Consider the following 57,671-nt stretch of genomic DNA (forward strand, 5'->3'; position numbering starts at 1 on the left):
CTCAATGTCCAATGCCGCACCGGAGGCCCAGCCATAGCCGAAGAACTCCGCCACGTCCTCGTCCGTGGAACCGGCACGCAGCGCCCACTGCGCCGCCACCCGGACCTGCTCACCCGGATCACCCATCGCGATCCCCCGGACGAAGGCACGGTGCCGGTCGGCGATCAGGAGCCGGTGCTCCGTCTCGGCCGATCGCCCGGTGCGGTCCCGCTGCTGGGCTGCTGCGTAGCCGGTCTTCACGAATGCGGCACGGTCGGCATCCGATCCCCTCAGCGCCCGCTCCGCGGCCGACCGCACCTCCGGGGAGAACCCCACGGGGTGCGTACCTACGACCCGCTCGCAGAATTCGCGGTTGCGCGACCGTGTATCGCTCAGGCGCTTCCTCGCGACATCATGGCCACCTCCAGGTGCCAGCCAATCCGCGATCGCCGCATCGCCACGCGTACTGCGCAAGGCGTTCCACGCCGAAGTACGCATCTCCGCGGGCAACCCGGACTTCGCGATCTTCAGCACATGCTTCCGCGCTGCATCGGCCGCGGTGGCCGCTGTCAGCGCCGCCGGATCGTCAACCGCCACGGTGCTCGCCCGGACCGGAGCCGCGTCGACGAGGACCCCGCCGACAGCCAGTACACCGATGGCCACCGCGGATGCGACCCACCGCTGATGCCTCATGCCGCGGTCGGCCGACGTGCTTCCCTTGCCTGTCTTCCCCATTGATCAGGGAGCCAGCGGTGCGGAGATCCGCCAGGCTGCCCGGCGGCCGAATTCGGGCGTGCCCCCGGTGCCGATGGGCCCGGTGACCGCGAAGTTGGGGCGGGCGAAAACGTACCCCCATCCAGGCGCGAGCCACATCGGCCCCATCTCGCTCTGCTGTGTGAAGGACACGCCCCCTCCCTCAAGAGGCTTGCGCAGGCACCAGGAGGCACTGTTCCGAAACGCGGCACTCCGATCGTCGGCGGCCGTCTCCACCCGAAGTGCGCTGCCCTCCTCGGCCTTGCCGCTCCTGAGGTAGTAGCCGGGGTTGCGCACCGACTCGAAGGAGTAGCAACCAGGCTCACCCGCAAGTGACGGCACGATGACCCAGGTGGCGTTCTGGCGGTCGGCCGACGCGCTGTGGTCCGCGAGGCCGCTGCTCATGAGGACCCTGCCTCGCCCCTCCCCGGACTGACGCGCGTGCTGGCTGACGTCCCCCGCCATCAAGGACTGGCGCTTGAGCCGGTACTGCGCCTCCGGCTTCAAGAACCGCGCCACATCGTCGTCGCCGGCGGCGAGGGCCTTCTTGGCCGCGGCCACCAGGTTCGGGTTGACGCCGCCGCGTTCCGCAGCGGCCTGGATCTGAACGGCCAGCCTGCGATTTCCCTCCGCGATCTTCTTGCGCCGGATCTCGTCATCGCGCTTGTAGGCCGCGTCGGCGCCGGTGTGGATGTACTCCTTCCAGTCCGCCGGATCGGTGCTGAGTGCCGCCCGCTGTCCCGCGGCGAAGAGCTCACTACCGCGCAGATCAGCGGGGGCCTGGCGCAGCAGCTCACGGATGAAGTTGTCGTCGCTCAGCGCGAGCATGGCCTTGCCGGGTTCGATGCGGAACAGGGCCGCGGCGCTCTTGCGACGCTCGATCTCCTTGCGCCGCTCTGCCTCCTTGCGGTTCTGCTCCTCGAGCTCCTTCAGCTCGTTGGCCACATCCCGCTTGTGGGCCTCCCGAGCACCGTTGACGATGAACTCCCGCCAGTCCGCCGCTTCGCCGAGCAGTGCCTTCAGCGCCGCGGCCCGCACCTCAGGGCCGGATGCCTCGTGCCTGGCGACAGCCCGGATGAAGTTGTCGTCGCTGAGGGCAAGCAGCTCCGGGGGGCTGGGGATGCCGATCGTGAGCAGGACCTGGGACTTGGCCAGCCGGGCTGCGCGCTCTGCCTCCGCCTTGCCTCGCTCGCGCTCCTGGTCGAGCTTGTACGCCTCGTGGATTCCGGTCACGATGAACCGCACATGGTCCCCGGCAGCGGTGCTGGCCAGCGCCTGCTCGGCCGCAACCCGGACCGCCTCCAGCTTCTCGCCGGAGTCATTGGCCTTCTGCCACAGCGCGTGGATGAAGTCGTGATCGCTGAGAAGGAGTACGTCGGCGGTCGGGTCGAGACGGACTACAGCCGCGGCGTCGACGCGCTGCGCGTCGGTCGTCTGGATTCCCGCCGCGCGGACGGAGGCCTCGGATGGCCCGCCCTCGGGGGCGCCGTCTGCGAGGGCGCTGGGCGCCACGCTGCGACGGTCCATGGCGTCAGTGCCGGAATCTCCCCCGTGGGGGCGACAGGAACGCGGTGACGGACCGGACGAAACACCCGCATCGACACTACCCACCAGTAATGATCTTGCTCAGTTCGTTTTCGGGCGATGCCTGGCCGAAACCCCTCGTCTCGGTTCAACGGAAGCCTGCGAATGGCCAAAAGGCTGATGAACGAAGCGAGGTTGTCCACATGAGCCACCTCCTCCACACCCTGGCGCGACCACGCGACTGTCGGTGGGACGATCGCTGGATGCCGGTATTGCGGAAGGGATGGTGAGTGCCGTGTCCGTTCTGGTGGACCTGGGTGCCCAGCTGGATTCGGAGGATGCCGCCGTCGTGCTGGCGGCGGCCTGGGAGGTGTTCCAGGTGTGCGGCGGTGTCTCCGACGCCGTCGCCTTCGAGGAGGGGAGCGACGAGCTCCAGGCGCTCGTCGCCGCCCAGAAGTGCGCGGCCGGGCGGGACCTGATGCCGCTACCCACGACCGGCGGTCCCGTGCCGGTTCCGTCGCCGGGACCCGGTGCCGGCGGGCTCGATCCGTACGTGCGGCTCCTGGCGCACGTCGAGCAGGCACTCGTACGGCTGGCAGCCACCGCGGACTCCGTGGGCGAAGGAGCCGCGCAGGTGCTCGGGGAGGCGGCATCGCTGGCGTCCGGTGCCGCGGCCGCGCTGGCGGCGGTCCGGGAGGCGTCGTGACCACGCTCGGGGAGCTGTTCGACACCGCGGTCGCGCACCTTCAGCGCGTGCCCGAGATTCCGCTCGCCTCGATGGACCCCGCGGAACGGGTGGCCTGCCTCGGCGAGGTCGACTCCTTATTGGAGCGCGTACAGAAGGGGCTGGGGCCGCGCGCGTACACGCCTGTCCCGACCTCGGAAGAGCGACCCCTGACCTGGCCGGAGCAGAGCATGGAGCACCTGCTGGGCCAGGCCCGCGCTTCGCTCGGCACCGCGCTGTCCCACCTGCGGACCCCCGCCGCGGAGGACGCCGGCCCCGCCGGGGACCTGGTACGGGACGCCGCAGTGGCCGTCGCCGCGGTACGGGACACCATCGGCAGCCACCTGGGGCCGGACCGGGCGCCGCTCACCCCGTACGCGTATCTGCTGCGGCACCAGTTCGCGTTCGACTACCTGAGCCGCCGCTACTCCGAGGTCGCGTGGAGTACGGCCCGAGTCTGCCATGCCCTGGCCGGCGGTCCAGCATCGCCCGCGGGACCCGGGATCGACCATCCGGTGGCGTACGGGGCCCCGGCACAAGCCCGGCAAGCGCTGGGGTGCCGGCCCGCCGCGCGGTGTCCAGCAGGGCGCCCGCGGCGGCCTGTTCGGCGGTCATCACCGCCGCGTACGCGTTCGTCAGGGCTTCCAGCTCCCGGTGCTGGACGGGATGGAACCGCTGGGCGGGGTCGAGGCCGGGCGGGCGGTGCTCGGGGACCTGGGACACCAGGCCCACCTGCGCCCGCCTGATCGACCAGGGTGCCGCGGCGGCCAGCTGCCACCCCGCGGCCGGCAGGCGGTACACACGCCATCGCCGAGCTCCGTAAGGCCTGGGCCGTCGCCGGCATGCCGTCCGCGGCCCGCCCGTCCGGCAGCTCGGACGCCACGTGCAGCAGTGTCCTGCCGGCCAGGATCCGGGCGATGGACGTCCAGTGCGAGAGCTGCTTGATGTACGCGCCGCTCAGCCGCTGCTCGTCCCGGTCGTGCAGGGCGCCGTACGCGGCCCGCGACAGCCGCTCGCTGTCCTCGGCCAGCCGGGCCGGGACGGCACTCGTGGCGCCCTCCGCCGTGGCCTGCACCGGGACGTGCCGCCGGAAGGCGGCAGCCCGAGGCGCTCGCGGAAGGCGCGGATCTCCGAGACCTGCTCGTCGACGTAGCCGGTGGCGTCCGGGGAGACCACCGCGTTCAGCTGCTGGCGGGCCTTCTGGTCGTCCAGCCAGGCGTACTCCTCCCACCAGTACACCGCCGCGCTGATCGCCCCCCTCGGCGTGTGCTCGAACCCCACCGCCACGCCGTCCTTGTGGTCCTTCGGCGGGTCCAGCGTGATCTTCTTGGCCCGAGCCGGCGTCATCGGCGTTTTCCCGGGCGCGGCCGTGCGCGGGGCACTCGCGGACGGTTTGGCGTCGACGGCAGGCCGGCCGCCGCCGTCCTCCTCGTCGAAGAGCGTCGCGGCCGCGTACCCGCCGCCGGCGAGGAGCGCCGCAGCCAGCAGCCCCAGTCCCGCGAGCGTCATCCGCGCCGGCCGGGCCTGCTGCGCCTGACGGCTCACGACTTGCCCGCGGTCAGGTTGTAGGCCATCAGGATCAGCGCCTACGTCGCCCCGATCCCGCCCGCCCCGATCAGCGAGAACAGCACACCGGTCTTCCCGCGCGCGGCCCACTGCGCGTTCTGCGAGTTCTGCCCGACGGCGATGGCGGCCCAGGACAGGAGCCCGCCGAGCACGGCCATGGCAAGCCCCAGCCCGGCGGCCCATCCGAGGATGCTGGTCACCGTGTTGTTCAGCTGGGACGGCACGGACGGCGTGAACTTCGGCACGGGGTCGGCCAGCACGACGTCGGAGATACGTATCGGACACCTCTCAGGCAGGGAACGGAAGGGGTACGGACGACGCCGCGAGCGGTACGGGCTGCGCCGCAGCCGGCAGTGGGTCGCCCCACGCGTCATGAGCGGTGGAGAGCACGGCGGCCGCGAGCTGCGCGGCGGCCTGTTGGGTACGGGGCTGGACGCGGCCGGCCCGCAGGCCACTGCCGCGGACCCCGCTGTCGCAGGGCAGGTGTACGACGGCGGCCGTCCGGCCGGAGAGCATCGTGGCCGCCGCCCGTACGACGGCGGGCCGCCGTCCCTCGCTCGTGGCGACGAGGACGGCGACGGCACGGTGCAGTGCCAGCCCTTCAGCGGACATCGCCATGACCGCCTGCTGCAGCGCCTGCACCCCCTCGGCCGACGCGGCCGCGCACAGCACCGGCACCGCGTACGGCACCTCGAACCAGCCACGCGCGCGGCCGGTCGTACCGGTGCAACGGGCCGTCAGAAGGTCCTGGGCCAGGGGGAAGACACTGTCCACGACGACGGCCTGCCAGCCCCCGACCGCAGCCAGCTGGTGCCAGGCGGCCGGATCCGAAGGCAGGTCGAGGGGCTGGGCCGTCCACTCCCGCAGGTCGGTGAGCGCCTGCCAGGGCACGGGTCCGCCCATGACCGCGCACGCGGCCCGGACCGCGCCCCTGGACAACGGCTGGGCCGGCGGCAGGGCACTCAGCCCCCGCCCTGCTCGCCGGCCCAACCCGGCCAGGGCGACGCGAGACGGGGCCCGGGTCGAGCACCACCGTGTCGGCCGCGTGCGCCAGTTCGGCGGCCAGCAGGTACGACACGGTGGACCCGCCCGCGCCGCCGGTCGCCGCGAGGACGGGCACCATCAGCCGCGCGTCGCGCTGCAGCGGAGCCAGTAAGCCGGACCGCTTCCCATCGAACCCCCAAGCACAGCAAAGCTTTGCTTACGTGAATCCTATGCGCAAGAATGGTGCCACATCAAACGCAGAGGCGCCTTACACGCACGACCCGGGCGCATATGAGCAGATAATCAACAGCAGCGCCGATGAGCAGTGATGGCGTAGTGTCACGGACCGCAAGCCAGAGGTGAGCACATTCACTTCTGGCCAGCGTGGCCGAACTGAGTGGTTTGGTAGAGCAAAGTCGACTGATCGCCAAGGAACTGCCCCGGATGTCCGACGGGGCACGGCGGGGGGCTGGAGTGCAGGCGAAGCGCTGGATCACGGCGGTCGCGGCGGGGGCCGTCGCCACGCCGACCGCGTTAGGGCTGGGCGTGGTGATGCTGGTGGCCACGCTCGCCCAGGACCGCGACGACGGCGGCAGCGGCTCGTGGCCGACCGGCAGCACGCTCCGGATAGGGGGACCGAACGGAGTCCCCGCCGAGTACGCACCGCTCATCCTCAAGGCCGCGGCCGCCTGCCCGGAAGGGCTGCAACCTTCGATCCTCGCCGCCCAGCTCTGGGCCGAGTCCAACTTCGACCCCGGGGCCGTTTCCCGCGACCCGGCCGGGCGTCCGATCGCCTACGGCATCGCGCAGTTCATACCGTCCACCTGGGAAGCGGCCGGCGTCGACGGTGACGGAGACGGGGTCAAGGACGTCATGAACCCGGCCGACGCCATCCCCGCCCAGGGCGGAATGATGTGCAAGCTCCTCAAGAGCGGGAAGTCGCACCCGCAGTACGACGGCTCCCCCATCGAACTGGCCCTGGCCGGCTACAACGCCGGATGGGGCAGGGCCGACCAGTTCAAGGGCGTGCCGCCGCGCTCCTTCGCGGGCGGGGAAACGTACGACTACGTACAGAAGATCCTCGAACGCTCCGTCATCTACACCGCGCCCGCCGAAGGCGGAGCCGTCGATCTCCCCGAGGGCTACACCCTCCCGGCCGGCACTCCGCCGCAGGTCCGCACAGCCGTCGCGTGGGCCCTTGCCCAGAAGGGCGGCTGGTACAGACTGGGCGGCGACTGCACCAGGGCACACGGGACCAACCCCGCCCACTGGTGCGACTGCAGCTCGCTCATGCAGAACGCCTACCGCGCCGCCGGAATCGACATCCCCCGCACCACCTTCCTGCAGATCAAGCTCCCGCACGCGGTGCCGTTCGACAAGGTCAAGCCCGGCGACCTGGTCTTCAACCCCGGCAGCGACGGCAACGAGTCAGCCCCCCGGACACGTCGGCATGTTCATCGGCGCCACGGCCGCCGAGCCGGAAGGCTGGATCATCGAAGCCCCGCGCACCGGCGTCCGCACGCGCGTGGTGAAGTACAGCAGCTGGCGGCACTCGACGAACTACCAGACCAAGGTGGTCGGCGTCCGACGGGTGGTGAACTGGTGACCGCGACGAGCACCCCGGAGGAGACCCCGGTGGACCAGGACCCTCTGTACCGCCCATGGGGCACCGTGACCCCCGAATTCTGGACTGGTGCCCCCACCCACACGCCCGAGGACACCGCACAGGTCGCGTCGCTCGACGTACCCGGACGCCTCGCCCGGATCCACGAGGCTGCCACCGCGGGCGAACCCGAAAAGGCCCTACTCCTCGCCGAGGAACTCGACACCGCCAGCACGGCGGCGCACGGCGAACTGCACCTGGACACCATCCAGGTCCGCGAGGTCCGGGGCTACCTCACCGACCTGGCTGGCCACCCGGACACAGCCCTGGCCTGGTACCTGAACACGGCCCGCCTGCGCTCCCGGCTCCACGGCCCCCACGCGGAGGACACCGACCAGGCCGTCCGCCGCGCCTACAGCCTGTGGCGCCACATGCCCGCCGCCCAGGCGCGAGCCGCCGCGGAAGCCCTGCTGGCAGCCATCACAGAGATCCAGGGCGAGAACGCCCTGGCCTCCCGCTGGACCCGCCACCGCATCACCGAGCTCTCGTTGGGGTGAGCGGAGATGTAGAGGCAGTCCTGCAGATCCGTGCCGTTGTGTACGTGAGGCCGATGCCAACCACGGCGGACGGCCCCGCTGATAGCGCCGTCAGGTTGGTCGTCCTCACTCCCAGGGGTCCTGCCCTGTGGCTCTAATGCGGCGCTGCTCTGGGCCTGTCAAGAACCTTGGACGTTCGACCGCCCACAAAGGGGTGCCGGAGAGCGGGTGCCGTGGGAGCTCAGCTCGGAAGATCCGGATGAGGAATTCCACCATGCCGCAGTGATAGAGCTGCCAAGTGTCTCGGCCCCGCTCGTAGACAAGCACGGGCCAGTCGTCCGGACTGCCGTCCGTCCTCAACCAGCAGAGCAGGTCAGCAGTTCCGTCCGTTGCCCAGGCGAGTAGCTGATCGGGATCAGCATCGACGCCCGCCAGCCCCTCCGACTCCCATTCATCGCGGGCGACCCACGATTCCTCAGCCATCTCCCCCGCTGGCCGGCCCACCTCGTCGAGGGTGGGCACGAAGACCGCGAGGAAGTTCTCGATGGCTCCTGGGCCGTAGTGCTCTATGAAGGCCTTGTAGTCCGCGGGGAACCCGGTTCCCCACGCACGCTCAAGGGTGTGCCAGTCGACACTGACGCCGGCACCAACGTGGGGAGGCATGACATTGAGCAAATCGTTGATCGACATCCCTCGAACTTCCCTATTTCATGTTCCCGAAGGGCACCGGATGGCCGTTTACCGACTGCCTGCCCAGATTATACAAGCCGCCCGGCATCAACTCATTGACAACAGTGGCATTATAAATCAGCTTGGACTGAACCCCGTTACGCCAAACGGTCGCGTCGATAGCGTACTCGTATGGGACGGTCCTAGGGCCTGAATACATCGGCGTTACCGAATACTTAACGACGTTATTCGCCTGAACTTCGCTCTTCACAAGCTTCTCATAGTGACGCATGTTCTCTTCGATCCGGTGCACGTCTCGGGTGTAGTAATTTGCCGGTCGAGCGCACGCCGAAAGGTTTTCCGGCTTCGTGCCGGAACCTCCCAATGTGTTGGCGAGCAGGTGACAGGCATTGATTGTCCTCGTCGGGTTAAACCCGAACGCTTCGACGAATCCTTGGGCCCATTGGTAGCCCTTCGTCCTGCTCGGGTCGGCTGCCGTTCCGCCTATGATCTCCCGCTTGTCAAGACACGCCGTGATACCCGTTGCACGATTTCCATTCGAGGCGTCCACATTGCCGTAGTCCTTCCATCCCTGCCCGTTGACACGGCAGTCGCCTGAATCGTCCGGCCCAGTGCCCGAACCGGGGTTGGAGCCAGGTGCGCTGTATGGGCTGGGCAACTGGTTCGGGGTGTAGCCGTTGGAGTTCCCCGTAACCATGTTCAGGATGCTCAGAGATCCGACGATCATGTCCCAGCCCTTGGTGGGATCCCAGACGCCGCGCCTCGGGTCCCAGTCGGGCTTGGGGACCGGGCGGGTCGGGGCGGGTGCCGGGTTCGGGCCGTTGTTGGGGTTCTGGTCGATGGGGGGTGCGGGCGGGGCTATGGGGCCGCCTCCGCCGCCTCCCTCGTTACCGCCGCCGCCCCCGCCATGGCCGCTCGGGCTCGGGCCAGATCCCGGACCGGCGCTAGGCCAGGGGCGGTACCCGCCGCCGCATTGTGCGGCCCAGCCGTGCGTATCGCAGAAGAGGTTGCGTGCGGAGTCGGGTCGGGTCGTATGGATGGCGTGGCAAAGCGCGTTGCCTATACGGCTGCACCACACTCCGCCAACAGGCGTGGCATTGATGACGATTCCAGCGACGGTGCCGAGGACACCGCCGAGCAGTCGACCGCCGAATCTCAGGCTGGGGCCGACCCACCCAGGGACGCGCCAGCCCGGAGCCGGCGGGGGAGTGACGGGCCGCCAGGTGATGTTCACGGGCCTGGAGGGCGCAAGGGTACGTCCGCCGTTGCCGGAGTCGAGGTAGTGGCCGGTCGGGTCGGTTCCGTTGAGGGGGGAGCCGGCGCCGTAGGCGTAGCGGTTGGCGTTGAGGGACGAGCCCGTCGGGTCGAGCTGCCAGGTGTCGCGGGAGGTGAAGCTGCCGATTCCGGGCTGGTACCAACGGGAGGCCATGTTGACCTCGCCCGTTGAGGCGTCGGTCCAGCCGGACTGGTAGCCGAGCGAGGGGTTGGTGCCGCTGGTGGCGGTCGTCTTGCCGAAGGGGTCGTAGGCCCGGGAGGCGGAGAGCGTGGTGCCGTCGGCGGTGAGGCTGGCCGTCAGGTCGGTGTGCTGGTCGGTCACCGCCAGGCGGGCCGAGCCGGGGGTGGCGGTGGTGGCGCTGGCGAGGAGGCCCCCTTCGGGGGTGCGGGTGTAGGACGTGGTCGCGTCGGTGACCAGGTTGTTGGAGCCGCCGTCGTAGGTGAAGGCGCTGCCGTTGTGGGTCATGACGCGGTCGAGCGAGTCGTAGGTGAAGGTGCTGGTGCCGTTGGTGACGGTGCGTTCGAAGGCGTCGGAGTTGATCTGGCGCTTGTCGCCGTCGGCCTCGGTGATCGTCTTCTCGGTGCCCCGGGCGCTGTAGGCGAAGGTCTCCGTGCCCCAGGTCTCCAGCCGGTTGCGGAAGTCGTAGGTGCCGGTCGTGGTGCCCTGGCGGGTCAGGTTCCCGGCCTCGTCCCACTCGTAGGGGGTGGTCGTGGAGCCGTTGGTCCAGGTCGTCATGCGGCCGGCCAGGTCGTAGCCGTAGGTGTTGACGGCCGCCCCGGCGGTGCCGGTGGTGGTCTTCTTCGTGAGCCGGTCGGCGAGGTCGTAGTCGTAGGCCATGCCCTCGACCTCGGTGCCGGTGGCGGTGCGGGTGACGGAGTCCTTGGCCAGGCGGCCGAGGCTGTCGTACGTGTAGCTGCGCTTCGCGCCGATGGTGTAGGTGCCGCCGGTGGCGGGGCGGGCGTACTGCTCCACGGTCGGGCGGCCCGCCGCGTCGTAGTCGGTCTGCAGCTGGGTGCCGGTCAGCGGGTCGGTCGTGGTGTCGAGGCGTCCCGCCGTGTCGTAGGTGAAGGCCGTGGTGCCGGCCGCGTCGGTGCGGGTGGTCATGTTGCCGTCGGCGTCGTACGCGTACTGCGAGCGGCCGCCGGGGCCGTCGCTGCCGAGTAGCTGACCGCGGTCGTTGTAGGTGTAGGTGTTGCCGGCCAGGACGCCGTCGCCGGCGACTCCGGTGAGGCGGCCGTCCAGGTCGTAGGCCAGGGTGCGGGGTCGCGTGGCGACCGCGGTGCCGGATCCGGTCTCACCGGTGAGGCGGCCCAGGCCGTCGTAGGTGCGCTGGCGCTTGACGCCACCGGGCAGGAGCTCGGTCACGGCCTGGCCTGCCGCGTCGTAGACGACGGTCCAGGTGCGGACGTCCGGGTTCCAGTGCTGCGTGGTGGCCGGCTCGATGGTCGACTCGGGAAGACCCCAGCTGTTGAACGTGTAGTAGGTGGCCTTGCCGCGGCCGTCGGTCAGGCGCGTGCGGTGTCCCGCAGCGTCGTATCCGTACGAGGCGGTGATGGAGGCCGTGTCCGAGGTCTTCTCGGTCTGCTGGGTGATCCGTCCCAGGGCGTCGTAGGTGTAGGTGGTGGGGCCGCCCGCGGGCGGGGTGACGGAGGTGGGGTTGCCTTCGACGTCGTACTGCGTCTTGGCCGAGCGCAGGACGGTCGAGCCGGTGCCGTAGTCCGCGGTCTCGATGACGTTGTCCGCGGCGTCGTAGGTGAAGACCGTCTTGCGGTTGGTGGGGTCGATGGCCTGCGTACGGCGGCCCAGGCCGTCGTAGCTCACCTGCGTGACGGAGCTGCCCGGGGCGGTGACCTTCAGGACCTGGCCGGCCTTGTTGTACGTGGCGGTCGTGGTCAGGCCGGCGGGCGTGGTGGAGCCGGTCTGGTTGCCCGCGTCGTCCCAGGCGAAGCGCGAGGTGAGGTTCTGCTGCGTGGGGTGGCGCTCGACGGTGGTCGCCGTGAGCTGGCGGCCGAGTTCGTCGTACGTCGCCTCGCTGCGGGCACCGGTCGGGGTGGTCGCGGAGAGCTGGAGTCCGGTCGGGGTCCAGGTCCAGCGGGATATTCCGCCGCCGTTGAGCGCGGTGTTGGTGTTCAGCTGGTTGCCGCCCAGCTGTGCCGCGGCCGCGTCGGCGACCGGGTCGGTCCGCTCCTTCAGCTGACCGAGCTGGTCGTAGGCGTACGAGGTGGTGCGGTTGAGGGGGTCGGTCGTGGAGGCGACGCGGCCCAGGACGTCGTACGTCGTGGTCTGGACGGCGCTGATCGGCGTCGTCGCACCCGGGGGTGTGTAGGCGGGCAGGGTGACGGTGAGGGGCCGGCCGAGCCTGTCGACCTGGGTGCGGGTGGTGTTGCCGTTCTCGTCACGGACCTCGGTCGTGGCGCCGTAGGTGTCGTAGCCGTTGGTGACGGCCGGCTTGACGGAGGCCGGTGCGGTCCCGCTGGTCTCGACCGTGACGGTCGGGGCGGTGCGGGTGACGAGGCGGCCGAGTTCGTCGTAGCGGAAGGCCGTCGTGAAGGCCGTGGCGCTCGCCCCCGTGACGTTGCCCCGCGGGGTGACGGTGGTCAGGAGCAGGCCGCGGTCGTCGTAGGTGTTCTTGGTGGTGCGCGGGGTCGTGCCGTCGACGAGCGTGGAGGTCAGGACGTTGCCGGTCTTGTCATAGGTGGCCTGCTGGGTGCGCAGGAGGGTGCCGGCGGCCTTCTGCCGCTGCTCGGTGACGCGGTTGTCGTCGTCGTACGTGTACTCCGTGGCGCGGTTGAGGCCGCTCGGATCGAAGACGGTCTGGGTGACGCGGCTGGTGGCGTCGACGGCGTAGGTCTGGGTGCGGGTGCCGTCCCCGGTGACCTGCTTGGTGAGGTTGCCGGCGCCGTCGTACGTGTTCGTCTCGAGGACGATGTCGTGGCGGGTGCCGTCGGCCTGGGTGACCTGCTTCGCCGTGGTCGTGGCCGGCAGGCCGTCGTCGAAGTAGGTGTAGCTGGTGGTGGCGCCCATGGCGTCGGTGGTGGAGGCCAGGCGGCCGGCCGGGTCGTAGGCGTTGGACTGGAGGACCAGGTCGCGGGTCTGGCCCGACGGGTCGCCGGTCCAGTCCTTCAGGACGGTTTCCGCGGCGCGGCCCGTCGGGGTGTACGACTGGGTCGTCGCGTTGCCGAGCGCGTCGGTCGTGCGCGTGACGCGTCCGGCGGCGTCGTACTGGTACGAGGTGACGTTGCCCAGGGCGTCGGTGACGGTGTCGGCCAGGCCGTGGGAGTCGTAGTGGTACGTGGTCGTCGCCTTCGGGTCCCCTCCGGTGGTGTCCTCGGTGGACTCGGTGAGGAGGTTGCCGTCGGCGTCGAAGGTCCGGGTCAGCACGGCGGTGTGGGTGACGCCGGTGATCTCGTTCTTCACGCCCGGGCCGGCCTCGGAGGTGACCCGTGACATCGCGTCGTGCGTGTAGGTGGTGGTGATGCCGTTCGGGAAGGTGTCGGAGACCTGCTTCTCGGTCGTCTTCCGGCCCAGCGCGTCGTACGTGTAGTGCGTCACGAGGCCCGAGGGCTGGGTCACGCGGGCGACGTCGCCGTTGGCGAAGTAGCTGTACGAGGTGACGGCTCCGCCCGGAGTCTTCTGGCTGGCGACGAGGCGGGCCGGCACGGTGCCCCCGTCGACCGCGGTCTCGCTGCCCGTGGTGTACGTGGTCGTGCTCTGCCGGCCGTCGGCCAGCGTGACGGCGAAGGGCAGGGCGTGGGAGGTGTAGCTCGTGGTGGTCTTGTACCGGTCGTCGTCGGGGCCTGCGGAGCGGGCGTCCCGGACGGCGGTCGGCTTGCCGTTGCGCAGGTCCAGCGGGTCGGCGGCGTTGAAGTAGTGGTCGGTGTAGGTCGTCCAGCAGGAGTCGCTGTCCCGGCAGGTCGTCCTGGAGACGGTGTTGCCCTGCGCGTCGTGGCCCGTGACGGTCGAGTGGCCGTTGGGGTCGGTGACGGTGTGGAGGAAGCCGCCGGTGTCGTACGTGTAGGTGGTGGTGTCGCCCTCGGCGTTGGTGTGGGCGACCTTGCGCTGGCCGCGCAGGGCGTCGTACGTCGTGCTGCTGATGCCGCCGGTGGGGGCGGTGACCGTGACCGTCGAGGCCAGGGAGGAGACGCTCGACGCGGTACGTGCCCGGTAGTGCTCGGAGATCTGGGCGCCGGTGAGGGCGTGCTGGTAGATGGCCACTTCGTCGATCTGGCCGGTGAAGTAGCTGACGTCGGCGGGGGCGGACGGCCAGGTGCGGGCGAAGCCGGCACCGATGTAGGTGCGGTTGTTGGACTGGTGGGTGATCGGCGCCTCGGTCTTCAGAGCGACCTGGGTGCCGTCGAGGTAGAGGGTCTGGATATCGCCCTTGGCGGAGATGACCGCGTGGTGCCACTCGTTGTCGGTCACGGTCTCGGTGGAGGCGTTGGTCCGGGTGACTCCGACCGAGGGGTACTCGCCATGGAGCTTCCCGTCGGCTCCGACGTAGAGGACGGGCGTCCAGGTACCGGACGTGGTCGTGGCGCCGGCGATGGAGGTGCTCTGGTCACCCACGATGACACCGGGCTTGGTGGTCCTGAACCAGACCTCCACGGCGACGTCGGTGGTGGCCTGCCCGATCCCGGGGAGCTGGACGTAGCCGTCGCCGTCGAACTGGACCGCGGTGCCGTCGCCGGTGCCGAAGGCTCCGGTCGTACCCAGGGTCGCCTGGGTGAAGGTGCCGTCGCTGCCGGTGGCCGCGACCTGGCTGTGGGCGGTGGTGCCGCTCGTCTCGTCCATGCGCCAGAAGCCCGCGGGGGCGTCGGCGGTGACGGTTCCCCGGTACTGGTCGCCGTTGCCGGCCACCAGCTGGGTGCGGGCACGGTAGTGGTTGCCGACGGCCGTTGCGGTCAGCGCCTTGTTGTAGAAGGCGGCCTCGTCCAGCTGGCCGGCGAAGTAGCGGGTGCCGGCGGCGGCCCCGTCCCAGCCGGAGCTGGCGTAGCCGGCGCCGAGGTAGGCGTGCAGCAGCGTTTCGGGCTTGACCACTCCGGCCTGGAAGCCGACCTTCCTGCCGTCCAGGTACATCGTCTGGCCGCTGCTGTTGCCGGTGAGGACGACGTGGTGCCACTCGTTGTCGGCGACGGACGCGCTGGAGACGATCGGGTTGGCGGAGGAGCCGTCCCAGAAGTGACCGCGCAGCTTGCCCGCCGAGTCGATCAGGAGGCTCGGGTTCCACTTCGTGGGCGTGGTGCCGATCTCGGTGTTCTGGAGACCGAGGAGGACCGAGCCGGGCGTGCCGGTGCGGAACCACATCTCCGCGGAGAGGGCCGTGGCACCGCTGAGGGAGTCGGAGGGGACCTCGATGGCGCCCTCGGCGCCGTCGAGGGTGACCGAGGCGTCGTCGCCGTCCATGAAGGCGCCGACGCTGCCCAGCGTCACGCCTTCACCGTAGGAGCCGTCGCCGCCGTTCTCGATCTCGTCGACCGCGGTCGCGCCGCTGCCTTCGCCCAGGCGCCAGTAGTTGACCGGGCCGCTGACGTGCATGGCGCGCGAGTACGCCGCCGAGCCGGAGCTGTAGGACGGCTCCGAGATCTTCCACGTGCCGCCGTTGGCGTCCGTGACGGTGGTGGCGCGCTCGGTGTCCGGGTCGTAGGTGACCTTGGCGCTGACCCGGCCGGAGGGGAGGGTCACCTGGGTCAGTACGGGCGCGCCGGCACGGGCGGTGTAGTGGTCCTTGACCGTGTCGGAGCCGAGGGCGCTGTGGTAGACGGCGACCTCGTCGATGGTGCCGGTGAAGTAGCGCACGCCTTCGGGGTTGGTGCCGTCCCAGCCCCAGCTGGAGTAGCCGGCGCCGAGGTACGTAAAGGTCTTCTCGTTGTGGTCCACCGCGCCGGTTCGGGTGCCGACGGCGTTGCCGTCGAGGTAGAGCACCTGGCTGGTTCCCGTGCTGGTCAGCACGGCGTGGTGCCAGGCACCGTCCGTGACGGTGCCGGTGGAGGACATGGGCGCCTGCCAGCCGTCGGCGGTCTCGAAGGCGCCGCGCAGCTTGCCGGCCGAGTCGACGGCGAGGACCGGGTCGTAGTGGTCGGGCCGGCCGTCGGTCAGCCGTCCGTCCTGGAAGCCGAGCAGGACACCGGGCTTGGTGGTCTTGAACCACAGCTCGGTGGAGAGCACGGTCGAGGACGAGAGGGAGGCCTCGGGCAGCTCGGCGTACGAGCCCGAGCCGTCGAAGTAGCCCGCCTTGTTGAACGTGCCGGTGAGGGCGCCGGTGCGGCCGAGATCGACGTCGCGGAAGTGTCCCTCGACCTGGCCGGTGCGGGAGATCGCGTCGCTCGCCGCGGTTTCGGTCTCGCTGTCGTTCAGGCGCCAGTAGGCGATGGGGGCGGCGTCGAGCACGGTGCTGCGGTAACGGGACGCGTCGGCGTACTGGTACACGGTGCACGCCGTGGCCGAGTTCGGCGGGCAGACCTTGACGAGCTTGTCCCCGGAGTAGGTATACGTCCAGGTGAGCGCGCCCGGGCCACTGGTGGAGACCGTGGCGACCTTGGTGCCGCTCCAGGTGAAGGTCAGCGACCGCTTGGAGGTCACGTCGGTCGCCGTCGCCAGGCGGCCCGAGATGTACGTGAGGGTCTGCTGGCGGCCGAAGCCGTCAACGATCCTGGTGAGCAGTCCTGCCGCGTCGAAGGTGTACATGGACGCGTTGGGAGCGCGCAGCGACCAGCCCCCTCCGGAGACGGCGGTGAGGGCCTCGACCGAACCCGCGGGTGCACTGAAGGTGCCGTCGGAGTTCCGTCCGAACCGGACCTGGCTGCCGTCGGACCGGGTGACGACGACGCTGCCGTCGTCCTCGGCGACGGCCCGCATGTCCCAGCGGGTGGCCCAGCCCGCGCCGAAGGCGTTGGTACGCCGCGGGTCCTGCGAGTTGTAGGTACGGGTCACCGACAGCTCGGGGCCGATGGTGGCGACGGCGGCGTCGGTCGCGGCGGAGGCGTAGTTGCCGCTGCGCGAGCCGAAGCTGCGTCCGGCGTCCGTACCCGTACCGCCGAGGTGGGCGGCGATGGCGGGCTGGGGCACCTGGGTGGTGATGAAGGACGAGCCGGGGCGGACCGACTTGTCCTTGCTGTCGCTCGCGTACGAATACCACGCGTACGTCTTGGACCACTTCAGCCAGCCCTTGGGCACGGTCCAGGTCTGGGCGGTGGACGCCGTACCGAGCTGGCAGTTCTTGCGGGTGTCCTTGCCCTCGACCTCGCAGACCTCGAACTGGTACGTCAGAGCCTTGGGGTAGCGGTCGCGGTCGTTGGCCGAGGCCCAGAGCGTCGGGGTGAGCGTGTCGACCATGCTGCCGCTGGGCGGGGCCTCGCCGGTCAGCTGCGGCGGCACGTTGACCGCGTCGACCTTGACCGCCGAACCGGGCACACCCGCGGAGGTGAACGACGCGATGTTGTAGTCGTCCATCGTCCACACGAGCGTGTAGGTCGCGGGCGTCAGGGGTGCGATCTTCGCGTCGAGCGTCACGGACGCGCCCGGGGCGATGTCACTGGGCATGGGGGTCCAGCGAATCTTGCTCGCATCGCTGATCAGCTTGCCGGCCGCGTCGTACAGCTCGTACTTCAGCTTGACGTTGCCGTTCTTGACCCAGGTCTGCTGACCCTGGTTCGTCACGGTGATCTTGAAGGAGCCCTCGGTCGTCGCCGTCATCGGCGTGGTGAACTCGACCGGCTTGTACGTCGCGCCGTACTTGGTCCACGTGACGTCGAGGGAAGGCTTGCCGTTGGGGTAGTCGTCCGAGCCGAAGTGCTTCCACGCGTTCGAATCGGTCGTGGACGCCTTCACCGCCAGGCCGTAGTTCGGCTTGCGGCCGTGCGTCCAGTCGTTCACCAGCTGACGGCCGGACGGGCCCAGCGGGATCGACTCCCAGTTCGCGCCGCCGCAGGGGTAGGCCTCCTGGCCCGCGGGGCGCCAGCCGTGGGTGAAGGACTTCGATCCCAGCGCCGAGCCGGTGGCGGGGCCCGGGTAGGTCGACGTCGTGGACTCCGACCAGTTCGAGGTGATGGCGTGGACGGTCACCGGGCGCGCGGTGCACGAGTAGGACCAGGTGTTGTACAGCGCGAGGCTGGCGTTGACGACCCAGGCGTTCTTGAGGGAGCTCTCGACTCCCGCGAAGCGCAGGAAGCCCGCCGTCTTGTGGCCTCCCCCGTCGTAGGTGCCGACCTTGATGTTCGTGTCGCTCGCGAAGTTCTGGTTGTACGGGTACTCCACGAAGGTGCCCGAGGAGGCGGCCGTGGGCGTGACGGACGTGACGGTCGGATCGACCTTTACGGGAAAGACGCGCTCGGGGTCCTGCAGCCACGTGGTGTCGAGGGACACCTTCAGCGCCGGCGAGCCGCCGACCTCGACGAGCTCGTAGGAGACGCCGCTGGATATCTCGCCCTGGTTCGAGTTGGGCGCGAGGTTGGAGTCCTCCATCCAGCCGGCCGGGATGCGCGCCCGGGTGGCGCCGGAGGCGTCTTCGAGGAGCACCGCGCCGGTGGTGTCGATCCGCGGGGTCAGCCCCTGCAGGTGGAGGGGGAACAGCCACTCGGTCGGCGCGTCCGGGGTGTTGAGGACCAGGAGTTCCTTCACCGACGTGCCGCCCGCGATGAACTTCATGTCGGCGGACGGACGCACGGCCCGGTAGGTGACCGTGCTCTCGTCGGCCTCGCCGGGCGCGTGCGCGGCGTCGTGCACGGCGAAGCCGACCGACAGGCCCTGGCCGACCTTCATCGAGACCAGCGGCGCCCCGTCCGCGTGGCCGGCGAACGAGGTCTGAGCGTCACCGGAGGTGATCGTCCAGCCTTCGTCGGCCGGCGAGACGGCACGGCCGAGCGCACCGGCGCCCGTCACCTTCTTGAGCCGGGTGTCGATCTGCTGCCATTTTCCAGCGGCGTCCTTGTAGTTCACCGGCTCATCGAAATAGCGCGTGGTGAAAGTGCCGTCCGAATTGAGATACGTACGGGCTTCCCGAGCGCGCTTTTCCGGGATTTCCCGGCTGCTCTTCGAATCGAATCCCCTGGGCTGCACAGAAGGAGCCGAAACGGATTCCATCCTGCCTGTGGGGAGGTTCTCCTCGGCGCCACCGAAGCGCAGCGGAGACATACCCGCGTCGACGGGCAGTTCGTCCCGGCCCGCCCGGTGACCGTCCCGGCCGCCACCGGCCGCAGCTTCCGTAGCTGCGGAAACAGCATCGTGGCTCCGCCCATCGGCCGAGCCCCAGCGCTGGTCCGGAAGCACACCCGCGGCGCTCGCGGGCCGCTGAGCCGCATAGGCGGCCATGCCGCTTTCCGCACCGCACAACGCGGTCAGCGCAAAGGCAACGAAAACAGAAACGGGCCGCACGGCACGCACGAAGGGTCCCCCCACAAGATCACATGGAACGGCGCATTCCTATGCGCTGCCACGGGCCCACCGCAAGAGCATCCAAGGACGCCAAGATCGAAAGTGCCGGAGATCACATCCACGAAATCGCTGAAATGCGCTCAAATATGTTTCGGGAAAGGGAGAGCCGCTCGACGCAGGACCGGCCGCGTCACAGCACCCGCAGGCTTCACCGCGTCGCACCTCGGGCAGTCTGCGGCTTCGGGCTGTCGGACGCAGTCGCCGATGGCAGAGTCTGAGCACATGCCCTTCCTCAACTGCGACGCCGTCCGATGGATCGGCGACGAGCCTTTCCCCGGCCTGATCGAGGTCCGCATCACCGACGTTCACAACCGCCAGTGGAGCGTCATCGACAAGGCCGCCGTCTTCGACGACGCCGGCAACCTCACGCCGTCGTCGAACTACCCCGTCAGGGTCAAGGTCCTCTGCGAGATCCTCGATGGCGCCCCCGGTTCCGCTCCTGGGACCGTGACCGTCTCCATCACCCCATGGGGCCTGGAGTCTGTCGAGGGCCAGGTCGAGTTCCAGGTGCACTCTGATGAACTGACCACCAGCTGAGGTGCCGGACCACCGGCCCCAGCTCTGCCCTCCGCAGACCGTTCAAGCGGGAACGAACACGGCGCGCACTTGGTCGCTGCCCGTTGGAGAAATGGGAAGATCACGTCTTGCTCACACGTGATCATCAGCTCTGGCCTGGGGGTCAGGGACCTCATAGGGTCTGGCGAGGCATCGGCTGTCTTCGGTGCTGGGGGTTCTGCACTGAACCCAGCCCCTGCCACCCCCGGCCCACACAAGCCCGGGGCGCACCCCCCGTTGATGGAGCCCCTGCTTTGCGTACCGCCCTTCGGCGTGCGGCGGCGATCGCCACCGCTGCCGCCTTCACCGCTGCCCCCTTGGCGTTCACCCCTACAGCGCTGGCAGCCGAGGAACCACTCGTCCTGACTGCCGAGGACGCGGTGGCCGCGCCCGACAGTTCCTGGTTGGCCGAGCCCGAGCAGGTGTCCGGCCTCAACCGCAGCGGCCACATGGTCTTCGCACTGTCCACCACAGCCCTGAACGGAACGGTTGCGGAGGCGGACGCGGACCTGCCGGACGCGTTCGACCTGCATTACAACGACTGCACCACCCCGGCTGGTACCCACGGCGTGTACGTCTGCGAGCGCGGCCCGCTCCATCAGGGCTACGGCAAGCTCAGCTTCTGGATCACCAAGGCTGCCCCCGACACGACGGTCCACTGGGCGTACGCCTGGGTCCCGGCCGGCGGCGACATCGCCGAAGCGGTGCGCCACGTGCAGAAGTCCGAGACCGTGCCCGAGGACACCACCCGCGGCCACGCACTCCTCACGGTCGTCACCAAGGCCACCGCCGCCGCCCGCAACACCGTCGCCTTCGACACCCCGGCAGTCCCGGCAGGCCGCTCCGCACGCCACCGGATACGCATCCACGCCACCGACCCCGGCAAGGTGTACACCTACTTCCTGCCTGCTCCCGGGCAGCCCGCCTGGCGCGGGGACCAGGTGCTCATCACCAATATGAGCACCAGCCCTGGCATCTCGTGCACGGTCGCTTCCCGCACTGTCATGCGGGGCGGGAACAACTCCAGTGCACGGCAGCCACAGGCGACCACACCATCGAGTACACGCTGACCGCCCCGGCCGGCATGGACGCCTGGCGGCTGGACACTCACGTCATCCACGACATCTACAACTACGCCCGCTACGGCAGCGCCCTGGACCGCAAGGCCACCTTCACCGCAGGCACGGGCGCCCTGCACCTGCGCCACCAACTGCTCGCCCGGGACACTGCGGGCTACCTGTACCGCCTCAACGGCACGGGCAAGCCGGCCGCCCCCTTCTCCCCTCGCAGCCCGATCGGCCCCGGCTGGCAGGCGTACAACCAGCTGACCAAGCTCAGCCCGGTGACGGAGGACGTCGACTACGCCGACGGAGCCCCGGCGGGCGCGCTGCGAAGCCACGGCGACCTCGTCGCCCGGGATGCGAGCGGCACTCTCTGGTACTACCAGCGCCAGTTCATCTACGAACCGGCCAAGATGTACAAGGCCCGTACCAAGGTCAGCACCGGCTGGAACACGTACACGCTCCTCGCCGGGGCCGGCGACGTCAGTGGCGACAAGCTGCCCGACCTCCTCACCCGCGACGGCAGCGGCGTGCTGTGGCTGCACAAGGGCACCGGCAAGGCCACCAGCCCGTTCGCCACCCGCACCAAGGTCGGCGGCGGCTGGAACACCTACAACAAGATCCTCGGCGGCGCCGACCTCACCGGCGACCGCAAGCCCGACCTCGTCGCCCGCGACACCTCGGGCACGCTGTGGCTCGATAGGGGCACCGGCCAGAGCTCGACTCCCTTCACCACCCGCACCAAGATCGGTGGGGGATGGCAGGCGTACAACGCGCTCACCGTTGTCGGCGACGTCACCGACAACGGCAAGGCCGACCTGCTGGCCCGTGACGCCACGGGCGCCCTGTGGCTCTACAAGGGCACCGGCCTGTCCTCCGCCCCCTTCGCCACCCGAACGAAGATCAGCACCGGCTGGCAGGGCTACAACACCCTCGTGTGAACCAGGACGGGACCCGATCCGGCCGAAATCCCGGCCAGCCGGTGTACTCGTCGGTCGCAGCCTCCCTGACCGGGCGGAGCGGGCCCTATCCTCACGTCATGTCCATCGCGAGGAGAGCCCGATGAGGATGACCGGACGCGGCTGGTTATGGACCGGCGCGCTGCTCGTGGCCGTCACCGCCGCCGGGAGTGCGGCGTACGCGGCCGTCGCGACGTCGCCCGGCGAAGCGGTGGTCGTGACGGAGGACGGGAACGTCTCCGAGTCCGAGAACACAGAGCCGGCCGGCAGCACCGAGTCGTACTGGACCCCCGAGCGCGTACGCGAGGCGAACCGGAACCCGGCCGAGATGCCGAACCCGGTGGTCCCGTAGCAGAACTCACGGCCCCTCAGCCATGTCCGGGTGAGGGGCCGTGGTGCGTTCCGCGGGGAGAGGTGGGGTCAGCGGCCGGCGGTGTTGATGACGGCCTTGGCGAGGGTGGTGTGCTCGGAGGAGTACAGGCTCAGGTCCCGGTAGGCACCGCTGGTACTGACGTTGCGGTGGCTGTTCGCTCCGACGATCTGCGGGTTGGACGCGATGCCGATGACCTGCGGGCCCCCTGAGGCACCGCGGCCCATGTCGCAGGCCATCCGGAGTCGGTTGTCACGCGGATTGAAGCGGCTGGCGTCGGTGGTATTGCCGCGGCAATACATCATGTACTCGCCGGCGGCGAAGTCCCGGTCGGGGCGGTTGTAGCCGGCGTAGGGGTAGCCGGCCGCCTGCACGTTGGAGTAGTTCGGGCCACCGCCGAACCGGTAGCCGTAGGCGCCGATCTTGTCCTGGATGTTGCCGTAGGTGCGGTGGCGCCTGAGGACGATCGCCCCCAGGTCCGACCAGCGCACGTCGCCGGAGTCGATGTACTCCTGGGGCACGTAGGCTCGCACGTACTCCCACAGGCCCCACGGCCGCTGGCCGTTCTTGTACGCGGGCAGGAAGGCGAAGTTCTTCCTGAACCGCTTGTTCTTCCGGTCGTACACGCAGTGCCCCGCGGTCCAGACGGTGTTCTTGTTGTTCGACACGATGACCGCGGCCGAGCAGGCGCCCCCGGCGTACAGAAGCTTGCCGGTCACCACGTTGGGCCAGGCCGAGGAGTACTTCACCCTCTGCGAGCGGGACACCGCCGCCGATGCGGAGATCTCCCCCGAGCCGGCCTTCGGCCCGACGGCATCAGCGGCCAGCACGCTTTGCGGGGCGCCGTCCGGCCGCGGCTGCCCGCCGGCGACACTCGCGGACGCGTCGGGGAGGTCCGCCGGATGAGCCAGAGCCCGCCGGATCCGCTCGGGCGTCCACCACGCCTCCAGCCCGCCCGGCGCCTTTTCGCTGTGCGTCACCGCAACCGCGGACGACTCGCTCTGGGCTCCGGCGGCCGCCCCCGGAGCGCCCAGCAGACCCAGCCCCACCACCGCAGCCGCTAAGGCTCCTGAGACTCGGAGCCTCACGGAAAGACGTCGATACGACACGCCATGCCCCCCTTTGATCGTGTTACGTACGAGATCAGTCCTGCCGCCCCCTGGGACTGAAACACGCGTACGGGAGCGAGTGCGAGAGCCTTTTCGGACGCCGCGACCACCAGTGGTTCGGCTCCGGCGTGGCCCCGGTCGAGCAGCTCGCCGACGAGCACCCGTACGCGTGGACCAGCGTGGCAGGGGTTCCTCGTTGGGCGGCAGGCGCCAGCCGAGTGCGGGCCGTGCGGGGGCGCAAGGCTCGCCGGAGGCGACCGCGAAGCGGCTCGGCCTTGCGCCCCCGCACGGGCTGCGCTCCTCTTGGGTGCCGCCCGACGAGGAACCCCTGCCGTTCCCCCTCCTCCGCAGGGTGGCCGGGGGTGCGGGGGCGGAGCCCCCGCGCACTGACCTTCACCCGACTCACGCTGGGCGGTGATCCGGCCCCGCTCGCGCCGGCGGAGAGCACGCGATGTTGGCCACTGCGGGCCTCCTAGGCGGCGGTGCACCCCCGCGTCAGCGGGGAGCACCCGCAGGGTCGCCCCCAGGGTGGCGCCGGAGACGGTCCACCCCCGCGTGGGCGGGGAGCACCTCGTTCGGGACCTCTGAGCACGACATCGCGGCGGTCCACCCCCGCGTCGGCGGGGAGCACCTGTCGGCGCTGGCCCAGAACATGCAGAACAGCGGTCCACCCCCGCGTCGGCGGGGAGCACACGAGCCGCTCGTACGGGACCAGCGGCTTGGGCGGTCCACCCCCGCGTCGGCGGGGAGCACGCGCCCTGGTCGTTCGCGTACGCCTCACGGCGCGGTCCACCCCCGCGTCGGCGGGGAGCACTCCTGCTGATCGGTTTTCGGGGCGGGCGCCGACGGTCCACCCCCGCGTCGGCGGGGAGCACTCACGTTCGGGGACCGGGTGTGAGCCACGGTGCGGTCCACCCCCGCGTCGGCGGGGAGCACGTTCAGGTCCTCCACGGCCTTGCGGGGGAACTGTGGTCCACCCCCGCGTCGGCGGGGAGCACGGCCGGAGCCGGGGCACCCGGGTCCGCAACCGCGGTCCACCCCCGCGTCGGCGGGGAGCACTTGGTGTTCTCGTATCCGATGTAGCCGACTGCCGGTCCACCCCCGCGTCGGCGGGGAGCACCCCACGGCGCTGTGCATCGGAGGATTCGTGGCCGGTCCACCCCCGCGTCGGCGGGGAGCACGCCACCGCCACCGCAGCTGCGGTTCGGCCCGGCGGTCCACCCCCGCGTCGGCGGGGAGCACGCGTCTCCTTCCGTCTTCCCTAGGTGTTCGATCGGTCCACCCCCGCGTCGGCGGGGAGCACGAAGCCGCCGTCTACGCGTACAGCGATGCCTACGGTCCACCCCCGCGTCGGCGGGGAGCACAGCCGGCAGTCGACGCGGTACCCGGCGATGTGCGGTCCACCCCCGCGTCGGCGGGGAGCACCGCAACGGGGCCAAGTTCTCTGCCGTCGCCCGCGGTCCACCCCCGCGTCGGCGGGGAGCACATCAGGTAGCCCTCGGGCCCCGCCGGGTCGATCGGTCCACCCCCGCGTCGGCGGGGAGCACAACAGAGCGCTGTACGGGCCACCGTCATGAGCGGTCCACCCCCGCGTCGGCGGGGAGCACACGTGGTCCGCCAACTCGGGGGCAAGACCTATCGGTCCACCCCCGCGTCGGCGGGGAGCACACTTTGCGACCTGCACCGTTCTAGTCGGTTTCCAATTTCTTTACCTCACCCTGTGGGGAGGAGATCGGGTCCATGCGTGAACTCTAACTGCGTTTGGAATCATGCATGTTGGCGTCGGCTGCGTGGCACAGTGCAGGTTGGTTCGTTCCGGCGATTGAGGGGTTGTCCTGCGTGATGCCGAATCCGCGGTTGGATCCTGATCAGTCGTTGTGGGGAAAGGCCCGGGGGCTCGATGAGGCGTTGCCGCCCTATCCCTTGGTGCGGCACCTGTTGGATGCCGCGGCGGTGGCGTTGTTCCTGTGGGACGAGTACCTGTCCGAGAGCCAGCGTCGTTGCATCGCTGCGGGCCTCGGGTTGCCTGATGACCTTGGCAGGGCGCGCTTGCTGGTGGGGCTGTGTGCGGGGCTGCATGACCTCGGGAAGGTGTCGGGTTTTCAGTTCTGCAATGAGCGCGCTGCTGGGGGCTTGAGTGCTGGGCTGGTCGGTGATCAGGGGCGGATCGGGTTCGAGCGGTTTCGGCATGACGTGGCCGGGATGCGGGCCGTGCCGGCCGTCCTGGCCGTGCTGGGTGGGGAGCCGGACGGTCTGACGGAGGAGGAGCTGGAGGCGGTCAACCGGATCGCCGAGGTGGTGGGTGGCCATCACGGTTGCTTCCACCGGTTCGAGGACATATACGCGGGTCCCGCGTACCAGGACCTGCTGGGCGGGGCGACCTGGGCTGAGCAACGCCTCGCCCACGCCGCTGCGGTGTTCGATCTCCTGGGCGCTCCGCGGCTGCCTGAGGACTTCGGGGTGTCGTCGGCCGTGCTGGTGACGGGTGTGGTGATCCTGGCGGACTGGTTGGTGAGTCAGGAGAGCTACCTCGTGCGGCGGCAGCGGTCGCTTGAGCCGGGGCTGAGGCAGCATTTCGCCAGGTCGTGTCGGGACGCCGAGCAGCTGGTGAGGGAAGCGGGGCTGCTGCCCGTGGCGCTGAAGCGGAAGGGTTTCGCGGAGGCGTACGGCATCGGTGCGGGGCCGAATGCGTTGCAGGGGTCGCTGGCTTCGGGACTGGAAGAGGCGCTGTCTAGGGCGCGCCGGAGCGCGGAGTGGGGGCAGGGGGCCGGGATCGTGGTGGTGACGGCGGCTCCGGGCGATGGCAAGACGGAGGCGGCGCTGGAAGCGGAGCGGGTGTTCGCGCGGCATTTCGGCACGCGTGGTTTCGCCTTCCTGTTGCCGACGATGGCGACCAGTGACCAGATGCATGCGCGCGTGGCCGGGGTTCTGGCACGGCAGGAGGGTGCGGGGGCCGGGCTGACGTTGACGCACAGCATGGCCTGGCTGAGTGCTGCGTACGCAGAGGACGACGCTTCGGACCGGAACGGTCGTGTGCTGGTGTGTGACGGGGACGAGGAAGGTGACGGCGAGCCCGCTCGGCACCAGGCCGAGATGAGGCCGGCGCGGTGGTTGCGTGGTGCCAAGCGGCCGCTGTTGGCGCAGTACGCGGTGGGCACGATCGACCAGGCGTTGCTGGCAGTACTGCCGGTTCGGCACAACGCGCTGCGGTTGCTGGCGTTGTCAGGGAAGACGTTCATCGTGGACGAGGCGCATGCCTACGACCCGTACATGCAGGTGCTTCTTGGTCGTCTGCTCAACTGGCTGGGCGCCTTCGGGGCGCCAGTCGTGTTGCTGTCGGCGACGTTGCCGTCTTCGGTGAGTGACCAGCTGGTCAGGGAGTACCTGAAGGGCGTCCCGGCGCGGAGCGGCGAGGATCGCCGTCGACGGAAGGCGTTGGTGCAGCAGAGCTTCGGTGTGCCGTATCCGGGCTGGTTGTACGTCGATGGCTCGACCGGGGAATGCACGCAGATCGGTGAAGGGAAGCGGCAGGAGCAGGCCCGACAACGGCACATGCGGTTGAAGGTGCAGGTGGAGCCGGTGGCCACCGCGGTCGGGCGGCACGGGGAGGCGCGGCTCGCGGTGATCGAGAGGGTGCTCTCGCCGGTTCTGGAGGGCGGTGAGGGCTGCGCCCTGGTGGTGTGCAACACGGTGGCCGAGGCCCAGGAGACCTTCACGCATCTGCAGGCAGTGGCGTCCGCAGCAGGTCCCCCGGTCGACCTTCAGCTGCTGCATGCGCGTTTTCCCGGGGATGTGCGGGAGGCGCGGACCCAGGTGGTCACGTCGGGCATGGGCAGGTCGGGTCCGCGTCCCGTCCGGCGGGTGATCGTGGCGACGCAGGTGGTGGAGCAGTCGCTGGATCTCGATGCGGACGTGGTGGTCAGTGACCTGGCTCCGCTGGCGTTGTTGCTGCAGCGGGCGGGACGCTGCTGGAGGCACGAGACGTGGTGGCAGGTCCACGGCCGGCCCGGCGGGCGGGAGCGACCTGCCTGGGCGGCTGCCGAGGGGCCGCGGCTGGTGGTGCTGGACCCGGTGGCCGGAGGCGGAGCAGTTCCGAAGCGGTGGCTCGGCGTGTATCACGAGGCCCTCCTGACGGAGACGTCCGAGGTGTTGGCCGAGCGCGCGGGGAAGTGGATCGCTTTGCCCGAGGACGTGCAGGAGCTCGTCGAACGGGTCCACGGGGACCGTCCGGACAGGTTCTCCTGGGCAGATCCGGTGAAGTCGGCGGTGTGGACGGCGTACCTGGGCGAGGAGGCCGCGCAGCGGGCCGCCGGGAACTTCGCCGTCGTGCCGCCGGTCGGGAAGGTGCCCGCCCTCCATGCTCTGCATCGCGAGGGCAGCTGGGAGGAGTGGGACGCGACGACCAGGCTCGGTGCGGACTCGGTACGTTTGCTGTGCGTGTACGTCCATGAGGACGGGCGCGCGACGCTCGACGCCCAGGGTCAGGTGGCACTGCCGGCCGCGGGTACCGGGGGTCGGCCGACGGTTTCGGAGGTCCGGCAGGTGATGGGGCGCACGATTCCCGTCAGCGCCGAGTGGTTCCGCGACGCGACGGATGCCGACCTTGGCGTTCCGGCCGGCTGGGCGGAGCATCCGATGCTCGGCGAGCTGGTGGTCCTGCGGCAGCCTGTGCGCGACGGTGTGGCGGGCAGGGTGGGCATCGGTCGGCACGAGATCTGGCTGGACGACGTACTCGGCCTGTGCCGCGCGTGAGCGCGGCACAGGTGAGCGCAGGGCACCCCCACTTCGGCGGGGAGAGCGACACGGCATCGGCCGGCGGCGTGCCGTCTAGCGGAACACCCCCACGCAGGTGGGGACTGTCGGTCCTGCGTCCTTATGTGCCGGATGCCCCGGCTTGCGGGCCGGGCGGTCAGGCCAGACGACGGTGAGCTGCTGCGGCAATCAAAAGCAACACGCAGCACGCAGCTGTGACCGTGGGGTCCGGTCTGCTCTGAAGGATAACGATGATCACCGCGATGATGAGCATGCTTGTCGAGCGAGGCTTGTTGGGTTGGGTCAGTCGGGCGTCGCGTTCTCGGCTCAACTCGGGCTCCTGACGAAGGTCTGGGGGCGTCTCGTCGTTCTGCGGTCGTCGACGTTGCGATTTCACCGCAGGAGCGATGACGGCCGCAAGGCGACACGCGTGTTCTGAGATTCGGCAGGCTGCATGCCTTCTAGCTTGCCGATAGCGGCGTTCTGGCAGGTTGTGGCGGTAGGGCCGGCGGACATCGCCCGGTCTCAAGCTCCCCTGCCAGGCAATCTGACCTGCGGTTTTCCCCATTTCGGCTGTCACTGTCAGTGGTGGCTGGTTCACTGTGCGCGGATGGAATATGTGGGCCGCGCCGGGGTCGGATTGCGGTGTCGCTGTCGTGCGGTGTTGCGCGAAAGAGGGGTCATGGCCGACGGGTTCGACCTGCGGGATGAGCGGTGGATTCCGGTGCGCCTGGTGGACGGTGCCTCGTTGCGGGTGGGGTTACGGGAGCTGTTCCACCGGGCGGACGAGATCGTGGATCTGGAGCTGCCGGTGCCGCCCGCGGCGTCCGGGCTGCTGCGGATTCTGGCGGCGATGACGTCGAGGATGGCCGCTCATGACGGGGTCCGCCTGGACGACGAGGACCTCGCCGAGGACATCCACGGCTGGCTGCGGTTACGCAACCAGGTCCTGGCCGGGGGCCGCTTTGAACCGCAGCGCGTCAACGCCTACCTCGATGAGGAGGTGCCGAAGGGGCACCTGGACCTCTTCGATGCCCAGCGGCCGTTCCTTCAGGATCCGCGGCTGCGGTCGCAGTGCGTGGACGGCCAGGGCCGGCCCAACCCGTCGGGCGTGAACAAGCTGGTCCTGGGCCGGCCGACGGGGGTCAACGGTGCGGTGCTGTTCGGGCACTTCAACGATGCCGATCCGGTTCCCGTACCGGCTGCGGAGGCGGCCTGGCATGTGATCGCCCAGCTGTACTACGGGCCCTCCGGGCAGTGCACGCCCCGCAGGATCACCACCGTCAAACCCGGCAACGGGGATGCCGGCCCCCTGCGTAAGACCGTGTCGTACCACCCGTGGGCGGACGACCTGTTCACCACACTCGTGCTTGCGGTTCCGCAGCCGGGAGCGTGCGGCGAGGCGTCCGAAGAGGAAGAGGATGCCTGCCCGTGGGAGGCGCAGGAGCTGCCCGACCCTCTCGGTCCGCTCCCGCCGATGAGCTGGCCGGGGCGGGTGCTGACGGGCCGGGCACGGCACGCCGTACTGCTGGAGCCCTCGCCGGACGGCCGGTCCGTGACGCAGGCGTATCTGACCTGGTCGACTCACGAGCCGCCGCACGCGGTCAGGGACCCGTACGTCATCTACGACAGGCCGAAGGCTGGGGGCGAGCCCTTCGCCCGCCCGGCCGACGCGTCGCGAGCGCTGTGGCGGGACCTGGACGCGCTGCTCCTCAAGGGCGGTGGGCAGAGCCGGCGGCCGGCGGCCCTGGAGAACCTGCCCCGGACCTTGCGGACCGGGCTGCGGGTGCGGGCGTACGGCTTCGACCAGGACGGGCAGCAGCGCGACAGCTCCTGGTTCGAGGCGACCACCCCGCCGGTGCTGCAGTGGCGTGAGGACGGCCCGCAGCCCGAGGTGGCGCTGCGGGTCGGACAGTGCCGCGAGTTCGCCGAACTCGTAGGTGACCGTCTGCACTTCGCCGCGCGGCTGGCCTGGCGGCTGTCGACCGAACCCGAGGTGGATCCGGCGGCGAAGGTGAAGCTGGATCCGAAGAAGCCCGGCCCGTGGGCGCAGGCCGCCGCCGCCCGCTACTGGCCGGCCGCCGAGCGGGTCTTCTGGGATCTGCTGGCCGAGGACAGCCGTCAGGACGACCCGCGGCCGCCGTTCGTGACGGCGGCACTGGACGCCCTGGACGCCGCGATCGGCGCCACCACCGCGGACGTGCGCGTTGCCCGGGCGCGCAGCCGTGCCCGGGCGGTCCTGTACGGGCTGATGCAGCAGCCGGGCGCACGCAAGGGAGCCACCACGTTGGGAAGTGACGCATGACAACACCGGCCACGCCCGCCCTCCCCCGAGGTGCTGACGGGCATCAGCGTGCGCAGCGGTTCGTGCACGACGTCCTGGAGTTGTGCGCGGGCAGCAAGGGCGCTCAGGCGGATCTGCGCAGCGGGCTCGGTCTGCCGTACGACCGGTGCCAGCGGATGCACCGCCACCTGGTCCGCCTGACGCCCGACACCGTCCAGGGGCCGCACGCGCGCCGGCACTACTACGCGGTCGCCGCGTTGATCGCCGCCCGTTCCCGCCGTGCCCGCGACGAGGAAGCCGACCGCGCCACCGCCGGACCCCGGCCGCACAACAGCGCGCCCCAGACCGGAGCGGAGGGGCCGCCTTCGTGGTGGGAGCGCCCCAACCTGGGTGCCTCACTCGCCGAAGCGGTCAACCGCGGGCTGATCGCGGCCAGGTCGGCGGAGTCGGAGCTGCATCTGCTGGCGCGTGTCGGCAGCGACTCCGTGCACACCCGGCTGCCCGCGCTCATCGGCCAGATCACCGGCCGCGGCGTGGAGCTGGACTGGGCGGTGCTCCTGCACGACCTCGCCGGGTGGGACCACCGCCAGGACCGCATCGCGACGCGGTGGCTCGAGGCGTACTTCCGGGTGCGCGACCGGCACGAGCGGGACCCGGCGCCCACGCCCGAGACGCAGCAGCCCGGTTCCCCGGGGGCCGACCGCAACGACAGCCAAGACGAAACTCCCCAGGAGAACCAGTGACCTCCCTGTACATGGACCTCAGCGCCATCCAGTCGGTGCCCGTCTCCAACCTGAACCGGGACGACCTCGGCTCGCCCAAGAGCGTCCGCTACGGCAACGCCAACCGGATCCGCGTCTCGAGCCAGTCGTGGAAGCGCGTGATGCGCCACGGCGTCGAGCAGGACCTGGGGGAAAAGGCCGCCCGCACCCGGCTGGTGCCCGCCAAGGTCAAGGGCGCCCTCGTCGCGGCCGGCTGGCCCGAGGACCTCGCCGCGTTCGCGGGAGCCCAGGTCGTCCTGAGCGCCACGAAGAAGGGTCTGGCCACGGAGGCCGCCGGCCACACGTCCGTCCTGTTGTTCCTCTCCGAAGCGGGCATCGACGAACTCGCCCGCATCTGCACCGAACACCGCGAAGCCCTTGAGCTAGGGCTGGCCAAGGGGAAGAAGGCCGGGGCGCTGCTGCCGTCCGACAGGATCGAGGAGGTACTCAAGAGGCGCACTGCCTCGATCAGCCTGCTCGGCCGGATGCTCGCCGAGCTCCCCGGCGCGAACGTCGACGGCGCCGCCCAGGTCGCACACGCGTTCACCACCCACGCCAGTGAGCCGCAACGCGACTACTTCACGGCCGTAGACGACTGGCTCGGCGCAGCCGACACCGGCAGCGGACATCTCGACACGGCCGAGTTCAGCGCAGGTGTCTTCTACCGCTTCGCCTCGGTCAACATCACCGACCTTCTGAGCAATCTCGGCGGCGACACCAAGATGGCCCGCTCCGTCCTGTCGTCCTTCGCCGACCACTTCCTCATGTCGCTGCCGCAGGCGAAGAAGAACAGCACCGCACCGCACACGATCCCCGACCTCGCCTACCTCGCCGTGCGCACCCACCGCCCCGTCTCCCTCGCGGCCGCGTTCGAGACCCCGGTGACGGCCGACCGGGCCGGAGGCTTCTCCCGCCCCTCCCGCCAGGCCCTGGCGGACTACGCCGGCCAGGTCCACCGCCTCACCGGCAACCGCCACCGCCTCTTCCACGGCCACGCCGGAATCGACCCCGACCCCTACGACAGCCTCGGCACCGCGCACCAGTCCTACGACGAGCTGCTCTCCGCCGCGGTGGACGCAGCGCTGCCCGAGACCGGGGACGGCGGCCGGTGAGGGGCCTGCTCCTCAGGCTGGCCGGCCCCTTGCAGTCCTGGGGGGAACGCTCGGCCTTCAGCGCCGTCCGGGACACCGCGCCCTTCCCCACCCGTTCAGGCCTGACCGGTATCTTCGCCGCCGCCGAGGGCCTGCCCCGCGGCGCCTCACTCCAGGGGTACGCAGAGCTGGAGTTCACCGTCCGCATCGACCGGCCCGGAGTCCTCCTCACCGACTTCCACACCGTCGGGGGCGGCTTCCCCACCAGCCGCACCGCAGCGACCAGCGGCGGCAAGAACAAGGGCGACGCCGTCATCACCCGTCGCCACTACCTCGCCGACGCCGTGTTCGTGGTCGCCGTCACCGGCCCCGACCAGCGGATCGACGAGATCGCGGCCGCCCTGCAGCAGCCGCACTGGGCCCCCTATCTGGGCCGCCGGTCCTGCGTGCCGGACGAGCCGTTCGTCCTGCGGCCGTCCGTGGCCGACCCCGTGGCCGAGCTCCTGCACCACGTCCCCCTGTCTCTCCCCCACACCGACGAGCGACGCGGCTGGACGCGGCCGGAGGCAACCGAGACCGTGCCGATCGAGTTCCTCTGGGAACAGCCACCCCCCAAGGGCCAGGACGCGGTCCTCCTGACCAGCCACGACCACCCGGTCACGTTCGCCCCGCACCAGCGAGCCCACTCCAAGCGCCACCTCTACAGAACGGTGGAACACCTGCCGACCGCCCTGCTCCACCACGGCAACCGCACCCTGCACGAACGACTCGTCGACTACGCCACGCACCCCGCAGCAGACGCAGCACCCCGAGAGAGGACCGCATGACCGCCCACCACGCCTCCCTCGCCCGGATCCGCCTCAACCTCCGCCACCGCGGCGTCCACCGCGACCTGCGCGACGCCACCGAAATGCACCGCACCCTCATGAGGCTCGTCCCCGACGGCCTCGGCGACAGCCCTCGCCTGCGCAGCGGACTGCTCTACCGCCTCGACGTCACCGAACACGCCACCACCCTCCTCGTCCAGGCCGCCGCACCCCTGACCCCGGAGAACCTGCCCGCCGGATACGGCGAGACGGACGTCAAGGACCTCAGCCCCATGTTCGCCGCCCTCCGCCCCGGCCTCGGCGTCCGGTACCGCATCACCGTCAACCCCGCCAAACGCGAACGGCTGCCCCTCACGCAGAAGAACAAGCGAGGCAGCGTCGTGCCGCTCACCGGACCGGAAGCCGACCAATGGTGGGTCCGGCGGGCCGCCGACGCCGGCCTCCAGCTGAAGTCCCTGCTCCCCGCGCCCCAGGACCCCGCCCGACGCCACGGAAAGAACAACCCCCCGCTACGCCACAGCCTCATCCGCTACGACGGAACCGCCACCGTCACCGACGCCGAAGCCCTCTCCACCGCACTCCTGGCAGGCATCGGCCGCGGCAAGCCCTACGGCGCGGGCTTGCTCACCCTGGCCCCAGCCTCGGCGCAGTGACGACATCCAGCAGCGGCCAGGCACGACGCCGTCTGGCCGCCCCGACCCTTGCCATGCTGCCGCGGATCGCCGACTCGCTGTCCTTCCTCTACCTGGACATGGTCCGCGTCGTCCAAGACGACACCGGCGTCTGCGCCCAGATCCGAGTCGACGAACAGCGCACCGACACCGTCTACATCCCCACCGCAGCCCTGTCATGCCTCCTGCTCGGGCCGGGGGTCTCGATCACCACCCGCGCCATGGCCACGCTGGCCCGCCACGGAACCAGCGTCGTCATGACCGGAGCCGCGGGAGTACGCACCTACGCCTCCGTCCTGCCGGACTCCCTCACCACCACGTGGCTCGAACGCCAGGTCCACGCATACTCCGACACCGAACGACGCCTCGCCGTCGCCGTACGGATGTACAAAATGCGCTTCGGCGACGTGCCGGCAGGCGTCAACCTCGATGTCCTGCGAGGCATGGAAGGGCAGCGGATGAAAGCCCTGTACCGCCTGCTGGCACAACAACACGGCATCGGCCGCTTCCGCCGCAACTACCACCCCGACCAGTGGCACGCACAGGACCCCGTCAACCTGGCCCTCTCCGCAGCGAACACCTGCCTCTACGGCATCGTGCACGCGGCCCTGCTCGCCCTGGGCTGCTCACCCGCACTCGGCTTCGTCCACGCCGGCAAGCAACACGCCTTCGTCTACGACATCGCCGACCTGTACAAGGCCGAAGTCACACTCCCCCTGGCCTTCGCCCTCCACAACGCGGCAAATCCGGAACAGGACGCACGACGCAAACTCCGGGAGAGCCTCCGCCTCATCCAGCTGCTGCCTCGCATCGTCCGCGACGTACAGGCCCTCCTCGCCCCCGAGGCCGCTGACACCGCCGACACCGAATCCGCATGCACAGACCGCCACACCGTCGACATGGTGCACCTGTGGGACCCCACAGCAGGGCCACTGCCCGCAGGGGTCAACTACGCGCAGGAGTCCAGCTGACATGCCCTCCCTGATCGTCGTCGCCACCACCGCCGTGCCCGACCACCTCAGAGGAGCCCTCAGCCGCTGGACGACGGAGGTGGTGCCAGGGATCTTCGTAGGCAGCGTCTCAGCAAGAGTGCGCGATGAGCTGTGGAACCAGGTCACTGCCGTCGTGGGCGACGGACAAGCCGTCCTGGTACACCCCGCCGCCACCGAACAGGGCTACGCCCTGCGCACAGCCGGCACCCGACGTCGCGTCCCAGTCGACTTCGACGGTCTCACGTTGATCAAGATGACAGGAATACCCGACGGCACACGGGCAAAGAAAGCGCAAAGCCCTTAGAAAACCGCAGGTCGGAGAGTGTCCTCCCCGCCGACGCGGGGGTGTTCCGCTCTCCGTAACGCGTGAGGTCGGTCTGACCGAGTCCTCCCCGCCGACGCGGGGGTGTTCCGTCGCTCTTGCCGTCCCTGGGGTCCCAGTTGTTGTCCTCCCCGCCGACGCGGGGGTGTTCCGTTCCACCAGGGCAGCTGCTCGGTACGACCCGAGTCCTCCCCGCCGACGCGGGGGTGTTCCGCCGCTCTCGGCCGCGCGCTTGTAGGCGTCGGAGTCCTCCCCGCCGACGCGGGGGTGTTCCGGAGCACCCGGTAACGGGCCTCGTCCGTCAGCGGTCCTCCCCGCCGACGCGGGGGTGTTCCGGAGACGCGGACGGTCTCGTTGTCGCCGTGCGGGTCCTCCCCGCCGACGCGGGGGTGTTCCGTCGTGGCGCGCGTTGGTGCGGCGGAGGTTGTCGTCCTCCCCGCCGACGCGGGGGTGTTCCGGCGCCACGGCCACCGCCGAACTGACCGCCCGTGTCCTCCCCGCCGACGCGGGGGTGTTCCGACGTCCAGAAGGCCAGCCAGCGCCGCTCCACCGTCCTCCCCGCCGACGCGGGGGGGTGGTGTTCCGAACCGGGCCGCGCTCCCCAAGTGCGCCTGGCCGTCCTCCCCGCCGACGCGGGGGTGTTCCGACCGCGGCCGGCTCGGCCGCCCCGCTCAACCTGTCCTCTCCGCCGACGCGGGGGTGTTCCGCCGAGGACGATCTGCACTTTTGGAGCAGGCGAGTCCTCCCCGCCGACGCGGGGGTGTTCCGGCCCGTCGCGTCTTGGGTGTCCAGGTGCAGGTGTCCTCCCCGCCGACGCGGGGGTGTTCCGGCGGTCGCCTGCAGGGTCGATGCGGAGCCGCCGTCCTCCCCGCCGACGCGGGGGTGTTCCGTCCTGCATCGCGTTGAAGACCTCGTCCGGCGAGTCCTCCCCGCCGACGCGGGGGTGTTCCGCTGGGCGAGGTCGCGCTTGCCCGGTGGATCCCGTCCTCCCCGCCGACGCGGGGGTGTTCCGCCCACGCAGACCATCCGATCGTTCGCGCGCCGGTCCTCCCCGCCGACGCGGGGGTGTTCCGTCCCGCACCCGCCAGCGCGCCGAAAACTACGCGTCCTCCCCGCCGACGCGGGGGTGTTCCGCCATGATCATGGGCGGGCTGTTCAACCGCGCCGTCCTCCCCGCCGACGCGGGGGTGTTCCGGAGGACACCGCCAGCACGCCGGTGGACAACCCGTCCTCCCCGCCGACGCGGGGGTGTTCCGGAGGACACCGCCAGCACGCCGGTGGACAACCCGTCCTCCCCGCCGACGCGGGGGTGTTCCGAGGCCATCCACGAGATGATCGACCTTCTCTTCGTCCTCCCCGCCGACGCGGGGGTGTTCCGAACCGCATCCACATCCTGAGCGGCATCGCCCGGTCCTCCCCGCCGACGCGGGGGTGTTCCGTCGAGCGACCAGGTGCCGTCGTCAGCCGCTACGTCCTCCCCGCCGACGCGGGGGTGTTCCGAAGTCCGAGCTCGCCAGCGAGCACCGCATCCAGTCCTCCCCGCCGACGCGGGGGTGTTCCGCTCGCCCGGTACCTGGCGGACGACCTGGCGCGGTCCTCCCCGCCGACGCGGGGGTGTTCCGGCGGTTCCATCGGCGCTCGGTGGTGGTGCGCCGTCCTCCCCGCCGACGCGGGGGTGTTCCGCGGGTCGTTGCCGCGGCGGAGCGCGCCGGTACGTCCTCCCCGCCGACGCGGGGGTGTTCCGTCCATGACGCCCTTCCAGATGCTCTACCGCCTGTCCTCCCCGCCGACGCGGGGGTGTTCCGGACCCCCGAGGGACGGGCCTGGCCCGCTTTCGGTCCTCCCCGCCGACGCGGGGGTGTTCCGCAGCTCGGAGGGGCCAACTCAAGGTGCCGTCGTCCTCCCCGCCGACGCGGGGGTGTTCCGTCGGCTACCTCGGTCCCCTCCGCGAGCAGCCCGTCCTCCCCGCCGACGCGGGGGTGTTCCGGAGATCCACCTTCCGCCTCCGCTTCCTCCGCCGTCCTCCCCGCCGACGCGGGGGTGTTCCGCGCGGAGGTGAACGTCCCGGCCAGGCTCGTCTGTCCTCCCCGCCGACGCGGGGGTGTTCCGTCCTTGTCCAGACGCCAGGTCAGCAGGTCCGGGTCCTCCCCGCCGACGCGGGGGTGTTCCGCGCGTGGTGGTGCTGCGCCACACGCAGCGAGCCGGCGTCCCTAACCGGCGCCGTCACCCCCTCGGCGAGCACCGCCGCCAGCGGATGCGACGCAACGGCCTCGCGCGCCCGCTCGCCGGTCGCGCGGTCCGTCGCGGAGCGCACCGGGCCGAGACGGACGCGCGTGGGGTGGTCCTCCGACTCCTCCAGCGGGAGGTAGAGGTGGCTCTCCCGCCTGGCCCGACACATGGCCGGGGAGAGGGTGTGGGAGTCGGCGTGCAGCCCTTAGCTGATCGCGACCTCGGCCGTCAGGCCCTGGGCGATGTCGCGGGCGGGCATCCAGGCCTCGTGCAGCCGGAACCTTCCGGTCGGCCGGGGGCGGCGCCACTGGACCAGTACGGCGTGCCGCTCGTCGGCCTCCAGGACCATCCCGCGGAAGCCGTTCAGCACGTCGACCGCGCTCGCGTCGCGGCGGGAGCGGTAGTCGTTGCGGCGGGTGTGGACCTGGTACCCCGCCGCGAAGGCCAGGCGCCTGCCGCTCGCGACGGCGTACGTCCGGCCCGCGCCGATCTCGCCGGCGGCCACCCGTACCGCGCGGGCACCGGCGTTGAGCCTCAGGCATGGCCGCCCTCGAAGACACGAGCGACCCACTGGTTCATCCGGGCCGCGAAGTCTGAGGCTGAGGCAATGCCCGAGGCCGGCAGGGAGCCGGCATCGTCGGGGGCCGCGATGAAGTCCACGTCGGCCCAGCCACCCCGGAAGAGCACAACTGCCAGCTCAGCGCCTCCCGGACCGGAGATGACCACGCCGACCGAGTCGGGATCATGGAGACGGGCCCTGTCGGTCTCCAGGGAGTCGGGCCACGACGCCTCGGCGTCTCTCCAGGCCATCCGGGCCACGTCGAGGCCTGCCATCCTCCAGCCCACCGCCTGGCGAACCAGAACCGCAGCCGCCTCGTCGAGATCAACAACCCGTTCCATGCGGTGAGCGTCCCACGTGGGAGACCGCCAGAGGGGACGGATGGGCGCTGGACGGAACCTGGCAAGTCCGCGGCCGGCACGCCGATCAGTGACTCAGCCCCTCTGGATGCCGGTGCTGTCCATCAGCAGCCCGCGGCGCCCGTCCTGCGTCTGCACCAGGAGCGCCGCGCCGTGCATCCCGACCGCCAGGTACCACGTCCCAGGCAGCAGCTCTGCCATCGGTGTCCTCCTGTCGTCTGCGCTCAGGATCGGGCGATGCACCGGAACGGCGAACCAGAAGGGGGTGAAGTCCGGTGTTTCGTCTGCGAGAGCGTGTCCGTACTGGAGGCGGGCGGTTTCGAGAAGGAGCCCTCTGCGGCCGTCCTCGGTTTGGACGACGAGGGCGTCTCCGCGGCGTCCCAGGGCCAGGTACCAGACGCCTGTGGCCAGTTCCGCCATCGGGTTCGGCGTGCCGTCCTCCCGCATGAGCGGGCGGGGCACGGGCACGGCGAACCATACGGGGTCGAAGTCCGGGTCGGGTGGCGCTGCGATGGCGTCGGCGAGCCGTCGCCTGAACTGGAGCTGTGCCGGACCGTTCGGTTCCTCGAACCGGCCGATGCCGTCGAGACGGGTGTCCCGGGGGGTGGGTGGGAGCGTGGCTGGTTCGGGTTCGGGCCGGAGTTCGGGTTCGGGTTCGGGTCGGAGTTCGGGGGCGGGTGCTTCCTGGGTCGCGCGGTTGCGGGCGATCGCGATTCGGCCGCCCGTGTTGCGGTTGCGCTGTTGCGGGAGCGGGCGGGAGCGGCTGGCCAGTTGTTGGTGCAGGTGGCGGTAGAGGGTGTCCATGTCGAGCGGGTCGGGCCGGTCGGGGATGCCGTCGGTCAGGGTCCGGATCAGCTCGCCGGTGAACGCCGTGTACGTCTCCCCCGGCGGGGAGAGCGCCGGACGGGTCTCGGCGGAAGCGGTGAGCAGGCAGCTGCCCTCCACGACGGCCTGGTCCGCGATGTGCGTGCTCGCGCCCATGCTGCCGACCAGGGCACGCCCGCTGTAGCAGCAGTCCAGGATGAGCACCGTGCGCAGGGCGCGTGCCTGGAGGTCCAGTACGGCCCGGCGCAGGTACTCGTAGCGCAGCGAGGTGTACTCGCGCTCGCGGTCCGAGTCCGGCAGGGTGAGGTACAGCTCGTCCGTGTACGGATCCGTCAGGCCGTGTCCGGCGTAGTAGACGAGCAGGGTGTCCTCGGCCCGGCGGGCGCTCTCGCGGACCGCGTCGAGGACTTCGCGGGCGGTGCGCGGCTGCAGGATCACCGTGCACGCCGTGTCCGGCAGGCCCCACACCCGTCGGTCGGTGAGCGCCGTCCGGAGGCCTTCGAGGTTGCGGGCCACCGCGGGGAGGTTCTCCAGGGTGTCGTATTCGTGGACGCCGACCAGCACCGCCTGCGAGCGGGCCGGGTCCGACAGCTCGGCCACGGTCTACTCTCCGTCGCTGTCCGCCGGGGCGGATACGGGCCCGGGATGTGCGTGCCAGATCCTCAGGATCTCCTCGACGGCCTCGGGGGACCCGTCGTGCAGGGTGATCACCGCGCCGTCCCGTTCGAGCCGCACCTGGGGTGGGTGGGGACGGGTGCGCCTCCAGGCCGCGACCGCGGTGATCAGGCTGGCCAGGCCGATGCTGTTGCCGAGCACGACGTTGACGATTTCCAGGGCGTCGCCCATGTGTCCCTGGTCCGGACTCCGCCCGGACCGCGTGGAGATGGCGGCCAGGCGGCGCAGCTCGGGATCCGCTGCCAGCCAGCGGTGCAGGGAGGTGGCGTGTTCGGCTGCGGGGTCGTGGCCCCGGACGCCCGCCGTACCTCCTGTGCCGTCGCTGAACGCGAGGTTGACCTCCACGCGCCGGATCCTTCCCCCCGATGGTGACTGGCAGGGCTCATCGTAGGGCGGTCCTGCACGTCCGGCGGGGGTTTCCACGGGACCGTGCCACCCACCCCGTACCGGGTCATGCCACCCCATGGGGGCTCCGGCCGGTACGGCACAATCACGGGCAACTGACCAAAGACAGCGGTGGGGGTGGGAACGTGGGGCTGTTTGGCTCGCGAGGCCGGCGCAGAGAGATACCGGACGCGCCGGGGCTGCTGGCCGCGGCTGCCGAGAATCCCGGTGGCAGCGTGGCCGAGATCGATCCGACGTACGTCGACGACCCGAACGGCTACGTGCCCCCGGAGGCGATCCGCGGCGCGTGGCTGGTGGACGGCAACGGGAAGCTGACGGGTGAGTACGAGGAGAACCCCCGTCACGGGGTGCCGCAGGACGACTTCGGCAAGCTCACCGATCCCGACCACTGGCTCGGCTGGCTCGGCGACGATCCCGCGGCGGCCGTCCGGGAGGGCATCGAGGATTCCCTGCGCGCCCAGGTGGCCGACGCCGTGGTCGAGTGGGTCAAGATCCTCGAAACGCCACGGTTCCTCACGGGCGGGCGTCCGCGACCCGAGAACGAAGAGCTCCTGCTGGTCACCCGTGCGGCACTGGCCGCGCCGTTCGCGTTGTCCGTACGCTCGGCGCAGCACGGACGTTCCGTCCTGCTCGGGGTGTTCTCCTGGGTAGCGGTGAACCTGGCGTCGCCCGGAGCTCGCAGGGACCGGCACTGGTTCGATCTGGGGGCCGGTCTGGACTGGGCCGGTGAACGGCTGCAGGAGCGGATCTACGAGATGGACGGTCCGGCGGACGGCACCGCCCAGGGGTAGACGGCCGTGCCGGTCCGGGTGAGTACCCGGCGAGTTCCGTCGAGTTGCGGTGAGTTCCGTCGAGTTGCGGTGAGTTCCGGCGAGTTGCGGTGAGTCCCGGTGAGTGAGTCCGTGCCGGGCCCTGCTGTCCGTGCCGGCGGGTGGTGCGGTCCCCTGATGCCGGCTCATGCCGTCGGCGCGGCGGCCCCGTTGAGGCAGCGGTCGAGGAGGGCGTGCATGCGGGCGACCGGGAGGGACGGGTTGGCCGCGGCGCCCTCCGCCGTACGGGGATCGGCGAGGAGGGGTTCCAGGGCTTCCGGTGTCAGGCTCGGGTTGGCGGCGGCCGCGCGGCGTACCGACGCGTCGGGGTCATGGACCGGGGGGTCGGGCAGGGCCGGATCGGCCGCGGCCAGGGCCCGTACCGCGGGATCCGGGTGGTCGGTGTGGTGGGCCGTGCCGGTACGGGGGAACGCGGGCAGGGTCAGCAGGTGCGGCCGGTGGGCCGGGCGGCTGACGAAGACGTCCAGGAGGAGGTGCGGCGGAGCCAGCGGGTGGTGACAGGCCAGCCGGATGCGCACCTCCTCGTCCTCGTCCTGCGCGAGGGTCGCGACGAGTTCCGCCGGCAGGCCGGGCCAGCTCGCGGCGACCCTGCGGAGCACCGGTTCCTCGGACGCCGCGCAGGCGGCGAACCAGTCGGGTGACGGCTCCGGGTCCTGCTCGGTGATCGGGCAGGTGCAGTCGGGGCCGTGCCCGATGACCCTGTTGATCGCCCCGTACTCGGCCCAGGTGCGGGGGAAGGGGTGGAGGCGGGCGCGCATCCGCACCGTGTGGTCCGGGTCCCGGATCAGCTCGGCGACCAGGTCCGGTGCCAGGTCGGGCCGGGCGGCGATCATCTCGCGGACCTTCGCCTCGGAGTGGCGGGCGAGTCGGGCGACGGTGCCGGCCGGGGTGTGGCGATTCCAGGTGAGGGGGCGCACCCTGCCGTCCGCGAAGCACTGCTCGATGAGCGCGGGCGAGAGGGCACACGCACCGAGCGCGAAGGATGTGCCGTGTGAGCCCATCGACGGAAACGTGGCCTCCACCGCTTCCGGGTCCAGCTCCCAGGCGCTCTCCCCCGCCGCTTCCCGCACGGCGGGGTCGGGGTCGTCGAGCAGGGCCTCGCGCTGCTCGGGGGTCAGGGACTGCCACATCCAGGTGGCGCGCACCCGGAGTTCCGGGTGCTCGTGCCCGGGCATGGCGCGGTGGAAGGACGGCGGGATCTGCCGGGAGAAATCGAGGTCCTGCGCGATCTCGCCTGCCGTGAGCATGCCGTCCTCGCCCCCGTCGCGGGCGGTCAGGAGCGTGACGAGGATGCCGTCCGGCAGCGGTCGGACCCTGCGGGGACGGGGGTGGGGCCCTTTGGCGAGGTGATGGCGGACGAGCCCTGACCGGTCCGTTGCCAACGGGGCAAGTCGTGTGAGGTCGATGTGCCGGTTGCGGGCGAGCGACCTGCGGATCGCCTCGGCGGGGTGGCGGAGGGCCGCGTCGATGACGTCGTCGGGCAGGTCACGGCCCTCGCACATCAGCAGGGCCGCTTCGGCGGCCCCGCGATCCATCAGGCGTATCAGCACGTCGGAGGGCGCCGCCGGATTCAAGGCGACGCCGCGCAGCCAGAGTTCAGGAAGGGAGTCGGACACCGCGCCATCCTGCCAGCTCGGCGCCCGGGTCGGCGTACGCGGCCACCATCCGGAGGGCCCGCCCCGGTGGCCACCATCCGGCGGCGCGGGTCGGGGGCCGGCGGGTGCCGTGGCCGCCCGGCGGGTGCCGTGGCGGCCACGGGCGGGGGCCCGGGTCAGAGGGTGGCGGCCAGTTCCGTGCCCTGCTTCACCGCGCGCTTGGCGTCCAGTTCGGCGGCCACGTCGGCGCCGCCGATGAGGTGGGTGCGGATGCCGGCCGCGGTCAGCTCGTCGTACAGGTCGCGGCGCGGCTCCTGGCCGGTGCAGAGCACGACCGTGTCGGCGGGCACGGTGTGCGCGGTGCCGTCGACCGTGATGTGCAGGCCCTCGTCGTCGATCCGGTCGTACGTGGCACCGGCGACGGTGGTGACGCCGCGGTGCTTGAGCTCGGTGCGGTGGATCCAGCCCGTGGTGGTGCCCAGGCCCGCGCCGACCTTGGTGGTCTTGCGCTGGAGGAGGTGCACGGTACGGGGGGTGGCGGGCCGCTCGGGGGTGCCGAGTCCGCCGCGGGCGGCGTACGTCGTGTCGACGCCCCAGTGCCGGAAGTAGACGGCGGGGTCCTGGCTGGCGCCCTCGCCGCTGTCGGTGAGGTACTCGGCGACGTCGAAGCCGATGCCGCCGGCGCCGACGATCGCGACGCGCTCGCCGACCGGGGCGCCGTCGCGCAGGACGTCGAGGTAGCTGAGGACCTTGGGGTGGTCCACGCCCTCGATCTCGGGGGTGCGGGGGGTGACGCCGGTGGCGACGACCACGTCGTCGTACCCCTCGGCGGCCAGGCCGGCCGCGTCGGCGGGGGTGTTCAGCCGGACGTCGATGCCGTGGGCGGCCAGCTGGGTGCCGAAGTAACGGATGGTCTCCGCGAACTCCTCCTTGCCCGGGATGCGGCGGGCGATGTCGAGCTGTCCGCCGATGTGGCCGGAGGCCTCGTACAGGGTGACGGAGTGGCCGCGTTCGGCGGCGGAGACGGCACAGGCGAGGCCGGCCGGGCCGGCGCCGACGACGGCGACGCGCTTCTTGAGGCGGGTGGGGGCGAGGACCAGCTCGGTCTCGTGGCAGGCGCGGGGGTTGACCAGGCAGGAGGTGATCCTGCCGCTGAAGGTGTGGTCGAGGCAGGCCTGGTTGCAGCCGATGCAGGTGTTGATCGTCTCGGGGCGGCCGGCTCCGGCCTTGGCGACGAACTCGGCGTCGGCGAGGAAGGGGCGGGCGAGGGAGACCAGGTCGGCGCGGCCCTCGGCGAGGACCTCCTCGGCCTTCTCGGGGGTGTTGATGCGGTTGCTGGTCACCAGGGGGATGCTCACCGCGCCCATCAGGCGCTGGGTGACCCAGGTGTACGCCCCGCGCGGGACGGACGTGGCGATGGTGGGGATGCGCGCCTCGTGCCAGCCGATGCCGGTGTTGATGATGGTGGCGCCGGCGGCCTCGATCTCCTTGGCGAGGGAGACCACCTCGTCGAGGGTGGAGCCGCCGGGGACCAGGTCGAGCATGGAGAGGCGGTAGATCAGGATGAAGTCCGGGCCGACGGCCTCGCGGGTGCGGCGGACGATCTCCAGCGGGAAGCGGACGCGGTTCTCGTACGAGCCGCCCCACCGGTCCTCGCGCCGGTTGGTGTGCTCGGCGGTGAACTCGTTGATCAGGTAGCCCTCGGAGCCCATGATCTCGACGCCGTCGTAGCCGGCGAGCTGCGCGAGGCGGGCGGCGCGCACGAAGTCCTCGACGGTCTCCTCGACCTCGTCGTCGGTGAGGGCGTGCGGCACGAAGGGGCTGATGGGGGCCTGGAGGGCGCTGGGGGCGACCAGGTCCGCGTGGTAGGCGTAGCGGCCGAAGTGCAGGATCTGCATGGCGATCCGGCCGCCTTCGGCGTGCACGGCCTCGGTGATCGCGCGGTGCTCCTCGGCCTCCGCCTCGGTGGTGAGGCGGGATCCGCCCTCGAAGGGGCGGCCGCGGTCGTTGGGGGCGATGCCGCCGGTGACGATCAGGCCGACGCCGCCGCGGGCGCGCTCGGCGTAGAACGCGGCGAGGCGCTCGAAGCCGCGCTCGGCCTCCTCCAGGCCGGTGTGCATCGAGCCCATGATCACCCGGTTCGGCAGGGTGGTGAACCCGAGGTCCAGGGGGCTCAGCAGGTGCGGGTACGGGGTCATGGGGGCGCCTCCTCGCGCGGTGTCCTTGAGCCTGTTGTACCGACCGGTAACCGGTTTTGCAACTAGGTGCATAAGTGGTGTGGTGCGGCTCATGCCGGGGCCGGAGCGAGTCCGGGGGGTGGGGGCGGTCGCGGGTGCGGGTCGCGGGGCGGGTCGCGGGGGCGGGGGCAAGTCCCGGGGGTGACGCGCGGGTCCGGGGGGTGGGGGCGTGGGTCCGGGAGGTGTGGGTCCGGGAGGTGTGGGCGTGGGTTCGGGGTCGCGTGCGCCCTGGGTGGGCCCGGGTGCCGCCGGGTGCCCAGGGTCGAGCCCCGGCCGCCCCGCGAGGCCCACTGGTAGGGTCCAAGATCATCGATTCACGGTGGGCGGGTGTGCGGCGGGGGGCCGTGCGCACCCCTTCCGCCCGGCTCGCCCAGGGGGGCTCCCGATGCACCAGAGCGCGTCCCGTCGTACCCGGCACCTGACCACCCTCGCCGTGGCCGCGGCCCTGGTCGCCACGGCGGGCCCGGCCGCCCTGCCCGCGGCGGCGGCCGCCCCGGCCCACGGGGTGCCGGCAGGAGCCTCCACCGACGGACCGGTGGCCGGGGCACCCGCCGGGGTCTCCCCCGTCGCGGGGGCGGAGGAGTCTTCCCCCGGCGTACGGGCCACGGTCCCCTCCCCCGGCGTCGAGCGCGCGGCCGCGGTCCCCCGCATCCCCCGCGGCTCCGAGGTCCTCGCCGGCGGTCCGAGCGGCATCCTCACCTGGCAGCGCGACGGGGACGGCTCCCTCACCTGGACCAGGAGCGCCGACGGTGTCGGCACGCGCCTGGGCCGCGACGGCACCGGCGTGGGCGAGCCGGACTGCAACTGCCACGGCCTGCACGACACCATCGCCCTCACCGACACCGAGGCCCCGTCCGTCGCGGACAAGGTGACCGTCCGGCGCATGGCCACCGGCGCCGAGAGCAGTGTCCGTCTCAGGGCCCGCGGGCTCCGCTACCTCGGCGCGCTCGGCTCCACCGTGATCGCCTTCCGCGACGAGCCGGGCAGGACCGAGGTCCACCTGCTCGACCTGAACGGCACCCGCGTGACGGACCGCGTCCTGCCGGGCGTCCCGGCCCGCTCGTACCGGCTGCGGCTGGCCGCGCTCGCCCCCGGGACGTTCGTACTCCGCTACCAGACGGGCCCCGAGGTCTGGGACCCGGTGCGCGACGCGGTCGTCGACGCGAAGGCCGGCCGGGTGCGGCGCACCCACGCCTCCGGCGGCTGGGGCGAGCCCTCGCTCTCCGCGACGCACGTCGCCTGGTCCGGCACCCTGCGGTCGCCGGAGACCGGGACGTGGCACAACGTCGTGCGGGTGGCCGCGATCGGCTCCGCCGACGTCACCGTACGGCTCACCTCGGCCACCGCGGACGACTGGGCCCGGTCCGACCTCATGGGCGACTGGCTGCTGACCGGTCCGCGGACGCAGCTCGGCCTCGGCTCCGCCGGAACCGACCACGGCCTGTACGCGACGCCGCTGGCCGGCGGTCCCCGCACCCCCCTCCTCGACCACGTCACCTCGGTCGTCCCCGGCCCGGCCGGCACCGCGTTCGCCGCGGGCGGTACGACGGCCAGGGGCGAGGGCGTGTACCGGATCGCCCCCGGCGCCGACGGGAAGCCGGCGGCGACGCTCGTCGGCGGCACCGGAGAGCCGACCCGGCTCACCCTGCGCGACTCGGCCGTTCCCCCGGTCGTCCGTCTCGACGGCACCGCCGGCTCGCGGATGCGGTGGCAGCTGTCCCGGTACAACGCGCGGGTCAGGGTGGTGCTGCGGCACACGGCCACCGGCGCCACCCTGACCGCCGACACCGCCACCAGCGATCCGTCGGACGGGCGGCAGGACGCCGCCGAGATCAGGCCGGACCAGGACGCGTGGTTCCAGCTCGACTGGCAGGGCGTGCTGGAGGACACCGGAGGCCACGCCTACCGGCAGGCCCCCAACGGCGCGTACACCTACGCGCTCACCGCGCAGCCGCAGAACGGCATCGGCCCCGACCTGGAGGTCACGGGCTCGTTCACCGTCCGGCGCGCAGCCGTCCCGCACGACCTCACGGACGACGGCACCCCCGACCTGCTCGCGCGGACCCGGGGCGGCCTGCTGGCCGGCGTCAACTCCCTGTACTGGAAGACGCTGGACCGCACGGCGACGGACCACCGGCACGGTGACTTCTGGGAGAAGTACCCCGTGCTCGCGATGGGCGGCGACGTGGTCGGGAACCGCGCCGCCGACCTGCTGGCCCGGGACGCCGCCGGGGTGCTGTGGGTGTACCCGGGCAAGGGCGACGGCTCCTTCGCGAGCCGGGTCCGGATCGGCTCCGGCTGGGGCGGGTACGACCGCCTCGCCGGCGGCACGGACCACGACGGCGACCGCCGCGCGGACCTGCTGGCCCGGGACCGGAGCGGGGTGCTCTGGCTGTACCGCGGCACGGGGTCGGCGTCCGCGCCGTACAAGGCCCGCAAGCGGATCGGGAGCGGGTGGAACGCGTACGACCGGCTGGTCTCGGCCGGCCAGCTCGGCGGGGGCGCCTCGGGCGACCTGCTCGCGCGGGACCGGGACGGCGTGCTGTGGCTGTACCTCGGCCGGGGTGACGGCACCTTCGCGCAGCGGGTGCGGGTGGGCGACGGCTGGGGCGCGTACCGGGACCTCGTCGGGTGGGGCGACGCCGACCGGGACGGCAGGGCCGACCTGTACGCCCGGGACGGGAACGGCCGGAGCTACGTGTACCGCGGCACGGGCGACTGGCGGGCCCCGTTCGCGCCGCGGGCCGGGCTGCCGGGGTGGCTGGAGGAGCGGAACTACACCGAGGTGCTGTAGCGGGGTACGGGCGGCCCGGCCCCGGCCGGGCCGCGGACACCGGCACGTTTCGTCCGGGCAGGGCCGCGCACCGGGGTGGCCGAAACGCTGCGGCGCCGGGAAAGCCCTGCTGGGGTGGGCACTGGCCACTGCTATTGTCCGCCCATCACACGGGGGTGAGTGGAGTGCGGCGGGGGGATCCGGGCGCACGGGTTCACCCGTACCCGCCCAGGGGGGCTCATGCCGCAGTACCGCACGTCCCGACGCCTGCTCGCCCTCGCGGTCACGGCCGCTCTCACGGCAGCCGCCGGCACCTTCGCGAGCGCTCCGGCGACGGCTGTCCCGGCCGGCGCGCCGCACCCGGCGGCGATGCCGGCGACCCGGTTGCCCCGGATCGCCCCGGACCTGCGCATCGTGAGCGCCGGACCCAGCGGCTTCCTCACCACGGACCGGACGGACCGGCTCACCTGGACCGCCTACGCCGACGGCGCCCGTACCCTGCTGGGCACCTTCCGAGGGCCACGGGCACACGGTGGCGCCTCGGACGCCGTCGCCGAGCTGCACGGCGACGACCAGACGGTGACCGTGCACCGGGGCGACCGCAGCGGAGAGTGGCACCCCCGCCTTCGTGAACTGGGCCTGCACTACGTCGGCGCCTTCGGCGGCTACGCCCTCGTCGCGGCCTCCCCCGACCGCCGCGAACTCCACGTCGTCACGGCCGACGCGGTGAACCGGATCGTGGAGGGCGTCTCCAGTCCTGCGGCCCCGTTCACCGTGCAGGGCATCTCCGACGACGCCGTCCTCGTCCGCTCGGCCACGCGGGTCGACGGCGAGCTCGTCTGGCGCGACACCGCCGTGGACCGCTACGGCCGCGTCCTCGGCTCGTACCGGGTCTGGCCTTCCTGGGGGGCGGCGAGCCTGTCCGACCGGCACGTCGTGTGGTCGGGCCGGGGCACGGGAGACCAGGCGACCATCCGGGTGGCCGTGCTGGGCGACCGTCACGTCCAGCGGCGGGAACTCGGTGACCACGGCGTGCGGCTGGCAGGTCTGGTGGGTGAATGGCTGGTGTCCGGGCGCGCGACGGCCCTCGGGAAGGGCGGCAGCCAGGACCACGCACTGTACGCCGCCCGGATCGAGGGCGGTCCTGGGAACAAGCTGCTCGACCACACCACCTCCGTGGCTCCCGGCCCGGACGGCACCGTCCTGGCCATGGGCGGCACGGTGGAGCGGGGCGAAGGGCTGTACCGGATATCCCGGGGATCCGACGGCACACCGGTGGCCCGGCTGGTGGCGACCACCGGGCAGCCGACGCGGTTGACACTCCTCAAGAGCAACGTGCCGTCCCGGGTGAACCTCGACGACCTGCCCGAGGTGCCCCTGGAGTGGCAGTTGTCCCGCTCGAACGCGAACGTGCGTGTCGTCGTCCGGCACAACGCGACGGGGTCGACCACCCGCATCGCCGGGTACGACCTGATCCCCGTCGAGGAGCAGGACGAGAACCCCGGCTGGTTCGACGGCTACTGGGAGCACCAGCTCATCGCCACCAGGGGCAAGCCGCGCACGGCCCCCAACGGCGCCTACACCTGGCACCTGACGGCCCGGCCGAAGAACGGGATCGGCCCCGACCTCACGGCGTCCGGATCGTTCGTCATCAAGCGCAGGGCCGCCCCGCACGACTTCACGAACGACGGGACACCCGACCTGCTGGGCCGCACGTCCGACGGTGAACTGCTCCTCGAGAACACGTACCACTCACCCGACGGCGTGCTCGAGCCCGTGCTGCCGGCGGAACGGCGCGGTGGCGGCTGGGGACGGTACAGCTCTCTGGCGGTCGCGGGAGACGCCGTCGGCGGACCGGCCGCCGACCTCCTCGCCCGCGACAAGGAGGGGGTGTTGTGGGTCCACCCCGGCAAGGGCGACGGCACCTTCGCGACACGCATCCGGATCGGCGGCGGCTGGAACACGTACGACCGGCTCACCGCGGGTGCCGACCACACCGGGGACGGGCACGCGGACCTGCTGGCCCGCGACCGCGCGGGAGTGCTCTGGCTCTACCAGGGGACGGGATCGGCCGACGCCCCGTACCGGACGCGCCGCAGGATCAGCGGCGGCTGGGGAGCGTACGACATGCTGACCGCCACCCCCGACCTGGGCGGGAGTGCCGCCGGGGACCTCGTCGCGCGTGACGTGAACGGCGTGCTGTGGCTGTACCTCGGCAGGAGCGACGGCACGTTCGCGTCCCGGGTCCGGGTCGGCTCCGGCTGGCACAGGTACACCGCCGTCATCGGGTGGGGCGACGCGAACAGGGACGGCAACGCCGATCTGTACGCCCGTGAGGCGAACGGCACCGGATGGGTGTACCACGGCACCTCCGACCCGCGGGCACCGTTCGAGACCCGCACCAACGACCACGACTACCTCGGCGGTCACAACCTCGACGGCGTGTACTAGCCGGTCAGGGACCAGGCCGGCCTCCACCGCCGGCGGTTCGCCGACAGAGGTCGGCGGGGCGCCGGCCCGGGGCTCGGCGGTGGGGGAAGGTCACTTCATGCGGTAGGTGACCTTCTCCGCGAGCTTGCCGTCCTTGAAGCAGAAGCGGTACACCTCGTCGCCGCTGCCCTGGTCGGACACGTACCAGGAGCACTGCGCGCCCGCCGGCACGGCCGGGCCGTCCTCCTTCAGCGCGGAGGTCACGAAGCTCTCGCCCGAGGGGAGCGTGCCGCGTACGGTGCTCTCCGCGTCGCCGACGCGGGCCGCCTCGTACACCTTCGGGTCGATCATGTTCTCCTGCACGGCGCCGAACAGCTTGACGGCTCCGAAGGCGAGCACCGCCAGCAGGCCGATGCCGAGCACGCCGGCCACTCCGCACCCGATGAGACAGCCCTTGCGCTGCGCCACGTCCTGTTCCTTCCGGTCATTCCTTCGTACGTTCTCGGACGTTTACGACGTTCGCAGAAGGCAAAGCCGCGTGCTGTATTCCAAAGTCGCCAGTCGGTGCGACGTTCGTCGTTCCTCCTTCGAACCTGCTTCGCCGTTCGCGTTCCGTCGTTTGCAGCGCATGAATGGGGGCTCAGATGGGGTACGGCGCGAGGACCAGGCGGGTGCGGGCGGCAGCGACCGCCGCGGGCGCGGTGGGGGCGGTCGGGGCACTGCTGGGCGGCTGCTCGGACGGCGGCGGGAGCGGCGCGCAGGGACGGCCCGCGGGAACGTTCACCCCCCGGCCGGTCCCCTCCCCCACCGCGGGCGGCTTCGGGGCCGGGCCACCGCTGGACGCGGCCCGGGTCCCGCGAACGGCCGCGGAGGCGCGGGCGGTTGCCGGGCGGATCATCGCGGATCCGGCGCTGTTCGGGCGGGAGGTGCGCCGCGACAGCCCGTACGAGAGCGACCCGGCGGCCTGGCCGGTGCTGGACGTGGACTGCGTGTGGCGGATCCGGCCGGTGCCGCCGGACGTGCTGGCGAGCGTCACCCGCTACTACCGCATCCCGGCCGGTCCGGGCCGCGCCGGGACCCGGCTGACGGCCACGGTCACCGTGCACCGGACCGCCCGTGACTCGTCGTGGGAGATCGCCCGGGCCATGGAGGAGGTGATGCGCTGTCCCGCCCAGGAGCTGCGGGACGGCGAGCGGCTCGGCTCGCTGTTCACCTCCGCGCTCCACCTGGCCGAGCAGAACAACGACTGGGCGCAGGACGCCTTCACGGAGACCGGCGACTTCCACGACCGGACCGGCGGCCCGTACCCGTACATCTGGGCCGAGGGGAAGTACGGGCCGGTGACCGTGGCGGTGTCGGTCCGCGGCGCGCGGGGCGTGCCGCGCGGGGCGATGGCGGGCCTGGTGGCGGAGGGGCAGACGTGGATGATGCGCCGGGCCCAGCAGGCGATCGGGAGGGTCTCGTGATGGAACCGCTGCTGCCGACGGACCCCTCGCGCATCGGCGGTTACCGGCTGCTGGGCCGGCTGGGCGCGGGCGGCATGGGGGTGGTCTACCTGGGCCGGGCGGAAGGCGGCGGGTTCGTCGCGGTGAAGGCGATCCGGGCGGAGTACGCGGAGGAGGCGGACTTCCGGGCCCGTTTCCGGCGGGAGGTGCGGGCCGCGCGGCGGGTGCGCAGCCCGTACGTGGTGGCGCTCGCGGACGCCGAGCCGGAGGCGGAATCGCCGTGGCTGGCAACGGAGTTCGTGCCGGGCCTGTCGCTGGCGGAGGCGGTCGGCGGGCACGGGCCGCTGCCGGTGCGGACGGTACGGGTGCTGGGGCTCGCGCTGGCCCGCGCGCTGGCCGCCGTGCACCAGGCGGGCCTGGTGCACCGGGACGTGAAGCCGGCCAACGTGCTGCTGGCGCCGGACGGGCCCCGGCTGATCGACTTCGGCATCGCGCGGGCCGCCGACACCACCGCGCTGACCTCGACGGACATGATGGTCGGCACACCGGGGTTCCTCTCGCCGGAGCAGGCGCAGGGGCGGCGGGCCACGGCGGCGAGCGACGTGTTCGCGCTGGGCTGCCTGCTGGTGTACGCGGCGACCGGGCGGGCGCCGTTCGGGGCGGGCCCGGTGGACGCGCTGCTGTACCGCACCGTGCACGACGAACCGGACGTGTCCTGGGCGGAGTTGGGGGACGCGGAGCTGGCGGGGCTGCTGCGCGTCTGCCTGGCGAAGGACCCGTACGACCGTCCGACACCGGACGCGTTGGGCGCGGCGCTGGCGGAGGGGGGCGGGGGCTACGGGGGCGGTGTTGCCGGGTACGCCGGTGGCGGCTGGCTGCCGGAGCCCGTCGTCGCCGCCGTCGCGGCGCGGGCGGCGGAGTTCCTCGCACTGCCGGACATCGAGGCCACCGTCGCGGAGGGCCGGGCCGGGTGGCCGGGGCGCCGCCGGTTCCTGCTGGCCGGTGCCGGGGCGGCGCTGGCGGCGGGCGGGGGCACGGCGGCCTGGCTGGGCCTGCGCCCCGGGCGCGGAGCCGCCGGGCGGGGGCCGCGGCGCTGGGCGATCGGGGTGCACGCGGACCTCTCGGGCCCGGGTGCCGCCGTCGGGCGGGCCCAGGAACGGGGGGTACGGCTGGCGGTGGAGGCCTTCAACTCCCGGCGGGAGCGCCCGTTCACGCTGTCGGTGGTGACCGCCGACGACCGGGGCGAGGGCGCGCGGGCGCCGGGGGCCGCCGTCGCGCTGGCCGGCGACCGCGACGTACTCGCGGTGATCGGTCCGACCGGCGACGCCTCCGTGTACGCCTCCCTCGACCGCTACGGCGAGGCCTCGCTCCCCCTGGTGACCGTCTCCGCCGCGGGCTCCGGCTACGGGCTCGCCGACCGGCGCGCACTGCTCCAGGCCTGCCCGGTCGCCGCCGCCCACGCGGAGGCGGTGAACCTGCAGTTCGTGGCCGGGGGCACGGTCCGTCGGCTCGGGGTGCTGTGCGACCGTTCCGGTGACTCCCCCGCCTGGGAGACCGCGTTCCTCGCCGACCTGTCCGTCGGCGACTACGTGCCGGAGGCCACCGCCCACCCGCGGGTGGTCCCGCGCGGCGAGACGGACTACGCGCCGGTCGTCGAGGACCTGCTGGCCCGGCGGCTCGACGGCTTCCTGTACACGGGGGCCCCGCCGGGGGCGGCCCGGGTGGCGCGGCTGCTGCGCGCGGCCGGTTTCGCGGGGCCGCGGATCGCCGACTACCCGTCCATGGGGCCGGAGTTCCTCCGGCTGGCCGGCCCGGACGCGGAGGGCTGGCAGTTCTTCGCGCCGTACACCGGGCCGGAGGCGCCCGAGGCCGCGCCGGTCACGGCCGCGCACCGCCGTCGGTACGGGTCTGCGCCGGCGCACTGGACGGCCGAGGCGTACGACGTGACGCTGATGGTGGCCGACCGGCTGGCCCGCCTCGCGGCGGGCGGCGACCGGCCGGGCCGGGCGGAACTGCTGGCGGGCCTGGCGAAGGGCACGTACCGGGGACTGCTCAGGGAGTACGCCTTCGACGGGGCCGGCCGGATCAGGGGCACCGCCTCCTTCCTGCACCGCGTCGAGAGCGGCCGGGTCCGGTACGTGGGCCCCGCACCGGCCCGACCCCGGGGCCGTCCGACACCGGGCGGGGCGAAGCGGGCGGGGCCGGGCGGGGCCGTGCGATCTGAGCCGGGCCGAACACCGCCCCAACCGGGCGGGGCGCGGCCCGAGACGGGCGGAGCACGGCCCCAAGGGGGCGGGGTACGGCCCGAGACGGCCGGGGCACGGCCCGGGACGGGCGGGGGCGAGCGGTCCGCGCCCGGCGGGGCGGAGCGCACGGCGCAGGGCAGGGCGGGCCGGCCGGCGGCGGGCAGGACGGGCCGGCCGGCAGTGGGTGGGGCGGTGCGCTCGGCGCTCCGCGGACCGGGGCGGGACTAGAGCATGCGGCCGCTGCGGGTCGGGGACCCGTCGTCGGTGGGCGGGTACCGGCTGCTCGGGCGGCTGGGCGCCGGAGGCATGGGCACGGTGTACCTGGCCCGGTCGCCCGGCGGCGCCCTGGTGGCGCTGAAGGTGATCGCCGCCGGGCACGCGGCGGATCCGGAGTTCCGGCGTCGCTTCCGGCGCGAGGTGGCACTGGCGCGCCGGCTGCGGGGGCGCTGGCTGGTGCCGGTGGTGGCGGCCGATGCGGAGGCGCGGGAGCCGTGGCTGGCCACGGTGTACGTGCCCGGTCCGTCGCTCGCGGAGGCGGTGGCGGCGTACGGGCCGCTGCCGGCGGCGACCGTACGGGTGCTCGGCGCGCGGCTCGCGGCGGCGCTGGCGGAGGTGCACGCGGCGGGGCTGGTGCACCGGGACGTGAAGCCGGGCAACGTACTGCTGGCCCCGGACGGGCCCCGGCTGATCGACTTCGGCATCGCGCGGGCCGTGGACGCGACCGCGCTCACCGCCGCGGGAGCGGTGGTCGGCACGCCCGGGTACCTCTCGCCCGAACAGGCGCGGGCCGGCGGTCCGGCCGAAGTGGGGCCGCCGGGCGACGTGTTCGCGCTCGGGTGCCTGCTGGTGTTCGCCTCGACGGGACGGGGGCCGTTCGGCGGCGGGAACCCGGCTGCGGTGGTGTTCCGGACGGTGCACGAGGAGCCCGAACTGGCGGGCGTACCGGCCGGGTTGCTGCCGCTGGTACGGACGTGCCTGGCCAAGGACCCGGCGCTCCGGCCGTCCGCGCGCGAGCTGTGCCGGGCGCTGGGCGGGGAGGAGGACGGGGAGGAGAGCGGGGCCGGGGGCGCGGAGCGCCCGGCGGCGATCGGGGTGCGCCCTGCGGACGGAGTCCGCCCCACGGACGGAGTCGGCCCGGCGGGCGGCACGCCCCAGGAGAGCGCGGCGCACCCAAGGAGCGGGGCGCAACCGGCAAGCGGGGCCCACCAGGAGAACGGGCCACACCCCGCGGACGCCCCGCGCCCTGAGGACGCGGCCCACCCGGAGAGCCGAGCCCACCCGGCCCCCGGCGCGCCCCCGGGAGACCGGGCCCGCCCGGAGGACGGGGCCCGCCCGGAGCACGGCCCACGCCCGGAGGACGAGACCCGCCCGGAGCACGGCCCACGCCCGGAGAGCGGGGCCCACCCCGCACACGGCGTGCCCTCGGAGGCCGACGGAGCCCGCCCGGGACACGACCCACGCCCGCAAAGCGGGGCCAACCCGGGGAACGGCCCGCGCCCGGAGAACGGGGCCCACCCCGCACACGACACGCCCCCCAAGGACGGACCCCGCCCGGCACACGGCCCACGCCCGGAAGGCAGGGCGCACTCGACGGACCGGGCGCACCCGGAGGACGGCGCCGAGACGGCGGACCGGGCACGCCCGACGGCCCGGGTGCGCCCGGTGGCCCCGGTGGCCGGGGAGCCCCAGCGGGAGGGCCCGCCCATGACGGACGAAGAGCGCCCCGCAGACGGAGCACGCCCCGCGGCCACCCCAGCCCCTGCCGACGCTGAGCTCCCGGTGGACGCTGCACACCCCGCGGACGCCGCAGCCCACGCGAACGCCGCTCCCCCCACGGACGCCGCGCTCCCGGCGGACGATGAACTCCCGGTGGACGCCGCGGCCCTCGGGGACATCACACACCCCACGGTTACCGCGGGCCCCTCGGACACTGCACTCCAGGCAGGCGGTGTACACCAAGGAGATACCGCGACCCCGACCGACACCGCATACCCCTCCGACCCTGCACGCCCCACGGACGCTGCACGCCCCGCGGACACCCCACCCCCCGCCGGTGCCGCCGCGGGCGGCGGGGACGGCGGGGACGGCGCGGGCGGCGGGGGCGGGTGGCTGCCGGCGCCCTTGCCGCAGTTGATCGCGGAGCGGGCGGCGGGGGCGCTGGCCTTGCCGGTGCCGGAGCCGACGGCCACCGGCCGGCCGGCGCGGGGCCGGCCGGCCAGGCGGCGGCTGCTGGCGGCCGGCGGGGCAGCCGCGCTGGCGGCCGCCGGGACCGGGGTGTGGCTGGCCACCCGGTCCGGGGGCACCCGGTCCGGCGGTACGGGCCGTGCAGCGCCGCCGACCCGCACGGTGGGTTTCCACGCCGACCTGAGCGGGCCCGGCGCGGAGGCCGGGCTGGCCCAGCGGCGCGGGGCCGAGCTGGCGGTGGAGGCGCACAACTCCCGCACGGACGCCGCCTTCCGCCTGTTGCTGCGGGCCGTGGACGACGCGGGCGAGCGCGCGCGGGCCGCGCGGGCGGCGGCCGGGTTCGCGGCCGACCCGTCCGTGCTGGCGGTGCTCGGGCCCAGCTGGGACGCGGCGGCGGAAGAGGTGGCGGCGCTGTACGACCGGGTCCGGCTGCCGGTGCTGCTGGTGTCGGCGGACGGGCGGGTCGCGGCGGGCACCCGTTCGGTGTTCGCGACCCGGCCGCCCGGCGGGATGCTGGCCGTGCCGCTGGCCCACTACCTGGCCGGCGCCCGGCCGACGTCGCTGACCGCCGTGGTGCGCGACGCGGCGGGCGGCACCCCGGCCCTGGAGGTGGCCCGGGCGATCGACCGCGAGGAACCGGTGCGTGGAGCTGTGACGACCCATCAGATCATGCTCCGCGACGCGGACTTCACCGGTACCGCCCGCTCGGTGGTCGCCGGCGGCGCGGCCGGGGTGGTGTACGCGGGCACCTCCCCGGCCCGCGCGGCCCTGCTCGCGAGGGCGCTGGCGCGGGAGGGCTTCCGGGGCCCGCGGGTGGCCCCGCAGTACGCGATGGGGCCGGCGTTCCTGCGCGGGGCCGGGGCGGCCGGGGCCGGCTGGGTGTTCGGCGCGCACTTCGCGGATCCGCTGGCGCTGCCGGGGGCGCAGGGATTCGTACGGGCGCACCGGGCCACGTACGGGGTGCCTCCCGGGCGCTGGGCGGTGGAGGCGTACGACGCCGTGGGCCTGCTGGCGGCCGCGCTGGCCGGAGTCGGGGCACGGACATCCGCCGGGGTCGGGGCGCATACGTCCGCCGAGGTGCGCGAGGAGCTGGCGGGACGGCTGCTCCAGACGTCCCACCAGGGCGTCGCGGAGCGGCTGGAGTTCGACCCGGCGACCCGGGCCCTGCCGTACCGCCGGGGCTCGTACCTCTACCGGGCGGAGGGCGGCGCGTACCGGTTCCTCGGGGCGTACGACCGGGTCCGGGCCTGACGGCGCGACACCGGGGCGGCCGGACGTGGGGTGGTCTCCGTGTATACAGGGAGGAGGCAGCACATATCGGACGCAGCGGGAGGAACCTCATGGCGCAGTTCGACGAGCCCCTGATCGTCGTCGGTGTGGACGGGTCGAGCCACTCCAAGGAGGCGCTGCGCTGGGCGGCGGGCCAGGCGAAGGCCGTCGGCGGGCGGGTGGACGCCGTGATGGCGTGGGAGTGGTCGCGGAACCCGTTCGACCTGGGCGTCCCGGCCACCGACGACGAGGACACCGAACTGCTCACGGCGGAGGAGGCCGCCCGCCGGATGCTGCTGGAGGCGGTCGGGGACGCGCTCGGCCCGGACCCGGGGGTGCCGGTCACCAAGCGCGTGGTGCAGGGCCCCCCGGCGCAGGTGCTGGTCGAGGCCTCGGAGAAGGCGTCGCTGATCGCCGTCGGCACGCGCGGCTACGGCGGCTTCAAGGCTGCGGTCCTGGGCTCGGTGAGCCAGCAGGTGGTCCAGTACGCCCGCTGCACCGTGGTCGTGGTCCGCCCGGGCGCGACCGCCTGACACCGGCCGCGGCCCTGGCGCACGCGCCGGGGTAGCGTCCTCCCGGTGAGCACCTCTCCCGTGGACCGCATACCCGACGGCCCGACCCGGCGCGCCCGCGCCTTCATCGGCCCACACGGCGTGCGGGTCGCCGTCAAGCCGGTCGATTTCGAGGCCGGGAGGGAGCCGACCGCGGTCCCCTACGCGTTCATGGTCGGCCCGGCCGGTGAGTTCGGCATCCAGGGGTACGCATGGGCGCCCCTCCACGCGACCGCGGAGG

At 72.3% G+C, this 57,671-nt stretch carries 37 protein-coding genes, 1 pseudogene and 2 CRISPR repeat arrays (2 of these 40 cut by a window edge); of the genes and pseudogenes, 23 read left to right on the plus strand and 15 right to left on the minus strand.

Annotated features, from left to right (window positions below; genetic code table 11):
• Both ACIQUR_RS02270 and ACIQUR_RS02275 read right to left on the minus strand, forming a co-directional pair.
• On the minus strand, positions 1-642 hold the 5' portion of the coding sequence (locus ACIQUR_RS02270) for an ALF repeat-containing protein (RefSeq protein WP_403656888.1). It extends 408 nt beyond the left edge of the window; only the first 642 of its 1,050 coding nucleotides appear in the window; it begins with the start codon at positions 640-642; its stop codon lies off the left edge, out of view.
• 75 nt (positions 643-717) lie between these two features.
• Positions 718-2,259: an AbfB domain-containing protein gene (locus tag ACIQUR_RS02275; RefSeq protein WP_403656891.1), complete on the minus strand. Its 1,542-nt coding sequence runs from the start codon at positions 2,257-2,259 to the stop codon at positions 718-720.
• A gap of 292 nt (positions 2,260-2,551) precedes the next feature.
• Here ACIQUR_RS02275 and ACIQUR_RS02280 point away from each other — a divergent pair, with 292 nt between their 5' ends.
• Complete coding sequence (locus ACIQUR_RS02280; RefSeq protein ID WP_403656894.1) at positions 2,552-2,962, plus strand: hypothetical protein; 411 nt, start codon at positions 2,552-2,554, stop codon at positions 2,960-2,962.
• A gap of 975 nt (positions 2,963-3,937) precedes the next feature.
• On the opposite strand, the gene ACIQUR_RS02285 is transcribed toward ACIQUR_RS02280, so the two are convergent.
• Genes ACIQUR_RS02285 through ACIQUR_RS02295 form a run of 3 tightly spaced genes read right to left on the minus strand, consistent with a single transcriptional unit; the run spans position 3,938 to position 5,449 of the window.
• Complete coding sequence (locus ACIQUR_RS02285) at positions 3,938-4,525, minus strand: hypothetical protein (protein ID WP_403656897.1); 588 nt, start codon at positions 4,523-4,525, stop codon at positions 3,938-3,940.
• Between the two features lie 41 nt (positions 4,526-4,566).
• On the minus strand, positions 4,567-4,806 hold the full coding sequence (locus ACIQUR_RS02290; RefSeq protein WP_403656900.1) for a hypothetical protein: 240 nt from the start codon (positions 4,804-4,806) through the stop codon (positions 4,567-4,569).
• A gap of 28 nt (positions 4,807-4,834) precedes the next feature.
• Positions 4,835-5,449 carry a hypothetical protein gene (locus ACIQUR_RS02295; RefSeq protein WP_403656903.1) on the minus strand — a complete coding sequence of 205 codons (615 nt, stop codon included), beginning with the start codon at positions 5,447-5,449 and terminating at the stop codon, positions 4,835-4,837.
• A 525-nt stretch (positions 5,450-5,974) separates the two neighbouring features.
• Here ACIQUR_RS02295 and ACIQUR_RS02300 point away from each other — a divergent pair.
• Positions 5,975-7,690, plus strand: coding sequence for a transglycosylase SLT domain-containing protein (locus ACIQUR_RS02300; protein WP_403656905.1), 1,716 nt, complete (start codon positions 5,975-5,977; stop codon positions 7,688-7,690).
• Between the two features lie 105 nt (positions 7,691-7,795).
• Here ACIQUR_RS02300 and ACIQUR_RS02305 read toward each other — a convergent pair whose 3' ends face one another.
• Together ACIQUR_RS02305 and ACIQUR_RS02310 are read right to left on the minus strand one after the other, a co-directional pair.
• Positions 7,796-8,359: an SMI1/KNR4 family protein gene (locus tag ACIQUR_RS02305; protein ID WP_403656908.1), complete on the minus strand. Its 564-nt coding sequence runs from the start codon at positions 8,357-8,359 to the stop codon at positions 7,796-7,798.
• A 13-nt stretch (positions 8,360-8,372) separates the two neighbouring features.
• On the minus strand, positions 8,373-18,569 hold the full coding sequence (locus ACIQUR_RS02310; RefSeq protein ID WP_403656910.1) for a LamG-like jellyroll fold domain-containing protein: 10,197 nt from the start codon (positions 18,567-18,569) through the stop codon (positions 8,373-8,375).
• 699 nt (positions 18,570-19,268) lie between these two features.
• Between ACIQUR_RS02310 and ACIQUR_RS02315 the strand changes: the two genes are divergently transcribed.
• From ACIQUR_RS02315 to ACIQUR_RS02330, 4 genes are all read left to right on the plus strand, one after another.
• Positions 19,269-19,601 (plus strand): hypothetical protein, encoded by a 333-nt coding sequence (locus ACIQUR_RS02315; RefSeq protein ID WP_403656912.1) that lies wholly within the window; start codon positions 19,269-19,271, stop codon positions 19,599-19,601.
• Positions 19,602-19,873: 272 nt separating this feature from the next.
• Positions 19,874-20,689, plus strand: a complete 816-nt coding sequence (locus ACIQUR_RS02320) for a hypothetical protein (RefSeq protein ID WP_403656915.1) — start codon at positions 19,874-19,876, stop codon at positions 20,687-20,689.
• Entirely contained in the window at positions 20,599-21,621 is a 1,023-nt protein-coding gene (locus ACIQUR_RS02325) for an FG-GAP repeat domain-containing protein (protein WP_403656918.1), read from the plus strand. Before ACIQUR_RS02320 ends, ACIQUR_RS02325 begins: the two co-directional genes overlap by 91 nt.
• Positions 21,622-21,742: 121 nt before the next feature.
• Positions 21,743-21,991 (plus strand): hypothetical protein, encoded by a 249-nt coding sequence (locus ACIQUR_RS02330; protein ID WP_403656921.1) that lies wholly within the window; start codon positions 21,743-21,745, stop codon positions 21,989-21,991.
• Between the two features lie 68 nt (positions 21,992-22,059).
• Here ACIQUR_RS02330 and ACIQUR_RS02335 read toward each other — a convergent pair whose 3' ends face one another.
• Positions 22,060-23,061 carry a trypsin-like serine peptidase gene (locus ACIQUR_RS02335; RefSeq protein WP_403656924.1) on the minus strand — a complete coding sequence of 334 codons (1,002 nt, stop codon included), beginning with the start codon at positions 23,059-23,061 and terminating at the stop codon, positions 22,060-22,062.
• Positions 23,062-23,537: 476 nt separating this feature from the next.
• Positions 23,538-24,786: direct repeats of the CRISPR family, unit length 29 nt; unit sequence CGGTCCACCCCCGCGTCGGCGGGGAGCAC.
• A gap of 174 nt (positions 24,787-24,960) precedes the next feature.
• Between ACIQUR_RS02335 and cas3 the strand changes: the two genes are divergently transcribed.
• From cas3 to cas2e, 8 genes are all read left to right on the plus strand, one after another.
• Complete coding sequence (cas3, locus tag ACIQUR_RS02340; RefSeq protein WP_403657957.1) at positions 24,961-27,870, plus strand: CRISPR-associated helicase Cas3'; 2,910 nt, start codon at positions 24,961-24,963, stop codon at positions 27,868-27,870.
• Between the two features lie 682 nt (positions 27,871-28,552).
• On the plus strand, positions 28,553-30,175 hold the full coding sequence (gene casA, locus ACIQUR_RS02345; protein ID WP_403656927.1) for a type I-E CRISPR-associated protein Cse1/CasA: 1,623 nt from the start codon (positions 28,553-28,555) through the stop codon (positions 30,173-30,175).
• 62 nt (positions 30,176-30,237) lie between these two features.
• Positions 30,238-30,897, plus strand: a complete 660-nt coding sequence (locus tag ACIQUR_RS02350; protein ID WP_403656930.1) for a type I-E CRISPR-associated protein Cse2/CasB — start codon at positions 30,238-30,240, stop codon at positions 30,895-30,897.
• A gap of 11 nt (positions 30,898-30,908) precedes the next feature.
• Positions 30,909-32,027 (plus strand): type I-E CRISPR-associated protein Cas7/Cse4/CasC, encoded by a 1,119-nt coding sequence (cas7e, locus tag ACIQUR_RS02355; RefSeq protein ID WP_403657959.1) that lies wholly within the window; start codon positions 30,909-30,911, stop codon positions 32,025-32,027.
• Positions 32,024-32,833, plus strand: coding sequence for a type I-E CRISPR-associated protein Cas5/CasD (cas5e, locus tag ACIQUR_RS02360; protein ID WP_403656933.1), 810 nt, complete (start codon positions 32,024-32,026; stop codon positions 32,831-32,833). Before cas7e ends, cas5e begins: the two co-directional genes overlap by 4 nt.
• Positions 32,830-33,486: a type I-E CRISPR-associated protein Cas6/Cse3/CasE gene (locus tag ACIQUR_RS02365; RefSeq protein WP_403656936.1), complete on the plus strand. Its 657-nt coding sequence runs from the start codon at positions 32,830-32,832 to the stop codon at positions 33,484-33,486. Before cas5e ends, ACIQUR_RS02365 begins: the two co-directional genes overlap by 4 nt.
• 53 nt (positions 33,487-33,539) lie before the next feature.
• Positions 33,540-34,475, plus strand: a complete 936-nt coding sequence (gene cas1e / locus ACIQUR_RS02370) for a type I-E CRISPR-associated endonuclease Cas1e (RefSeq protein ID WP_403657962.1) — start codon at positions 33,540-33,542, stop codon at positions 34,473-34,475.
• A gap of 1 nt (position 34,476) precedes the next feature.
• Positions 34,477-34,800 carry a type I-E CRISPR-associated endoribonuclease Cas2e gene (gene cas2e, locus ACIQUR_RS02375; protein WP_403656939.1) on the plus strand — a complete coding sequence of 108 codons (324 nt, stop codon included), beginning with the start codon at positions 34,477-34,479 and terminating at the stop codon, positions 34,798-34,800.
• A gap of 20 nt (positions 34,801-34,820) precedes the next feature.
• Positions 34,821-36,988: direct repeats of the CRISPR family, unit length 29 nt; unit sequence GTCCTCCCCGCCGACGCGGGGGTGTTCCG.
• Between the two features lie 264 nt (positions 36,989-37,252).
• On the opposite strand, the gene ACIQUR_RS02380 is transcribed toward cas2e, so the two are convergent.
• The 4 genes from ACIQUR_RS02380 to ACIQUR_RS02395 all read right to left on the minus strand — a co-directional run bounded on the left by ACIQUR_RS02380 (position 37,253) and on the right by ACIQUR_RS02395 (position 39,810).
• Positions 37,253-37,552, minus strand: coding sequence for a hypothetical protein (locus tag ACIQUR_RS02380; RefSeq protein WP_403656942.1), 300 nt, complete (start codon positions 37,550-37,552; stop codon positions 37,253-37,255).
• 29 nt (positions 37,553-37,581) lie between these two features.
• Complete coding sequence (locus tag ACIQUR_RS02385) at positions 37,582-37,947, minus strand: hypothetical protein (protein ID WP_403656945.1); 366 nt, start codon at positions 37,945-37,947, stop codon at positions 37,582-37,584.
• Between the two features lie 93 nt (positions 37,948-38,040).
• On the minus strand, positions 38,041-39,390 hold the full coding sequence (locus ACIQUR_RS02390; protein WP_403656947.1) for a caspase domain-containing protein: 1,350 nt from the start codon (positions 39,388-39,390) through the stop codon (positions 38,041-38,043).
• Positions 39,391-39,393: 3 nt separating this feature from the next.
• Positions 39,394-39,810 carry a hypothetical protein gene (locus ACIQUR_RS02395; RefSeq protein WP_403656950.1) on the minus strand — a complete coding sequence of 139 codons (417 nt, stop codon included), beginning with the start codon at positions 39,808-39,810 and terminating at the stop codon, positions 39,394-39,396.
• A 275-nt stretch (positions 39,811-40,085) separates the two neighbouring features.
• Here ACIQUR_RS02395 and ACIQUR_RS02400 point away from each other — a divergent pair, with 275 nt between their 5' ends.
• Positions 40,086-40,661: a hypothetical protein gene (locus ACIQUR_RS02400; RefSeq protein WP_403656953.1), complete on the plus strand. Its 576-nt coding sequence runs from the start codon at positions 40,086-40,088 to the stop codon at positions 40,659-40,661.
• Positions 40,662-40,825: 164 nt separating this feature from the next.
• Here ACIQUR_RS02400 and ACIQUR_RS02405 read toward each other — a convergent pair whose 3' ends face one another.
• Together ACIQUR_RS02405 and ACIQUR_RS02410 are read right to left on the minus strand one after the other, a co-directional pair.
• Positions 40,826-42,316, minus strand: a complete 1,491-nt coding sequence (locus ACIQUR_RS02405; protein ID WP_403656956.1) for a hypothetical protein — start codon at positions 42,314-42,316, stop codon at positions 40,826-40,828.
• A 155-nt stretch (positions 42,317-42,471) separates the two neighbouring features.
• On the minus strand, positions 42,472-44,493 hold the full coding sequence (locus ACIQUR_RS02410) for an FAD-dependent oxidoreductase (RefSeq protein WP_403656959.1): 2,022 nt from the start codon (positions 44,491-44,493) through the stop codon (positions 42,472-42,474).
• A 424-nt stretch (positions 44,494-44,917) separates the two neighbouring features.
• Between ACIQUR_RS02410 and ACIQUR_RS02415 the strand changes: the two genes are divergently transcribed.
• Together ACIQUR_RS02415 and ACIQUR_RS02420 are read left to right on the plus strand one after the other, a co-directional pair.
• Positions 44,918-47,326 carry an FG-GAP repeat domain-containing protein gene (locus tag ACIQUR_RS02415; RefSeq protein ID WP_403656962.1) on the plus strand — a complete coding sequence of 803 codons (2,409 nt, stop codon included), beginning with the start codon at positions 44,918-44,920 and terminating at the stop codon, positions 47,324-47,326.
• A gap of 219 nt (positions 47,327-47,545) precedes the next feature.
• The gene (locus tag ACIQUR_RS02420) at positions 47,546-49,756 is read left to right on the plus strand and encodes a VCBS repeat-containing protein (RefSeq protein WP_403656965.1); all 2,211 of its coding nucleotides are present in this window, start codon (positions 47,546-47,548) and stop codon (positions 49,754-49,756) included.
• A gap of 90 nt (positions 49,757-49,846) precedes the next feature.
• Here ACIQUR_RS02420 and ACIQUR_RS02425 read toward each other — a convergent pair whose 3' ends face one another.
• Positions 49,847-50,203: a hypothetical protein gene (locus tag ACIQUR_RS02425; protein ID WP_399941672.1), complete on the minus strand. Its 357-nt coding sequence runs from the start codon at positions 50,201-50,203 to the stop codon at positions 49,847-49,849.
• 203 nt (positions 50,204-50,406) lie between these two features.
• On the opposite strand from ACIQUR_RS02425, the gene ACIQUR_RS02430 reads away from it, so the two are divergent.
• The 6 genes and pseudogenes from ACIQUR_RS02430 to ACIQUR_RS02455 all read left to right on the plus strand — a co-directional run.
• A complete protein-coding gene (locus tag ACIQUR_RS02430) occupies positions 50,407-51,201 on the plus strand; it encodes a hypothetical protein (RefSeq protein ID WP_403656968.1) in 795 nt (264 codons plus the stop codon).
• On the plus strand, positions 51,201-53,654 hold the full coding sequence (locus tag ACIQUR_RS02435) for an ABC transporter substrate-binding protein (RefSeq protein ID WP_403657965.1): 2,454 nt from the start codon (positions 51,201-51,203) through the stop codon (positions 53,652-53,654). Before ACIQUR_RS02430 ends, ACIQUR_RS02435 begins: the two co-directional genes overlap by 1 nt.
• Before the next feature lie 3 nt (positions 53,655-53,657).
• Positions 53,658-54,450 (plus strand): annotated as a pseudogene (locus ACIQUR_RS02440) (serine/threonine-protein kinase); the annotation flags it as partial.
• Positions 54,451-54,518: 68 nt separating this feature from the next.
• Positions 54,519-56,861, plus strand: coding sequence for an ABC transporter substrate-binding protein (locus ACIQUR_RS02445; RefSeq protein ID WP_403657968.1), 2,343 nt, complete (start codon positions 54,519-54,521; stop codon positions 56,859-56,861).
• Positions 56,862-56,950: 89 nt separating this feature from the next.
• Positions 56,951-57,412, plus strand: a complete 462-nt coding sequence (locus ACIQUR_RS02450; protein WP_403656971.1) for a universal stress protein — start codon at positions 56,951-56,953, stop codon at positions 57,410-57,412.
• A gap of 45 nt (positions 57,413-57,457) precedes the next feature.
• A protein-coding gene (locus tag ACIQUR_RS02455; protein WP_403656974.1) for a hypothetical protein crosses the window boundary here: on the plus strand, positions 57,458-57,671 show its 5' end (the start). 281 nt of this gene lie beyond the right edge of the window; the window shows 214 of its 495 coding nt (coding positions 1-214); its start codon is at positions 57,458-57,460; the stop codon falls past the right edge of the window.

The sequence above is a fragment of the Streptomyces sp. NPDC101132 genome (assembly GCF_044759225.1).
Lineage (GTDB): Bacteria > Actinomycetota > Actinomycetes > Streptomycetales > Streptomycetaceae > Streptomyces.

Excerpts from the sequence above, each read along its gene's own strand:
- cas7e (WP_403657959.1), top strand. The coding sequence starts at position 30,909 with ATGGACCTCAGCGCCATCCAGTCGGTGCCCGTCTCCAACCTGAACCGG.
- ACIQUR_RS02420 (WP_403656965.1), top strand. The coding sequence starts at position 47,546 with ATGCCGCAGTACCGCACGTCCCGACGCCTGCTCGCCCTCGCGGTCACG.
- ACIQUR_RS02305 (WP_403656908.1), bottom strand. The coding sequence starts at position 8,359 with ATGTCGATCAACGATTTGCTCAATGTCATGCCTCCCCACGTTGGTGCC.
- ACIQUR_RS02450 (WP_403656971.1), top strand. The coding sequence starts at position 56,951 with ATGGCGCAGTTCGACGAGCCCCTGATCGTCGTCGGTGTGGACGGGTCG.
- ACIQUR_RS02300 (WP_403656905.1), top strand. The coding sequence starts at position 5,975 with ATGTCCGACGGGGCACGGCGGGGGGCTGGAGTGCAGGCGAAGCGCTGG.
- ACIQUR_RS02275 (WP_403656891.1), bottom strand. The coding sequence starts at position 2,259 with ATGGACCGTCGCAGCGTGGCGCCCAGCGCCCTCGCAGACGGCGCCCCC.
- cas2e (WP_403656939.1), top strand. The coding sequence starts at position 34,477 with ATGCCCTCCCTGATCGTCGTCGCCACCACCGCCGTGCCCGACCACCTC.
- ACIQUR_RS02295 (WP_403656903.1), bottom strand. The coding sequence starts at position 5,449 with ATGGGCGGACCCGTGCCCTGGCAGGCGCTCACCGACCTGCGGGAGTGG.
- ACIQUR_RS02365 (WP_403656936.1), top strand. The coding sequence starts at position 32,830 with ATGACCGCCCACCACGCCTCCCTCGCCCGGATCCGCCTCAACCTCCGC.
- cas3 (WP_403657957.1), top strand. The coding sequence starts at position 24,961 with ATGCCGAATCCGCGGTTGGATCCTGATCAGTCGTTGTGGGGAAAGGCC.
- ACIQUR_RS02315 (WP_403656912.1), top strand. The coding sequence starts at position 19,269 with ATGGCAGAGTCTGAGCACATGCCCTTCCTCAACTGCGACGCCGTCCGA.
- ACIQUR_RS02415 (WP_403656962.1), top strand. The coding sequence starts at position 44,918 with ATGCACCAGAGCGCGTCCCGTCGTACCCGGCACCTGACCACCCTCGCC.
- cas1e (WP_403657962.1), top strand. The coding sequence starts at position 33,540 with ATGCTGCCGCGGATCGCCGACTCGCTGTCCTTCCTCTACCTGGACATG.
- ACIQUR_RS02410 (WP_403656959.1), bottom strand. The coding sequence starts at position 44,493 with ATGACCCCGTACCCGCACCTGCTGAGCCCCCTGGACCTCGGGTTCACC.
- ACIQUR_RS02435 (WP_403657965.1), top strand. The coding sequence starts at position 51,201 with ATGGAACCGCTGCTGCCGACGGACCCCTCGCGCATCGGCGGTTACCGG.
- casA (WP_403656927.1), top strand. The coding sequence starts at position 28,553 with ATGGCCGACGGGTTCGACCTGCGGGATGAGCGGTGGATTCCGGTGCGC.
- ACIQUR_RS02330 (WP_403656921.1), top strand. The coding sequence starts at position 21,743 with ATGAGGATGACCGGACGCGGCTGGTTATGGACCGGCGCGCTGCTCGTG.
- ACIQUR_RS02385 (WP_403656945.1), bottom strand. The coding sequence starts at position 37,947 with ATGGAACGGGTTGTTGATCTCGACGAGGCGGCTGCGGTTCTGGTTCGC.